This is a genomic window from Alteromonas sp. BL110, from assembly GCF_003443615.1.
Lineage (GTDB): Bacteria > Pseudomonadota > Gammaproteobacteria > Enterobacterales > Alteromonadaceae > Alteromonas.
In genome coordinates this window covers 4094404-4152074 of record NZ_CP031967.1, presented here as the reverse complement: position 1 = coordinate 4152074, position 57671 = coordinate 4094404, and the positions used below count along the sequence as shown (strand labels likewise).

General features: G+C 43.6%; 50 protein-coding genes (2 of these 50 only partly in view). 42 read left to right on the top strand and 8 right to left on the bottom strand.

Annotated features, from left to right (window positions below; translation table 11 throughout):
* From D1814_RS18045 to D1814_RS17975, 15 genes are all read left to right on the top strand, one after another.
* Window positions 1-528, top strand: the 3' portion of a protein-coding gene (locus D1814_RS18045) for a DUF1444 family protein (protein WP_118495020.1). The gene continues 321 nt to the left of window position 1, outside the view; the window shows 528 of its 849 coding nt (coding positions 322-849); the start codon falls outside the window, past its left edge; it ends in the stop codon at window positions 526-528.
* A gap of 153 nt (window positions 529-681) precedes the next feature.
* Complete coding sequence (locus tag D1814_RS18040) at window positions 682-1176, top strand: AAA family ATPase (RefSeq protein WP_118495018.1); 495 nt, start codon at window positions 682-684, stop codon at window positions 1174-1176.
* A gap of 73 nt (window positions 1177-1249) precedes the next feature.
* Entirely contained in the window at window positions 1250-1846 is a 597-nt protein-coding gene (locus tag D1814_RS18035) for a DUF998 domain-containing protein (protein WP_118495016.1), read from the top strand.
* Between the two features lie 9 nt (window positions 1847-1855).
* Window positions 1856-2914, top strand: a complete 1059-nt coding sequence (locus tag D1814_RS18030) for a hypothetical protein (RefSeq protein ID WP_118495014.1) — start codon at window positions 1856-1858, stop codon at window positions 2912-2914.
* Window positions 2915-2950: 36 nt separating this feature from the next.
* The gene (locus D1814_RS18025) at window positions 2951-3406 is read left to right on the top strand and encodes a nuclear transport factor 2 family protein (protein ID WP_118495011.1); all 456 of its coding nucleotides are present in this window, start codon (window positions 2951-2953) and stop codon (window positions 3404-3406) included.
* A gap of 74 nt (window positions 3407-3480) precedes the next feature.
* Window positions 3481-3867, top strand: a complete 387-nt coding sequence (locus D1814_RS18020) for a tautomerase family protein (RefSeq protein WP_118495009.1) — start codon at window positions 3481-3483, stop codon at window positions 3865-3867.
* A gap of 9 nt (window positions 3868-3876) precedes the next feature.
* The gene (locus D1814_RS18015; RefSeq protein ID WP_118495007.1) at window positions 3877-4281 is read left to right on the top strand and encodes an MAPEG family protein; all 405 of its coding nucleotides are present in this window, start codon (window positions 3877-3879) and stop codon (window positions 4279-4281) included.
* A 118-nt stretch (window positions 4282-4399) separates the two neighbouring features.
* On the top strand, window positions 4400-4624 hold the full coding sequence (locus D1814_RS18010; protein ID WP_118495005.1) for a hypothetical protein: 225 nt from the start codon (window positions 4400-4402) through the stop codon (window positions 4622-4624).
* Between the two features lie 20 nt (window positions 4625-4644).
* Window positions 4645-4902 (top strand): hypothetical protein, encoded by a 258-nt coding sequence (locus D1814_RS18005; RefSeq protein WP_118495003.1) that lies wholly within the window; start codon window positions 4645-4647, stop codon window positions 4900-4902.
* A 77-nt stretch (window positions 4903-4979) separates the two neighbouring features.
* Window positions 4980-6029, top strand: coding sequence for a DUF2157 domain-containing protein (locus D1814_RS18000; RefSeq protein WP_118495001.1), 1050 nt, complete (start codon window positions 4980-4982; stop codon window positions 6027-6029).
* A 140-nt stretch (window positions 6030-6169) separates the two neighbouring features.
* Window positions 6170-6883 (top strand): DUF4328 domain-containing protein, encoded by a 714-nt coding sequence (locus D1814_RS17995; protein WP_232368923.1) that lies wholly within the window; start codon window positions 6170-6172, stop codon window positions 6881-6883.
* Window positions 6884-7029: 146 nt separating this feature from the next.
* Window positions 7030-8076, top strand: coding sequence for a succinylglutamate desuccinylase/aspartoacylase family protein (locus D1814_RS17990; protein ID WP_232368922.1), 1047 nt, complete (start codon window positions 7030-7032; stop codon window positions 8074-8076).
* Window positions 8077-8432: 356 nt separating this feature from the next.
* Window positions 8433-9125, top strand: coding sequence for an energy transducer TonB (locus D1814_RS17985; RefSeq protein ID WP_118494997.1), 693 nt, complete (start codon window positions 8433-8435; stop codon window positions 9123-9125).
* 9 nt (window positions 9126-9134) lie between these two features.
* A complete protein-coding gene (locus tag D1814_RS17980) occupies window positions 9135-9737 on the top strand; it encodes an RNA polymerase sigma factor (RefSeq protein WP_118494995.1) in 603 nt (200 codons plus the stop codon).
* Window positions 9738-9739: 2 nt separating this feature from the next.
* Entirely contained in the window at window positions 9740-10408 is a 669-nt protein-coding gene (locus D1814_RS17975; RefSeq protein WP_118494993.1) for a hypothetical protein, read from the top strand.
* A 100-nt stretch (window positions 10409-10508) separates the two neighbouring features.
* Here D1814_RS17975 and cdd read toward each other — a convergent pair whose 3' ends face one another.
* Window positions 10509-10916: a cytidine deaminase gene (gene cdd, locus D1814_RS17970; RefSeq protein WP_310794143.1), complete on the bottom strand. Its 408-nt coding sequence runs from the start codon at window positions 10914-10916 to the stop codon at window positions 10509-10511.
* Window positions 10917-11052: 136 nt separating this feature from the next.
* Here cdd and nlpI point away from each other — a divergent pair, with 136 nt between their 5' ends.
* On the top strand, window positions 11053-11955 hold the full coding sequence (gene nlpI, locus D1814_RS17965) for a lipoprotein NlpI (protein WP_118494991.1): 903 nt from the start codon (window positions 11053-11055) through the stop codon (window positions 11953-11955).
* Window positions 11956-11967: 12 nt separating this feature from the next.
* Window positions 11968-13596: a sel1 repeat family protein gene (locus D1814_RS17960; protein ID WP_118494989.1), complete on the top strand. Its 1629-nt coding sequence runs from the start codon at window positions 11968-11970 to the stop codon at window positions 13594-13596.
* Between the two features lie 81 nt (window positions 13597-13677).
* Here the strand turns inward: D1814_RS17960 and cysZ are convergent, their stop codons facing one another.
* Complete coding sequence (gene cysZ / locus D1814_RS17955; RefSeq protein WP_118494987.1) at window positions 13678-14415, bottom strand: sulfate transporter CysZ; 738 nt, start codon at window positions 14413-14415, stop codon at window positions 13678-13680.
* Window positions 14416-14680: 265 nt separating this feature from the next.
* Between cysZ and smc the strand changes: the two genes are divergently transcribed.
* The 3 genes from smc to ligA all read left to right on the top strand — a co-directional run bounded on the left by smc (window position 14681) and on the right by ligA (window position 22097).
* The gene (gene smc, locus D1814_RS17950) at window positions 14681-18202 is read left to right on the top strand and encodes a chromosome segregation protein SMC (protein ID WP_118494985.1); all 3522 of its coding nucleotides are present in this window, start codon (window positions 14681-14683) and stop codon (window positions 18200-18202) included.
* Between the two features lie 20 nt (window positions 18203-18222).
* Window positions 18223-19812, top strand: coding sequence for a cell division protein ZipA (gene zipA / locus D1814_RS17945; RefSeq protein ID WP_118494983.1), 1590 nt, complete (start codon window positions 18223-18225; stop codon window positions 19810-19812).
* A gap of 248 nt (window positions 19813-20060) precedes the next feature.
* Window positions 20061-22097 carry an NAD-dependent DNA ligase LigA gene (gene ligA / locus D1814_RS17940; RefSeq protein WP_118494981.1) on the top strand — a complete coding sequence of 679 codons (2037 nt, stop codon included), beginning with the start codon at window positions 20061-20063 and terminating at the stop codon, window positions 22095-22097.
* Between the two features lie 184 nt (window positions 22098-22281).
* Here the strand turns inward: ligA and D1814_RS17935 are convergent, their stop codons facing one another.
* Window positions 22282-22809 (bottom strand): DUF2062 domain-containing protein, encoded by a 528-nt coding sequence (locus D1814_RS17935; RefSeq protein WP_118494979.1) that lies wholly within the window; start codon window positions 22807-22809, stop codon window positions 22282-22284.
* A 120-nt stretch (window positions 22810-22929) separates the two neighbouring features.
* On the opposite strand from D1814_RS17935, the gene D1814_RS17930 reads away from it, so the two are divergent.
* The 6 genes from D1814_RS17930 to D1814_RS17905 all read left to right on the top strand — a co-directional run bounded on the left by D1814_RS17930 (window position 22930) and on the right by D1814_RS17905 (window position 30408).
* Window positions 22930-25605, top strand: a complete 2676-nt coding sequence (locus D1814_RS17930; RefSeq protein WP_232368921.1) for a DNA internalization-related competence protein ComEC/Rec2 — start codon at window positions 22930-22932, stop codon at window positions 25603-25605.
* A gap of 243 nt (window positions 25606-25848) precedes the next feature.
* Window positions 25849-27597 (top strand): lipid A export permease/ATP-binding protein MsbA, encoded by a 1749-nt coding sequence (msbA, locus tag D1814_RS17925; protein WP_118494975.1) that lies wholly within the window; start codon window positions 25849-25851, stop codon window positions 27595-27597.
* Entirely contained in the window at window positions 27594-28625 is a 1032-nt protein-coding gene (lpxK, locus tag D1814_RS17920; protein ID WP_118494973.1) for a tetraacyldisaccharide 4'-kinase, read from the top strand. Before msbA ends, lpxK begins: the two co-directional genes overlap by 4 nt.
* 5 nt (window positions 28626-28630) lie before the next feature.
* Window positions 28631-28825, top strand: coding sequence for a Trm112 family protein (locus D1814_RS17915; protein WP_118494971.1), 195 nt, complete (start codon window positions 28631-28633; stop codon window positions 28823-28825).
* A 42-nt stretch (window positions 28826-28867) separates the two neighbouring features.
* Window positions 28868-29617, top strand: a complete 750-nt coding sequence (gene kdsB, locus D1814_RS17910; protein ID WP_118494969.1) for a 3-deoxy-manno-octulosonate cytidylyltransferase — start codon at window positions 28868-28870, stop codon at window positions 29615-29617.
* A gap of 131 nt (window positions 29618-29748) precedes the next feature.
* Window positions 29749-30408 (top strand): SDR family oxidoreductase, encoded by a 660-nt coding sequence (locus D1814_RS17905; protein WP_118494967.1) that lies wholly within the window; start codon window positions 29749-29751, stop codon window positions 30406-30408.
* A 142-nt stretch (window positions 30409-30550) separates the two neighbouring features.
* On the opposite strand, the gene rimO is transcribed toward D1814_RS17905, so the two are convergent.
* A complete protein-coding gene (gene rimO / locus D1814_RS17900; RefSeq protein ID WP_118494965.1) occupies window positions 30551-31999 on the bottom strand; it encodes a 30S ribosomal protein S12 methylthiotransferase RimO in 1449 nt (482 codons plus the stop codon).
* 322 nt (window positions 32000-32321) lie between these two features.
* On the opposite strand from rimO, the gene D1814_RS17895 reads away from it, so the two are divergent.
* The gene (locus D1814_RS17895; RefSeq protein ID WP_118494962.1) at window positions 32322-32792 is read left to right on the top strand and encodes a DUF2919 family protein; all 471 of its coding nucleotides are present in this window, start codon (window positions 32322-32324) and stop codon (window positions 32790-32792) included.
* A gap of 124 nt (window positions 32793-32916) precedes the next feature.
* Here the strand turns inward: D1814_RS17895 and D1814_RS17890 are convergent, their stop codons facing one another.
* Complete coding sequence (locus D1814_RS17890) at window positions 32917-33330, bottom strand: hypothetical protein (protein ID WP_118494960.1); 414 nt, start codon at window positions 33328-33330, stop codon at window positions 32917-32919.
* 111 nt (window positions 33331-33441) lie between these two features.
* Window positions 33442-34218, bottom strand: a complete 777-nt coding sequence (tcdA, locus tag D1814_RS17885) for a tRNA cyclic N6-threonylcarbamoyladenosine(37) synthase TcdA (protein ID WP_118494958.1) — start codon at window positions 34216-34218, stop codon at window positions 33442-33444.
* A gap of 219 nt (window positions 34219-34437) precedes the next feature.
* Between tcdA and D1814_RS17880 the strand changes: the two genes are divergently transcribed.
* The 3 genes from D1814_RS17880 (at window position 34438) to D1814_RS17870 (ending at window position 37604) form a co-directional block, all read left to right on the top strand.
* Window positions 34438-35403, top strand: coding sequence for a glutathione S-transferase family protein (locus tag D1814_RS17880; RefSeq protein WP_118494956.1), 966 nt, complete (start codon window positions 34438-34440; stop codon window positions 35401-35403).
* Window positions 35404-35434: 31 nt separating this feature from the next.
* Window positions 35435-35938, top strand: coding sequence for a GNAT family N-acetyltransferase (locus tag D1814_RS17875; RefSeq protein ID WP_118494954.1), 504 nt, complete (start codon window positions 35435-35437; stop codon window positions 35936-35938).
* Window positions 35939-36143: 205 nt separating this feature from the next.
* Window positions 36144-37604 carry a phosphomannomutase CpsG gene (locus D1814_RS17870; protein WP_118494952.1) on the top strand — a complete coding sequence of 487 codons (1461 nt, stop codon included), beginning with the start codon at window positions 36144-36146 and terminating at the stop codon, window positions 37602-37604.
* Between the two features lie 240 nt (window positions 37605-37844).
* Here the strand turns inward: D1814_RS17870 and D1814_RS17860 are convergent, their stop codons facing one another.
* Window positions 37845-38267 (bottom strand): DUF3429 domain-containing protein, encoded by a 423-nt coding sequence (locus tag D1814_RS17860; RefSeq protein ID WP_118494949.1) that lies wholly within the window; start codon window positions 38265-38267, stop codon window positions 37845-37847.
* 98 nt (window positions 38268-38365) lie between these two features.
* Window positions 38366-39643, bottom strand: coding sequence for a citrate synthase (locus tag D1814_RS17855; RefSeq protein WP_118494947.1), 1278 nt, complete (start codon window positions 39641-39643; stop codon window positions 38366-38368).
* A 704-nt stretch (window positions 39644-40347) separates the two neighbouring features.
* Here D1814_RS17855 and sdhC point away from each other — a divergent pair.
* From sdhC to D1814_RS17795, 12 genes are all read left to right on the top strand, one after another.
* Window positions 40348-40722 (top strand): succinate dehydrogenase, cytochrome b556 subunit, encoded by a 375-nt coding sequence (gene sdhC, locus D1814_RS17850; protein WP_118494945.1) that lies wholly within the window; start codon window positions 40348-40350, stop codon window positions 40720-40722.
* Window positions 40716-41063, top strand: coding sequence for a succinate dehydrogenase, hydrophobic membrane anchor protein (gene sdhD, locus D1814_RS17845; protein ID WP_118494943.1), 348 nt, complete (start codon window positions 40716-40718; stop codon window positions 41061-41063). Before sdhC ends, sdhD begins: the two co-directional genes overlap by 7 nt.
* Before the next feature lies 1 nt (window position 41064).
* Window positions 41065-42837, top strand: a complete 1773-nt coding sequence (gene sdhA / locus D1814_RS17840; protein WP_118494940.1) for a succinate dehydrogenase flavoprotein subunit — start codon at window positions 41065-41067, stop codon at window positions 42835-42837.
* A 14-nt stretch (window positions 42838-42851) separates the two neighbouring features.
* Window positions 42852-43562, top strand: a complete 711-nt coding sequence (locus D1814_RS17835; RefSeq protein ID WP_012518362.1) for a succinate dehydrogenase iron-sulfur subunit — start codon at window positions 42852-42854, stop codon at window positions 43560-43562.
* A 176-nt stretch (window positions 43563-43738) separates the two neighbouring features.
* Window positions 43739-46558, top strand: a complete 2820-nt coding sequence (gene sucA / locus D1814_RS17830) for a 2-oxoglutarate dehydrogenase E1 component (protein ID WP_118494938.1) — start codon at window positions 43739-43741, stop codon at window positions 46556-46558.
* A gap of 9 nt (window positions 46559-46567) precedes the next feature.
* On the top strand, window positions 46568-48082 hold the full coding sequence (odhB, locus tag D1814_RS17825; protein WP_118494936.1) for a 2-oxoglutarate dehydrogenase complex dihydrolipoyllysine-residue succinyltransferase: 1515 nt from the start codon (window positions 46568-46570) through the stop codon (window positions 48080-48082).
* 153 nt (window positions 48083-48235) lie between these two features.
* Window positions 48236-49402 (top strand): ADP-forming succinate--CoA ligase subunit beta, encoded by a 1167-nt coding sequence (gene sucC / locus D1814_RS17820; protein ID WP_025255208.1) that lies wholly within the window; start codon window positions 48236-48238, stop codon window positions 49400-49402.
* Window positions 49402-50274: a succinate--CoA ligase subunit alpha gene (gene sucD / locus D1814_RS17815; RefSeq protein WP_025255209.1), complete on the top strand. Its 873-nt coding sequence runs from the start codon at window positions 49402-49404 to the stop codon at window positions 50272-50274. Before sucC ends, sucD begins: the two co-directional genes overlap by 1 nt.
* Before the next feature lie 164 nt (window positions 50275-50438).
* Window positions 50439-51347, top strand: coding sequence for a sialate O-acetylesterase (locus D1814_RS17810; protein WP_162889842.1), 909 nt, complete (start codon window positions 50439-50441; stop codon window positions 51345-51347).
* 473 nt (window positions 51348-51820) lie between these two features.
* The gene (locus D1814_RS17805; RefSeq protein ID WP_118494932.1) at window positions 51821-54637 is read left to right on the top strand and encodes a TonB-dependent receptor; all 2817 of its coding nucleotides are present in this window, start codon (window positions 51821-51823) and stop codon (window positions 54635-54637) included.
* Window positions 54638-54764: 127 nt separating this feature from the next.
* Entirely contained in the window at window positions 54765-56285 is a 1521-nt protein-coding gene (locus D1814_RS17800) for a tryptophan halogenase family protein (protein ID WP_118494930.1), read from the top strand.
* Window positions 56286-56578: 293 nt separating this feature from the next.
* On the top strand, window positions 56579-57671 hold the beginning of the coding sequence (locus D1814_RS17795; RefSeq protein WP_118494928.1) for a TonB-dependent receptor. 1958 nt of this gene lie beyond the right edge of the window; the window shows 1093 of its 3051 coding nt (coding positions 1-1093); the start codon lies at window positions 56579-56581; the stop codon falls past the right edge of the window.

The window sequence follows — 57671 nt, the reverse complement described above, 5'->3', positions numbered from 1 at the left end:
TTTCCCGTAATAAAAGATTCAGGTTATATAAACCATATAACTGAATTGATGAGCGAAGATGGTGAGCTGCCTTTCTTTTATGAAAAGTTAAATAATGTTCTCTATATTCTTTATGCCATTGATACGCCCTCATCTATCAAATTCATGCCGAAAGAAGACATTGCTAACTTAGATGTAAAAGAGGAAGAGCTCAGAAACCTTTCAATGTCTAATTTGATGAATGCTATTGAGTCATTACAAATTAAAGGTGACCCGTCGACCATCTCGATGGTTGTTGCTGATGGCACTTACGAGGCGTCTTTTTTGATTTATGATGCGCTTTGGACAAAAGAAACCTTTCCAGTGAAGGGCGATATAGTTGTTTATGTGCCCTCCAGAGACGTTGTAATAGTAACGGGTTCAGAGGATGCGGATAGTTTAGCTACGGTGAAAGGGATAGTGCACAACCCGGAAAATAAGTGGCCACATGCTGTGACTAATATAGGGTTTATTCGCAAAGAAAATAAATGGGTCAAGTTTCACGATTAGATAAGTATTCCAAAGTATGCCCTCAGTATTCGTGATGACAAAAATTCTTTAACATGTTTGCGTTTTCATCTTGTATTACCGATAGTTGCTTTACTCGATAGTGTAAGCTGCATGTTATGAAACCTGTTGGTAGGTGATTTAAAGGAAAGCGCCTTGACTAAAATTTTAATATTCGGAAATTCCGGTTCTGGCAAATCTACGCTAGCGCGCCGTTTGTGTGAAACTCACGGTTTAGCACATTTAGATCTCGATACCCTTGCATGGAAGCCCACTAGCCCGCCTGAAAGGAAACCAATTAAAGAGTCGGAACAAGAAATACAGGCTTTTACTACTTCTAAAGAGACTTGGGTAATTGAAGGGTGTTACACAGACCTGCTTAAGCTTGTAGAGGGGCAGTCTACAGAAATCATATTTATGAATTTACCCATTAAGTTGTGTATTGCTAACGCGAAAGCAAGACCTTGGGAGCCCCATAAATACGATACCAAACAAGCTCAAGATGATAATTTACCCATGTTGATAGACTGGATTGGCCAGTATACAAAAAGAGACGATACGTTCTCTTATACTGCACACCAGCAGTTTTTTGAAAACTATAGCGGCAGTAAAAAAATGATAACGCAAAATATCCCGCACCAAGCCAGTTAAAAAGTTTTTCGGCTTATGAATAGGGGCTTCGCTTAATTACTGAAAGCGCAATAAAATCAAGGAGGACACCATCTTGTATAGCTTTTTATCTTTTACGGGGATAGCAGCATCGGTTTGGATAGTTTTAGGCATTTACATCGCTTCTCGTTTCTATCCAAACTATAGCCATATGAGGCAGTTTTGTAGTGAACTCGGTGCATTTGGTAGCCCAACACAGAAACTCTCTCCTGCAATCAATAATTATCCGTTGGGCTTATTATTCGCTCTGTTTGGTTATTACCTCATTAACTCACATCCAGACCATATGCCAACTATGGTTATCGGTGCAATGACAATAATACATGGTATCTGCACTTGGGTTTGTGGCTACTTCCCAATGGACGCCGACCCATATACAACAACACCTTCGAAAAGTTGTAAAATCCATACGTGGTCAGGGCTAATAATGTTAGTTTCGTTTATCGTGGCGCCGCTGATTGTTACTTTCTCTAGCTACTATTCTTGGTCGCTGCGGCTTCTGTCTGTATTGAGCGTTATTGGCTGCGTTTACTTTTCTTATAAACTAGCAAAATCCCTTGAACGAAAAACTGTACCAGGGCTTTATCAACGCCTAAGTTACGGCTGCCAAATTCTTTGGCTGTCAATCTACTCGATATTCATGATTTTATAGAGCCGTGCAATGAACACTCGCTTTAGAAGCTCCATCCCTCTAGCGTTCTTATGTTTAGCATCTCTTTGGTGGTGGTTTTACTATTCCTCCTCGAACTTTATCAACGACTATGGTGATGAAAAGCACGAGTGGATGTTTATGCTAGATACATTACTAGTACTGCCAGTACTGTGTTTTTTGTGCGAGTCAGACAAGCAAAAAGCGGTTTTGAAAGTCATTGTATTGTGTTGTAGTGCGGTTTTTATTGGCGCGATTATTATTCCAGAACAAAACAAGGTGATGTTTCACTACCTTGAAAGTGGCCGCTACTTTGCTATCGGAGCTTTGTTAGCATTAGAAATAGGTACCTTAATAACGGTAAGTGTTGCAGTTCGCGCACTTCTTATTAAAAAAGAAGACCCCGATTTAGCGTTGCAAATACCTATAGAACGTATCTTTGGCTCATCGTTGCTTAGCAACTTACTTCAGTTCGAGGGACGTATGTGGTCTTTCGCATTGTTCGCTTCACGCATTAAAAGCAGTACATATCTGGGTAATCAGCATTTTTACTACTTTAAAAAAGATGGTGCGCAAGCTAATTTGATGGGCTTCATTGTGGTCATGATGATCGAGTTGCCGCTTGTGCATCTGCTACTACATTTTATTTGGTCTAGCTCAGCTGCCAACATAGTTTCGGCCTTTACTCTATTTGGGTTAGCTTTTTTCTATGCTGAATATAAAGCTGTGGCAATACGGCCCATTTCGATTTATAAAGATAACCTCATTGTTCGATATGGGTTGTTTCATCCGTTTATAATCACTTTTTCAAACATCTCTGATATCAGCACGAACACAAGGTTCGTGAAGAGAGCTAAGGGCATAAAACGGTTTAACTACTCGGGTGTACCTAACGTGAAAATAAAGCTACATTCACCTATAAATGGTAAGCATGCCGTATACTTAGGTGTAGACTCACCTGATTTACTAATAGAAACAATAAAACGACAACTATTTTCTATTTCAACTAACGTTGCCGAACAATCGAAGCTTCGAAGCTCAAATTTTAGCAAGGCGATAAGTGAAACCTAGCTTAGCGTTTGAGTAAAAATCAACAGGGAGGTTTTCATGAAAAGCGTTTTACTTTCAGCGCTCATTTATTTGTGGTCGATACACGTATTTGCACAAACTGATTTAGAAGAACTTGGCAGACAATACTTTAAGGCGTGGTCAGCAACGCAATCTCCAAATGCTACAGAGCATGATTTAGATAAATATCTGTCGCTGCTTAGTAGTGACGTTGCTCATCAGCATATACCGTACGATTCTGACGATTCCCGCATGCCCGATGGTAAAGTACGAATTCGTGAGGGGATGCTTTATTACTTGGGGGCACACGTCTCTTATACCGCCCAACTCAACCACATTATACCTGCGCACAATGCGGTAGCTATTTCATACACTACAACGAGTAAGGGCATTCACCCACAAACTAAAGAACTAGTTGAACTTCAGTATCAAACATTAGAAGTGCTAGAGATTGAAGATGGTAAAGTAGCTGTGATAAGAAAATACGAAGAGTAATGGTTAGGTGTTAAGCCTACTTAAGATATATAAAAAATTTCGTTAGCAATACAATAAACGCAGAGGACGGCAACATGATTGTAATCTATGGTATAGACGAACAATTAAACCCAATAAAACGCAAGCTATCAGATGTTATTCATTCTTGTATGCAATCAGTCTTAGGTTTACCGGAAAATAAAAGAGCGCATCGCTTTGTGCCGCTGTCAAAAGACGACTTCTTTTACCCTGAAGGTAGAACCGAGGCATACACAGTTATCGAAATAAATATGATGAAAGGGCGAGAAATACACACGCAAAAGTCACTTATAAAAGCATTGTTTAAACAAATTGAGCTAGAGTTAGAAATCTCGCCTGTAGATATCGAGATTACGATTAAAGAACAAGAAAAGTATCAGTGGGGTTTCCGTGGAATGACAGGTGATGAAGCCCTTGATTTGAAGTATAAAGTGAACGTTTAGCTAATTAATATGTCCAGTTTAATACTGCCGCTATTTACGCATGTACTTCTTTGTACTGTACTTTACGCATTACTCACTGTAGCTCGCGCACCGGTTGTATGGGGAGTGGGGCAGAGCAAAGATGGTTCAAACCCTTTCAGCAATATTCAGCCTAAAATCAGCGCAAACCTAAGCAATCAATTCGAGTGGCCAATATTTTTTTACATTGCCAGTGTATTGCTTATCGCAATGGATGAGCCAATAGACAGTGTGCAAATCTACTTGGCTTGGGTATTTGTAATTGGCAGAGTGTTGCACAGCATTGTTCAAATATTTACCAACAATATTAGATTGCGTGGTATGGTGTTTACCATCAATTTTGTCGCTGTGTTGGCTATGTGGACTTTGATTTTTATTGATGAAATTGGCTTATAGCCCAGCCGTTAGAAGAACAAGAATACCTAATAAAGGGCGTCGTTAGCGACAAAAATAAAAGATAGCGACTGTTTAATAAAAGCACTATTTAACATAAGCAAAAACGAGCATTAAAGTTATGGAAGACGTTTTAGAACCGCTGGGCCGCTTTATACTTCGAATACTGAAGTGGATAGTCGTAGATGCTATTATTGACTTCGTAATAACTGGTACAGGCCATGTGGTGCTTAAGCTTCTAACCTTTGGCAAATACCCGCGAGCGGGTAGAGACGAAGGAAGAACTTTCGCTGTTGGTTTTGTTAGCTTAGCCATTGTCTTGGTCTGTCTTGCGCTGATTGCATAATATTCAAAAAGGATATTTACATGAATATGGAAAAGTGGGCCAAAATACGAGGGAAAGGCAAACAGCGCTTCGTTTTAGTAAACGGTGTTTTAGGGTGGGGCGTACCTACTGCCATCCTCTGGGCCGTATTGATGGAGTTTATTGAACCATCGGAAAATATTTGGGTGCGCCCCACCGTTGCTTTGTTCATTTTTCCCATTGCAAGTATCGCTTTTGGCCACTTAACGTGGAACAAATCTGAGAAAGCTTACGAAAAACACACAATTAATACTCTGTAACTTCTTCAGGCAGGTTTTTTACCTATAACCCATTAAAGTAAAAGTTCTCATTTCTACAAGCTAAATCAGTGAAGTACATGGAAGTATCGAAAGCAAGTATTAAAAAAGCAGTAGCGAAGAATATCATCTCTGAACAGCAGGGCATTGACCTATACAGCTTCTTTCAGGCAGAAAGCCAGCAGGCTCCCGCTTTCACCTTTACCCATATCCTCTATTACTTGGGCGGCCTTATTGCTATCGGTGCCATGACCTTGTTTATGAATTTGGGGTGGGAACAGTTTGGCGGACTGGGTATCATCTTCATATCATTGCTCTACGCTGGCGTAGGGTTAAAGCTTACTAACTCTTTAGCAAATAAAAACCTTATTATTCCTGCCGGTATTTGCGCAACCTTTGTAGTGTGTTTAACACCGCTTGCTATCTACGGTTTTCAGCAGTGGTTTGGCCTTTGGCCCGAGAGCGATACAGTCTATCGTCAGTTTCATACACGCGTTAAATGGCTGTGGTTGTACATGGAACTTGGCACATTGGTTACTGGCTTAATTATAGCTTGGCGCTACAAGTATCCGTTTTTGATAATGCCTATAGCAGTAACACTGTGGTACATCAGTATGGATGCTGTCATGCTTCTCATCGACCAAGACGATATGTGGAATTCATACACATGGGAGTTCCGCGCGAAAGTATCTATGTACTTCGGTATGTTTATGACCTTATTGGCTTTTTGGGTCGATATACGTTCAAGGCACACTGCCGACTACGCATTTTGGTTATATTTGTTCGGCGTTATTGCGTTTTGGGGCGGGCTTACTAGCCAAAACTCAGACAGCGAACTTTCAAAGTTTTTTTATTTTTGTATAAACCTATTCATGGTTGGGCTAGGCGCATTATTGGTTCGAAAAGTATTTGTGATATTTGGTGCGTTAGGTAGCTGTTTCTATTTAGGGCACTTGGCCTCGAATGTGTTTAGAGACAGCTGGCTTTTCCCTGTTGCTTTAACGGCTATTGGTTTAGGCGTGGTGTATGTAGGAATATTATGGCAAAAACATGAAGTTAAGATCACACGTAAAGCCCGTAATGCTCTGCCAAAGCCGTTTCAGGAACTCTTAGAGAACAGGCTTAGGTAAAAAGCTTAATTAAAAGCCAGGTAGTAAATAAACACTCTTTAATCGTGATAGCAGTAGATATCGAATAATAAACAATAGCCTCGATAAAAGCAGTTAGATTAGCTTGGTAAAGTGGCCTAGACGTAAGGTGGTAAATAGAAATGTCAGATAATAAAGAAGAGTTCAAAAACCCTACAAACCTAATGGCGTGGATTAAGTACTTTCTATGCTTTCAAGTTGTTCTTTCTTTCGTCGCTATCGGCTCAAATTTGATGGAGTATCAGCTTTTAACAGACTTCCAGAACGGCGTTTATTTTAGCCAAGAAATGGCGGTGGCCGATGCAGAAGCTAATGACATGAGACAGGCCGTTAACGCTTTTTCTTACCTAGGTGTGTTTATCGTTTCTGGCATATTAATTTTAAAATGGATTTATCGAGCAAATCAAAATGCGCGTCAATTTGGTGCGAAAGATATGGCGTTTTCACCAGGCTGGTCGATAGGTTTTTATTTCATTCCCATTGTCTCACTATGGAAGCCCTATCAAGCGATGAAAGAAATTTGGCAGGCTAGCCAAAACCCATCAAATTGGTCAGAAGAAAAAGTTAGCTCAATCTTAGGTATTTGGTGGTTTTTCTGGATTGCGAATAGCATTGCGGGGCAGGCGGCATTTCGAATGTCCAGAAGGGCGGAAGAAATTTCTGAAATTATGAATGTGAACTTGGTATCACAGGCCTCAGAAGTGATCTCAATACCGCTAGCTCTTGTTACATGGCTATTGATTAAAAATGTTTCTAATGTGCAGCTAGCAATGCGCGAGCGAAGTGATGAACAGCCAGAAACTAGCGAAGTATCAAACCTAGAACCAGCAAAGTGAAGTAGACCAGCTTTTTATTTTGATAGAATAACGCAATACTCGCTTATAGCGGGTACTTTTTTGAAAAGGTGCTTTAAAATACTCTTTATTGATCAACAAAAACGTTCTGGCTTACTAGTGCGTTATCTTCCAATGAGTTTTTGAGTATGAGGTTTAAAAAGAAAGCGTTAGCCGGTGTTCTTGTTTCCCTGTGTTCTGCGTTTAGCCTAAACGCTAGCGCAAATGAACCTTATGAATTGATGGGCGTGACCACCCAAACGGGTCAGAAAGCGTCCTACCTTGCTACTGAAAAGCATATTACACTGCCAGTAACCGTTATTAACGGAAAAAGCGACGGTCCAGTTCTGCTACTTACCGCCGGTATTCACGGTGATGAGTTCCCTTCTATGTACGCCTTACAACAACTTCAGCAAAACCTTGATCCTAACGAGATGAGCGGTGTGTTGGTTGTGCTGCACTTGGCAAACTTAGATGGGTTTCATGGAAATAGAATAGCGTTAAACCCTAAAGATGAGAAAAACCTGAATAGGGAGTTTCCAGGGAGCGCGGATGGCACACCGACAGAACAAATTGCTGAGTTGCTAACCAGAGAGTTTATTGGCAAAGCTGACTTTTTAATAGACATGCATTCTGGCAGTGCAAACCAAACGTTATTGAATCATGTGTATTCTCCTTTTGTGGGCGACGAAGAACTTGACGCTTTAACATTTGAATTCGCGAAAGCAACTGGCATGCAGCATATTGTTATGTATGGCGATCGCCCAAGAGATCCTAACAATTCAATTTCATACCCTAACACAGCGATGACAAGGGGAAAACCTGGCCTTACTACCGAAATAGGGCACTTAGCGCAAACAGATGAAGAGTCTGTAGCAAAAGCGCTAGAAGTGGCTAAGAACGCCATGTATTTTCTAAAGATGTTGCCAGAAAAGCCAAAGCCGCACTCTGAGCCAATTATCTACGAAACCATTAAATACCCTAAAAGCTCGAAAACCGGTTTTTTTAAGGCCTCAGTGGTGATAGGCGATAAAGTATCGAATGGGCAGGATATTGGTACCGTTACCGACTATTTTGGTAATTTAGTTGAATCCCTTAAATCGCCCGTTGATGGCACGGTTATGATGGTTAATCAAATGCCTGCCATTAAAGACGGTCAGTCTGTAATGGCTATTGGTGTAGAAAAATCTCAATAACATAGTTTATGAAGTAAATAGGCTGGATGATCTAATTCGCCTACTCAGTCAAATAAATGTTAAAGTTAAATCATAAAACTGTGATTAGGGAATGACATGGACTTTCTTTTTAACGTATTGATTTGGGTAGGCGTGGTTATCTTCGCTATTTTTATTATTGGTTTTATGGCAGCAGCGAAGCTAAATAAGCGCCAAGACGAGAATAATGATTAAAGGTCTGCCAAGCTTTCCCTCGAAACTACAAGGGCAATAGTAGAAATACAATTTGTCCTCAAACCATAGTATGAATTAAAAGCAATAAATATTTTCACCCCTTTACTTAAGTTCCTCCGTTTAGTGAAAAAAGGGGGAACAATATGCAAACAACAATTCTACCAAGCGCTAATTCACAACATCTGGTACAACGCAGCGTACTACCTTTTGCAAAAGCGCCTTCGTACAAACGGGCTATAAACCTTGCCACTATTGCTCTTGCTGGTGGAGCGGTAACCGCCGGACTATTTGTTTTAATGGCAGAGCTTATCAGGCAAGATAAGGTGAATATCAGCGAAGCGCCGCCTGTGTTTTTTGAACCCGTCATTTATCAGCCTGAAGAAGAACGGATTATTACAAAAAAGCCTATTGCGCCAATTGAGCAGGTAATTAAGACGCCACCGCAACAAATTGTCGACATTGACCCCGAGCCCAATGAGGGCCCAGGTAGTTTTGAAATAAACACTCAGGTTCCTAATACTGCGTTAAATTTATCAATAAATTTAAATAATGCTCAAGGTGATATGCAGGCTACCCCTCAATTTAGAGTCGATCCTACGTATCCACCACAGGCGAGTCGAGACGGTATTGAAGGTTGGGTAAAGCTCGGGTTTACGGTAAGTGCTAGTGGCGCTGTATCTGATATAAAGGTATTGGATTCTGAGCCCAAGCGTGTGTTTGATAGAGCAGCACGTCGGGCGCTTAAAAGATGGAAGTACAAGCCTAAGCTGGATGGGGGTAAACCTGTTAGTCAACTAGGTATGGTTGTAGTATTAGATTTCAAACTAGAACAATAAGGATAGCCTATGAGTATAGGCGCGAGCTTGCAAAGCCTGTTTCAAGGCAAGCGCGAAAAAGCGCTGGGAGTGAGTGAAAGGCTAATGCTGCAATATAGAGAAAAAGGTGATGAAGCATCGTTAGCCGCTCTTTTTGATTTACACAGCATCAAGCTATTTTATTTTCTTAAGGTATTAAGCGATAGCACCATAGCTGAAGATATAAGCCAGCGTACATGGATAAAAGTTATTGAGCACCGCCATTTATTTAAAAGTGGAGACAATTTCCAGGCTTGGCTGTTCACCATTGGTAGGCGAGCACTTATTGACGAGTTTCGTAAAAACGCCAGGCTTGAATATAGTAACGAAGCTGTAGAGCAATTTACTGTTTCTGAGCTAGTTAAGCATGCGCACTCTTCGGTAGAAGATAATGTGGCTAAAGGGTTAGAAAAAGACGTGTTTAAAGCTTGTTTAGCGCAATTGCCTTACAAACAGAAAGAGGCGCTCTCACTGCAGTTTGAGGGTTTTAGTTTATCGCAAATAGCTGACATGTGCGGCGCTGAAAAAGAAACGGTGAAAACACGAATTCGATATGCCAAAGACAGTCTTAAAATTATGCTGGAGAAATTGTAATCATGTCTATATCAGATAAAGAGCTACAAGAAGCCTTCAGACGCAGTCAGCTGGTCCAAAAGCAAAATGATCCAACAACTCAAAAAGCAAACGCCCTGATACGCGCCAACGTGCTTGCGCACAACAAGGCTAAAACAAACGGCAGTGACACAGAGCGTATGTTGGCTGCACTGGCTTCGCATCTTCGTGCTTATTTTGCGTCATCAACTCTGCGGTTTACGGCAGTGGCTTTTGCTATTGTTGCCATGCTCGGGGTGTACAACATCGGAACATTCCAAAGCCGCCACTTGGCAAGTATGCAAACTGCTGCACACAGTGTAGGTATTGTTCATTACCACGGTTTTGAAGGTGAAGATAAATTGTTGGCTAAAAACGTCAATAGTGACTATCAAGCACGTTTTAATGCCTATACTCGCCAGTATATTGAGAGTAGCTTAGTTGCTAAAGCGGTAACCCAGCAGCCAGCTACATTGCAATCACAAGATGGTTATTGGTTATTAGTAAATTGTGAGAATCAGCAAGTTGTCGTTTCTGAGAGCCTAATTGCATCGTTAGATATTAATGGCCGTATAGAAGGGGACATTAACGTGGGTACTCAAGTAGCGCTAGCATTTGATAGTCAAGGAAGGATACTGTCCATTAAGCAGTCTAACAAGCCATTGATGTGCTGATATATAAATGCGTCGTATTGATGCGTAGAAACGCAAAAACGAGGCTGGTAGATGTGAAAACTGCCAGAGCCTCGTTTATTGCAAGGTATGGTTATTAAACTTATTTGTCTAAATCGTGAGCCCTAAAGGCGTTGGGAAGTAATTCGCCAATGGTGGTTTCAAACTTCTCACCACTTTGACTAATCATGGTCACGGGCGTTTCATCTGGCGCAAACTCTGCGATTTTTTGTCTACAACCGCCACACGGGAAACAAAATTCATCGTTCGGGCTAGCAATAACAATGTGTGAAATGCGTTTTTGGCCCTGCGTAACCATATTTCCTATGGCCGTGGCCTCAGCACATTGGCCTAAAGGGAAGGCCGCGCTTTCCACGTTACACCCTGAAAAGGTTTCTCCACTGGGAGTAAGCACAGCGGCACCCACTTTAAAATTGGAGTAGGGTGAATGAGAATTTTTTTGTGCGTTAAAAGCAAGTTGTGATAGTTGTTCTAAATTATTTTTCTTCATAGCTACCTGTGTTAACCACCCAATACGCTTTACTTTTATCATCAAATGCGAGAAGGTTGGCGGCATTAACGCCGCGGACAAGCGTATATTAAATGCTCAGGCGGTTTTTTCTTTTTTTATAGAATGCTTTTTTACCATGTGCAGAAACGTTAGTCTCATCTTTTTTTCTCTATTCGCTGCTATTTTAACCGGTTGTGCGCAAACACCCCCTGTTTCAGAAAGACCACAAATGGGAAATTTGCTTCTAGCCGAGCCTGCACCTGTTAACCCGCGTTCTGAGATGGCGATTGCACGCTATAACCAAGTGCTAACGAGCCCGGCGCTTTCAGATGAAGATAAAGCTGAACTTCATTTTCAACGAGGCATGCTTTACGACAGTGTAGGCCTTGCGGGTTTAGCCCAGTTTGATTACACCCAGGCAATTAATTTAAAGCCAGATTTAGCTGAAGCGTATAATTCTATGGGGATTCATTACATCCAGCAGAGTGACTTCATTCAGGCTTATGACGCCTTTGACTCTACGATAGAAATTAACCCAGAGTACGATTTCGCGTTCTTAAACCGTGGCATCGCGCTCTACTATGGCGGTCGCGCAGAACTTGCGATTAACGATCTTAACCGCTTTTTTGAAAAAGATAACAGCGACCCGTTTCGCGCGCTGTGGGCTTACTTCGCTCATTACGATGTGTCAGAACTGGAAGGGCAAACTTACTTAGCGTCTATTCGTCCAACGCTAGACAATGAGCATTGGGCAACTTCACTGGTGGATTTGTTTCTAGGTACTGTCGATGAAAACGATGTACTCAACTCATTGCTAGACGGTGTTAAAAGCCAAAAAGCGCTAACCGACCGACTATGTGAAGCGTATTTTTACTTAGGCAAGTTTCATTCCTTACGCGGAAATAGCGGCATCGCATCGAATTACTTCAAGCTTGCACTAAGCACAAATGTGTTCGATTACGTCGAACATCGTTACGCAAGAATGGAACTTAACCGTTTGCGTGACAAAGCTAACAACGATGTAGTTAGCGAAGAGTAAGCGCAAAGCATTATGCGAGGCTTATTTTTAGCAGTCTTCGCACTGCTTGTCGTTGCGGGCGATAGCGGGCGCTACGCTCCTCAACTTATTTCAAACGCGATGAGCGTTCTGTTACCATCACATCAAAATGTAGATAATGCCTCATCAGAAAGCGAGGAAACTAGCACCTCTGAAAGCGCTCAGTCCGATAATATTGCCCCAAATAGCGCTAATACTACCCCTGAAAATAATCTACGAGATAACGCGTTAGCCCTCCTTTGGCTGGCTGCAAAGCAGGGTAGTGACACTGCCCAAGCCCATATGCTCGAAATATTTGAGAGTGCTTACAACAACGGCTTTTCTTCTACGGCCTCCATTGAAAAAGATACAACGACCTATTTTCTGGAGAAGCTTGTGAGTTTAGAAAATGCGGATGCTGCGTGGTTGTTGTACCAAATTTTAGGTGAAGAGGGTGCATCAGAGCGTTTTATGCGCTTAGCAGCACTTGGCGATGTAGCGGAAGCACAACTAGCCTTCGCGATGTCTACCGATTCACCAGAAAAACGCGAAAAGTGGTTAATACGCGCAGCCTCACAAGAATATTTGCCTGCACAAGCTGCACTGGCCGATTGGTATCTACTTCACGGTCAACAGCAGTTAGCCAAGCCACTGCTGGCAGCTACAGCAACCTTAGATATGCAAAGCGCGTTTAAGTACGCAAGGCTTTTATGGGGCGAGGGCGACACCTCAGAAGCTAAGTTACATTTTAAGTTTGCGGCGCAAAAAGGCCATCAACAAGCGAAAAAAGCGCTAGAGACCATCAAACTTTATTCTCCGTATTCAGTGGCGCAAGCAATAAGGCAATCTAACGATTTCAGTTGGGAGGGAGGAGCAAATTGCCTGCAGCGTGTTCAACCTTTCGCTACAAGCTTGGCGACCATTATGCGAGCGCACGAACTTTATCAGTCATTTAACGATGATTCGCGCCTTAGAAACCTTTCTATTTGTTTAGCTCCGCCTATTTGGCTCAAAACCGATGTGCTGGAATGCGACGCTAACTATAAAAGGATGGGAATCTTGGGGTGCAATATTACTCCGTTAGCCAATATCGCCAAAAAGGGTAAATTTAGCCATGCAGTAGTGGTGGCCGAGCAGGGTAAAGCGAATGTTCAAAATGGAGTGATGTATTTAGATATTAGTGACGCTTATTCAGTATTCGTACACGAACTTGCACATTTTGCTGGCTTTGCTGACGAATATCCAATTGGCAAAGGTATGGCAAACAAGCTGTGCGATGAAGACGGAATTGAAGACTTCAGACCGCCCAACGTGGTCGTAGATACTGAGTATTGGTATGCACCGCATGAAACAGTAGATAATTGGCTGGCGATAGACCCCGCAACTATTATTGCTCGCGCTAAAACTTGTACAGTGCTGGGGCTTAATAGCTACAAACCTAGCCGAAGAATTACGTTCATGGAACACCACGATAGCGGCGTGATCCCGCCTTTATATTTGGTACTTTGGCAGCAACAGCTTGAAAAGCAAAATGCTCAGCGGCCCATTTCCATGAACTTCTTTCAAGCTTTCCACAATAGCGGTAATCGAAAAGAGGCGGCCCACTGGCTAGCTGAGTACGAAGCATTTACCGGCACCAAATAAGCGGCCGCAAACTTTTTTTCGATAACGCATTAGTCCTATTCAACAACCACCTTCACAGGTATTGCAACGGGTTATTTCTCGCTACCCTCGAAGCGTAGGCTTTAGCTCTCTTACCCACATAGATGTTGCACCACAAATTGCTACCGGCATAACAATGAAGTTCACCACGGGAATGAGCGAGAACACGTTTACCATCATACCAAAGGTCATTGCTTTTCCTTTGTGTTCGCCCAGGTGCAAGCGCATCCGAGTGAAATCTACCTTGTGGTTATCATAAGGGTAGTCACAATACTGGATAGCCATCATCCAGGCGTTGAATAAGAACCAAAGCACTTGACCAATAATAGGTAGGAAAAAGAACAGCAATAAAAATCCGATGGCGCGAGGTAAATACCACATAAGTTTGGTCAATTCGCGACCCACAGTGCGCGGAATGTCTTTTACTAACGACATAACGCCTTCATCCCCCAGGTCTTGGCCCGTTAAATGTCGCTCAACCTTTTCTGATAACACGCCGTTGAAAGGCGCCGCAATCCAATTGGCCAGGGTGCCAAAAATAAGTGCGAAAATGAGTAACACGCTGATCACCGCTAAAGGCCATAAGAAGAAACTGATAGCCGTTTTTATCCAGCCTAACCATTCGGGTACAAGGTCGATGACATAGGCTATGCCCATTTCTATTTGGCCGAACAAGAAATAAAAAGCAACGGAAAACAGAACAAGGTTTATAGTGAGGGGCACGAACACGAAACGCTTTAGCCCTTTCGTTTTTATTAGCGAAAAGCCTTCAAAGAAATAATGTACACCACCTGAACTCATTCATACTCCTTCGCGTTTTTTAAACGCTTTGTTTATTAACTATTTTCTCTATCATACGCCTTTGGCGCATTCTGTGCCTAACTCGCTGAAATGCTAATTGTTACAAGCTGTTAGTTTTGGTAGAGTCAAAACATAATAACAAAAGAACCTTCTGTGTGATTACATCATTTGCATATCATCCGCTAACTCAGCACCCCGTTAAGGCAAATTGGGCTGAAGCTATGACGCTTTCGTCTGATAACTCTGTATATCAGAGGGATGATGCGTGAGGCTTAAGAAGATAAAGCTTGCGGGCTTCAAGTCCTTTGTCGAGCCTACTACTATTCCCTTCCTTGGGGAAATGACAGCCATTGTTGGCCCGAACGGCTGTGGTAAATCCAATGTTATTGATGCTGTTCGCTGGGTATTAGGTGAAAGCTCAGCGAAAAACTTACGCGGCGATGCGATGACAGACGTTATTTTCAACGGCTCATCTTCACGGAAACCCGTAGGTCAGTGTAGCGTTGAACTTGTTTTCGATAACAGTGCAGGGCGGATCGCGGGCGAATTTGCCAATTATAACGAGCTGTCTGTTAAACGATTAGTGACCCGAGATGCCACGTCGACGTACTTCCTCAACGGTACCAAATGTCGCAGGCGAGACGTTACCGATCTGTTTTTAGGGACGGGGCTAGGCCCACGTTCTTACGCTATTATTGAGCAAGGTATGATTTCACGGCTTATCGAATCTAAGCCGCAAGAGTTACGTGTGTTTATTGAAGAAGCTGCGGGTATATCAAAGTACAAAGAGCGTCGCAGAGAAACAGAAAATCGCATCAGGCACACCCAAGACAACCTCGAACGTTTAAACGATGTGCGCGATGAACTTGGCAAGCAGTTAGAAAAATTACAGCGACAAGCTGCCGCTGCAACCCGCTATAAAACATTGCGCGCACAGGCCAGAGAGTTAAAAGGTCAGCTTGCGGCGATTAGATTTCTTAAAAATAGCGAGCATATTGAAGCGCTGCAAAAGCAGCAGCAAACACTGCAAATAGAAGTCGATGATTTGAAGGCCAGACTACAAGGTGACGAAGCCGGACTTGAATCGTACAAAACTAAGCAAGTTGAGACCAAGCAAGTCATCGATGACCTGCAGCAGCAGTTATTCACCACAAGCAATGCAATAACGCGATTAGAGCAAAATGCCCTACATGCGAAACAGCGAAAAGGGCAAATAGAGCAAGAGTTAACGCGAATCAACGAACAGCATGAGTTGCTAAACAACTCTATTGATGAGGCACAGGAAGCACTTGCTGTATCAAACGAGGCGCTTGAAAACATTGAACCAGAGCTTGTACTGAAAGAAGCTGAACTGGAACATGCAAAAGCGCGTTTTGAAGACGTAGAGCAAGCGCTAAGAGAGTTTAACGCAAAAGCACGTGAGCAAGAGCAAACGTACAACCAGCTTCGACAAGACGTGCAACAGTGTCATAGCCAAATTCAGTCTACAATGAGTATGCAGCTTCGCACATCCCAGCGTATTAGCGAACTGCAAGACGAGCTAAAACAGCTTGATGACGAAGACTACTCAGATCAAATAGCATTGTTTGAAGAGCAAGCAAACGAGCTAAATTTTGATATTGATGAAGGTAAACAGGCAGTTCAAGCAGCTAGCGAGAACGTACAAAAGCAACATGCTGAAGTGCAAGCCATTGAAGCGAAACGTCGTGATGCACTGGGTCAGCTACAAACCGCCCAATCAACCAAATCTGCATTAGAAGCACTTCAGCAAGACGCTTCTAACTTTGAAGATACGCTATTAGAGGGAATAGAAAAGCTTTGGCAACAAATTAGCTCAAGCCAAAAGCTTGCACCCTGTATTGAGGCTATATTACAGCACGCCAAGGACCCTGTAGTCGCAAAAAACTACCCCGTACAAGAGCTTCTTAAAAACAAAGCGCGTCTGCCCACCGGCGTAAAGGTGTACACCGAAAACCTGTTTGTAAGTTCGGCAAAAGCCGGCTCTTTAGCTCATGCTTTATTAACTGAGCTTGGCGGTAGCAACACTTCACCGGCACAGGTTCCCGCATTTTTTGATGATATTTACCTCTGCGAAGACGATGAAGATCTTGCAAGTAAGGTGGAACGCTTAACTGATACCGAAATGAAAAGCGATGTTGAAGGTTTTTCTAGCGCAATCTCACCTTCAGGTTTGTGGGCAGGTACTCACTGGGTTGTGAAACCGGGTGAGGTGAATGACGGTGCTTTGCAGCGTGCTAACAAAATAAAATCGCTTACAGATGATATTGAAACCACTGAAAGTCTCATTGAAGAAGTTGAGCATTCCATTGAGGAAGCGAAGCAAGCGTTTGAAGCAAGTGAAGCTCGAAAGCATACGGCTCAAAACGCCTTAGCTGAAAAAGAAAATCAACGGGCTCAGATTAAAAACAAGCTCTCTTTATTTGAAATGCAGCAAAAGCAGCAGTCTAGTCGCAGCGCCAAACTTAATGATGAATTATCAAAACAAGAGTTAATGCTTGCCAAAGAAGAAGAGCAGTTAGCGCAACTTTCTGAAAAGTTAGAACTTCAAGAAGCGCAAATTCTTGAATACGAAGTGCATATTGACGAAGTTAATGCGAAACGAGAAGAAAATGAGCGAACTAACACTGAATTGCGCGCTTCAGTTGATTCATTAACGTCGCAAAATCATGAGCTTGCGTTGAGAAAGCAGCAGCTTGAAAATCATCAAAATTTATATAGTCAGCAGGTTACGCGTAACCTAGAGCAGCGTGAAGAATACATAAAAAACAAAGAAAGATTGCAAAAAGAGCTAGCACATCTTACGTCTCCAGAAGAAATTCAGGAAGCAGAGCTTCAGTCTCTGCTAGAGAATAAAGCTGAGCTAGAGCAACTAAAAAGCGCTAAGCAGCGCAGCCTTGAAGATATTGAACAGTGGTTGCGAGAAGCCGAAAAAGGGCATCAGGCTTTAGGTAAAGACATTCAAAGCCGACAGACAAATATCGATAAACTAAATATTGATATTGAAGGGTATCGGGTACGCGCGAATACAATTTTAGAGCAGCTTGACGAAACACAGCTGTCGCTCAAAAGTATTTTAGAAACCTTACCAGAAGAGGCTGAAGAAAAGCGTTGGCAAGAAGACCTTGAAAAAACACAAGCCAACCTTCAGCGTTTAGGAGCGGTGAATTTAGCTGCGGTCGAAGAATATGAAACCCAGTCACAACGAAAGTCTCATTTAGATACACAGCACAACGACCTTACCGACGCGTTAGAAACTCTGCAGTCCGCTATTCGAAAAATTGATAAAGAAACACGCACGCGCTTTTCAAACACTTTTGAGCAGGTTAACGAAGACCTTAAAATGCTATTTCCTAAGGTGTTCGGCGGTGGGTCAGCATACCTTGCGCTTACCGATGACGACTTATTGGAGACTGGGGTAACGATAATGGCTCGTCCCCCTGGTAAGAAAAATAGTACGATTCACCTCTTAAGCGGTGGAGAAAAAGCATTAACCGCTTTATCATTGGTGTTTGCTATTTTTAGATTAAATCCGGCGCCATTTTGCTTGCTGGATGAAGTAGATGCACCATTGGATGATGCAAATGTAGGGCGCTTTTGTAACTTAGTGTCAGAAATGTCACAAACAGTGCAGTTTATTTATATCACCCACAATAAAATAGCGATGGAAATGGCGAGTCACTTAACCGGTGTTACTATGGCGGAACCTGGAGTTTCACGTATGGTAGCAGTAGACGTTGACGAAGCTGTAGCCTTCGCAGAAGCATAACAAAGGGCGAAAGAAATTAAATGGAAGATCAATTACGTCTATTTTTACTCCTTGGAGGCACGGTTTTTATCATTGCTGTGCTTGCCCACGGTATTTGGAAAATTCGTAAAAGCGGTAAGCCTTCGGAAAAAGAGCGCTTAGAGCCCCGTCAGTGGCAGGAGGATGATGGCGAATTAGAGGTCGAGCCACAGGAAGGCTTTGATGAACTTGGCATTGGTGCGGTTCGAGTGGTTAGCCATTCCCAAAACGAATCAAAAGAGCCTAGTGCAGTAGCAGCAGCGCCTTCAAGTATTTCGGTTGATGACTCACTCAATAACGAAGATAACGGCAGCGCACCTCAAAAATTCGGTGACGATGAGAGCAATCACGCTTCTCAATATGCTTCTTCGAGTGACATCCAAAGCCAGAAAGACGACGCTAGCCAAGAACACTCTCATGCCAACAGCAATGATAATTCATCGATGTCGCCAGTCGTAAAAGAGGGTGGAACAGAAGGCGAAAAAGGGAGCGAAAAAGAAGACGCTCAAGATGCACCCAAGCTGTATGGTTCAGTGGTAACGAACCCCAAGCCACACATGAAAGGGCAGGCTCGCTCGTTTGATAGCGCAACAAATAAAAGCAGTGAAAACGTTGCAGCTTTTCCTGAGCCGCCAGGTTTCTTGCTTAGAGAAGGCGAAGATGAAGCTTCTTCTGAGAAACAATCCCAGCGCGAAGAAAGTTCGCAAAACGCCTCTGACACAGTGCAAACCAACGAGGATAACGGGTACTCTGATACTCAAACAACGGCCCAATACGAACAGACGCCTGCAGCGCCAGTTCGTCCTGCGCAAAAGTTTTATGTAGACCCTACGCTTGAAGAAGAACAAGCACCCGTTCAGGCGCCGGCTAAGAACGAGCGCGAAGTCGCTGACTTTAGTTTAGATACGCAAGAAGAGTCACCGTCATCGCGCGTTGGCCGCGAAGAACCTGAACAGCCGAGACGTTTTGCACGTAGTAAGCGCAACAAAACGCCGATTAAAAAGCGCGAAGAGCCTAATTTTGGTGATGACCAAATGCGCATCGACTTCGACACCAGTGAGCAAGGTACCCCTGATTTTGATGAAGAGGGCTTTAGTGCAAATGATAAACATAGTGACGGTGCGACCGGTGCGTCTGAGCCTGCAAAATCAACTGCCGTTGAACCTGAAGTATTGGTGTTAAACGTAAGGGCACCTGAGGGTGAAGCTATTTCTGGCGCTGCGCTTTTACCTATGTTGCTTACGCTAGGGTTTAAGTTTGGCGACCAAGATATCTTTCATCGTCACGTGAACTCCAACGGTAAAGGTCCAGTACTGTTTAGCCTTGCTAACATGTTTAAGCCGGGTGTTTTTGATATTGATAACTTGGAAAATTTTGAGACCCAAGGTGTATCTTTGTTTATGATTTTGCCCATTGAAGGCGACCCTCATCAGGTATTCAATATGATGCACAACGCTGCTCGTAAGTTGGCAGATGAGTTTGGTGCTCAGGTGCTAGATGGACGTCGAAGTGTGTTAACTAAACAGGGATTACAGCAATACGTTGAAAAAATTCGTGAGTTTGAACGCAAGCGAATGATTGCTCGTAGCTGACGCAAGCATATTTAACTGTCTATATCGCACGTTTTGTTCGTGTTAGCGTGATAGCGTAATAAAAAGGACTTGGCTCATACCCAGGTCCTTTTCTATTAAATAGCGTTATGGCATGGCTGCAAATTATACTAGCTGACTAAAAAGGCGGCGCTTTGCAGCTTTATTTGAAACAAAAATTGTTCGGGTTGAGTAGCCTAAGCAACAAATTGTAAAACTTTTAATTAATTATACGGCGTTAAAACAACTCCATGTCAGACTCTTTAGAACAAGCCAAGCAACAAGTTGCACAACTTCGCAACACGTTAAATGAGTACAATTACCAGTACTATGTACTAGACGAACCATCGGTTCCCGATGCCGTTTATGATAGAGATATGCAGGCGCTAATAGCACTTGAAAAGCAATATCCTGAATTGTACAGCCCAAACTCTCCAAGCCAGAAGGTGGGAGGCGCTGCGCTTTCTGCATTTGAGCAAGTTACCCACGATGTGCCTATGCTGTCGCTAGATAACGCCTTCGATGAAGAGTCTCTATTGGCGTTTGAGAAGCGCTTAAAAGACAGACTTAAAGATTCGGCGGTCTTGGATTTTAGCTGTGAGCCTAAATTAGATGGCTTAGCAGTAAGTATTTTGTACGAAAACGGTGAATTAGTTCGCGCTGCAACGCGGGGAGATGGTCAGGTAGGCGAAAACATCACCGCTAACGTGCGTACGATTTCAAATGTCCCTTTAACCCTTCGCGGCGATCACTATCCAGACCGCGTCGAGGTACGTGGTGAAGTGTTCATGCCGCGGGACGGCTTTGCGAAATTAAACGAATATCAAAAAGAAACGGGCGGGAAGGTGTTTGCCAATCCGCGCAATGCCGCTGCCGGAAGTTTGCGTCAGTTAGATTCGAAAATCACCGCTAAACGCCCGCTGATGTTTTATGCTTATTCGCTAGGCGTAGTACAACCAGAAAGCTTTGAACTGCCTACAACCCACAGCTCGCGCCTTGCTCAGTTAGGCAAATGGGGTCTGCCGCTTTGCCCAGATATTGATACTGCTGAAGGCGGTAAGGGGTGTTTAAATTACTACAACCATATTCTGGAAAAGCGCGACAACTTACCTTATGACATTGATGGCGTTGTGTTTAAGGTTGACCGTATTGAATTGCAAAATACCCTTGGTTTTGTCGCACGAGCACCACGTTGGGCGATTGCGCAGAAGTTTCCCGCGCAAGAGGAAGTAACTAAACTTGTAGATGTTGAATTTCAAGTGGGCAGAACAGGAGCGATCACACCCGTAGCGCGTTTAGAGCCTGTTTTTGTAGGGGGCGTAACCGTATCAAATGCCACACTCCATAATCAGGATGAAATTTCCAGATTGGGCGTTAAAGTTGGCGACACTGTTGTTATTCGTCGCGCCGGCGACGTTATTCCTCAGGTGGTTTCTGTAGTAGAAGCAAATCGAACGGGTAATGAAACTGACATTAGTTTCCCGAGCCAGTGCCCAGTGTGTGATTCACAGGTTGAAAAACTTGAAGATGAAGCCGTAGCTCGCTGTACCGGAGGATTAATCTGTCCGGCGCAACGCAAACAAGCGCTTAAACACTTTGCCTCGCGTAAAGCGTTTGATATCGATGGTCTGGGTGACAAGCTCGTTGACCAATTAGTAGATGCTGATCTTGTCCACAGCCCCGCAGACTTCTTTACCCTGTCGTTGGGTGACGTTGTTGGTTTAGAGCGTATGGCTGAGAAGTCTGCAAGCAAGCTTTTGGCATCCCTTGAGGCATCAAAGCAAACCACACTTGCTAAATTCCTATACGCTTTGGGGATCCGCGAAGTAGGGGAAGCGACCGCGGCTAACTTGGCTGCGCACTTTGAAACCTTGCAAGCGATCCGTGATGCATCTTTAGAAGCTTTGGTAGAAGTGCAAGATGTTGGTGAGGTGGTAGCTACCCACATTTTCAACTTCTTCAACGAGTCGCATAACACTGAGGTGATTGACGCGCTTTTAAATGAAGGAATCAACTGGCCCGCCATTGAAAAGCCTGATTCAGATAACTTGCCACTAGATGGTAAAACCTGCGTTATTACCGGTACGCTAAGTGAAATGGGGCGCTCTGATGCCAAAGCGCGCCTGCAGTTACTTGGTGCTAAGGTGTCAGGATCCGTAAGTAAGAACACTGATTTCTTAGTAGCAGGCGAAAAAGCCGGATCTAAATTAACCAAAGCCCAAGAACTAGATGTAGACGTGTGGGATGAAGCCGCGCTGGTTGCGTTTTTAGCAAAGCACGAAAAGTAATCACGTGAACTACACGCTAGGACAGGGGGAGTTTGAGGCTTTCCCATTAGGCGGTTTCAGTTTAGCGCACTATAAGTGCTAAACAAAGGTATCGTTACCTAACAAAAACGCCACATTTGAAATGTGGCGTTTTTTTTAAATCTTCTCGAAAGCAATTATTGCAGTTCACCTTAAGCGCATTTTGTTATTGAGCTGTTTGGCTGCGCATTTGTCTTCGTCTCTCCCACGCTTTTTTCACTTGAAAGCGCCATACCCAGTTTAATGAAAAGTAACCTGCTAAACCAAACACCACAGAGCAAATACCACAGCCGACAAGAAAAGCAGGGCCTATAGTGTTGATGCTTTCTACCACCCATTGCCAGCTAAATTGGAATTCAAAATGTTCAGGTTTGGTCCCAAGTACAGTAGTACCTACTTTATAAGCCCCATAAAATATGGGTGGAATAGTAAACGGGTTTGTAATCCAGACTGTTGCAACAGACAAGGGAAGGTTTGCTCGAAAAGGGATAGCTAAACCGGCAGAAAGCCACATTTGAAACGGCACTGGCCAGAACGCAAAAAATAAGCCTATGCCAAACGCGCCAGATGCAGAACGACGGTTCAGGTGCCATAAATTAGGTTCGTGCAATACGCTACCAAATATTTTTAACGCTTTGTTTTGCTTAATGCTTTGGTGATCTGGCAAAAAACGTCGAATAAATTTCTTAGGCATAAATATCAATGCATCTCGAAAATAAAATCATAAAAGACAGTAAAAATAACCGCAAACGGGACTGCGCATTACAGTTTTGCACGAGCAACGTTTACCCACTATCAATTGCTACGTGAAAACATGGTCAATCGTATCACAACTTGCTTAAGCTGTTTTTGCGTTGGCGCAATAAGTGCGGTTTTTTGGCAAAAACTTCCAAGTACCTACACCATGGCGCTGATGATTGCCATATTGGTGATAGCCATTGTCGTCATCTTGCTGTTTTCTTTAGCAAAACTTACGTCAAATCAGTCCATTTTAGAGGTGCAGCTATGTTGTGCAGTGAGCGGCTTACTGCTTGGTGTACTGTGGGTGGCGAGTGTAGGGCATTTTTACTACGCTTGGCAACTGCCCGACGGTAAAATTCAACAAGATGCCACAATTACGGGGCAAGTTTTATCGGGGGGATGTGTTCCTGAAAAAATAAGAAACGCAGAGACTGCTTTTCATTATGTGGTAAGCATTGCGACGGTAAACGATGAGAGCGTCGCAACATTTTTAGATGAAGGCATAGTGTCACCATCTCTAAACGTCTTTTTGTCTAACGCCTTTAGATTTAAAGCTCGCCTTGGACATAAGCAATATAAATTTTCATATGACAAAGCTGAGCGAAGGCTACCTACACTGCGTGGTTTAGAAGATATAAAGCGCGATTCGACATCTCAAACGTCAGAAAAGTCTGTTGAACTTAAATGTTTGCACAACGGCGATACGTTTACAGCGGTTGTTAAACTTAAACCTGCATACGGTACGGCAAATCCTGTTGGCGCGAGCCGCCAGCAGCAGCTGGTCAGTCAGTTTATTCACGTTACCGGATACATCAAATCTATAGAGCACGATAAAACGACGCATAGTCATTCATTGCGCTATGCGCTCGCGACATCATTAGAGGGGCTGAATCTTAAACATCTCACGTGGTGGCGGGCGCTACTGCTTGGCGATAAGGCTGGATTTACGAAAGACAACTGGGCGCTGTTACAGCGCACCGGTACCGGTCATATATTTAGTATATCCGGTATGCACTTATCACTTATTGCCGGGGTATGTTTATTAGCCTTTAACCCGATAATTTTCATACTCAGACAGGTTTTCGATATTTACGGCAATGTGCAGTACTTCTTAGCCAGCATAAAAAGCCCAAGATTATCGACAGGTAGTGGCGAGAGCAAAACTAATCGGCGTTCAAGTTTGTTAATGACTAGAGCGCCGATTAGAACCACGGTGCTCTGCTTACTTGTGGTTATTTGTTTTTATTACGCATTGTTAAGCGGCAGCGCCTTGCCTGTTGTGCGTGCGTGGGTGCTGGTAGCTATTGGCTGCGTGTTGTCGCTTTCAAGAAATGCATGGAGGCCAATAAATATTGCGCTAGCTATGCTCACGTTAAGCTTACTGCTTTTCCCGCTTTCTATGTTAAGTGCGAGTTTTTATTTAAGCGTAGGTGCGGTGGTGGGTATTTGGTTCTTAGTGACCGCATGGGGGCTACAGCGAACATCTTGGCATGTGTCGTTAATTAAGTTACAAATAGCGCTAACGCTAATAATGATGCCGCTAACGCTCATCTGGTTTGATAGTGCGAGCATTATTGCGCTAATAGCAAATTTGATTGCCTTACCCGTTATAACTTTGCTGCTGCCTGTTTGTTTACTCTCTCTATTGCTGCTTCATTTTATTCATTTGGGCCCAGTCCAACAATTTGCAAGCATACTATTTAATACAAGCGATGCGTGTTTGGGGTATTTATTGTCAACCTTGAACCTGCTTAGTCGCTTTTCAATAAGTGCTGTTAATACTCACCTTGGTAATGGTGCTATGCTATGTATGCTTGCCGCTTTAGTTATTTTTCTCTTGCCTGGATGGCGTTACAAGAAAATATGTATCTTACTTCTGTCCATTCCTTTTTTTAGTGCGATTCAAAAATTACTTCCCGTTAACGATAGACCTTGGACGCTTCACGTATTTGATGCTGGCCAAGCTAGTGCGATTGCTATCACTAAAGGGAGTAGAGCAATCATAATTGATTCGGGCGCTCAGTTTAGTGGTATTGCTCATACTGCAACTGCACATTTGCTACCTTTTCTTGAAAGTAAACAGGTTTCAAGCATCGATATCGTTATTCATACACATAGTGATAACGACCACGCAGGAGGTTTGCCTGCGGTCAAGCAGCATAAGTTGGCAACACAAGCCAGCTTTCATTCGCCGACAGAGGGATGCGAGCGAGGTAAGCGTATCCATTGGCAGAATCTAACCATTGATTTTTTATGGCCGCCGAAGGGTAATAAGAAAGATAACAATGCCATGTCCTGTGTGGTTAAAATTTCTAGTCAGGCTGGCAGCGTTCTTATACCTGGTGATATTGAGAAGGCGAGTGAGTACGCTTTGATTACCCGAGAAATAAATAAAAGTTTGGAAGTAGGAAGTGCGCTATTGTCGAGCTTTTCAAATTTGAGGGCAGATATTCTTATTGCGCCCCATCACGGTAGCAAAACCTCATCTACTGATATTTTCATAGAGCACGTGGCACCTGAGGCTGTGGTTTTTACCCAAGGGTTTGAGAATCGTTGGCAGTTTCCGGCAAGTGAAGTGGCTACACGGTATAACTATCATGGAGTAAAGCAGTATTTGACCAGTTATCACGGTTATATCAGGGCAACGTTTACTCATGGCGGTTATCGCATAGATACCCAGCGAGAAACCTTGCATAAGCGTTGGTATTTGCGACGCATAAGTCCGCGCCATCTAGAAGCGCAGCCCTAGCGCATCGACATGCAACACATCAACAGCCATCCCTGCATTCCCACGCATTGCTAGAAAACTTGCCAGCGCCCTCCGAGTGGGCAATTACCTATGAGGGTTGGTATTATAGTAAAGTGACCACACATTGTTCAGTTAGTTGGCAGACTAACCAATTTTGCCTCTATATTAGTGAATTAGAGTGAGAACGAGTACAATACTCTTAACGCGTTTTCGTTAACGTTTTAAACAGGTTAAAAAAACTACATGCAACAAGCCGACAACTCGGATTATCAAATTAAGCGCTTTTTACAGTATCTGAAAGCGTATAAAGTTCCTTTTGTGTTTGCCATTATCGGTATGATTGGTTATTCAGCGGTAGATACTTTTGTATTTTCTCAGCTACAGCCAATGATTGATGAATCGCTAGGTAATAACGATAAAGATTATCTGCGGTTGGCTGCCTACGCCATAGTTCCATTGTTTCTCTTGCGCGGCATTTTCAATTTTTTAGGCAGCTACACATTAAACTGGATCGGTGCCCAGGTTGTTATGCGCATGCGCCAACAGCTGTTTGATAAATACATCCATCTACCTGTGTCATTTCACGACAATCACGCGGTTGGCGGGCTTATCAGTAAGGTCACTTATGATACAGAACAAGTAGCTAACGCTTCCGGTAAGGCTTTGTTAACGCTTGTCAGAGAAGGCGCTTTGGTTATCGGTTTGCTGTGTGTCATGTTCTATTACTCATGGCAGCTTTCACTAATTTTCCTTTTGATTGGCCCAATCGTGGCGGTAATTGTTTCTATCGTCAGCAAGCGTTTTCGCATCGTTAGCAAAAGCATTCAAAAATCAATGGGCAACCTCACTTCATCAGTAGAGCAGGCGGTGAAAGGTCACAAGGTTGTGATCATGTTTGGCGGTCAAGAGATAGAGGAAAAACGCTTTAAACAAAAAAATAATCACAATCGCCAGCAGTCAATGAAGCTGCATGTGACTTCTATTTTAAGCGTATCGTCGATTCAGGTTATTGCGTCAATAGCGCTTGCTGTTGTTCTGTTTATTGCCAGTACGCCGGGCATGCTAGAAAAGCTTACCGCTGGTGTATTCATCAACGTAGTTTTTTGTATGGTAATGCTCCTGAAGCCTCTAAAACAGCTCACTACCATCAACAATCAGTTCCAAAAAGGCATGGCAGCCTGTGCCAGTATTTTTGAGATTCTTGATGAAGCTGATGAAGAAGATAAAGGTAAAAGAAAGGTTGAACGCGCAACCGGTAAGATAGAATTCGACGATGTAACCTTTTCTTACCCGGGCAAACAGACACCCGCATTGTCTAACGTGAGTTTTACCGCAAACCCCGGCCAATCTATTGCTTTAGTAGGGCGTTCGGGAAGTGGCAAATCGACAATATCTTCGTTACTTACGCGTTTTTATGTGCCGCAAGAAGGTGAAATACGCCTAGACGACATGCCGCTTAACGACATTGACCTAAAAAATCTGCGAGCCCAGTTTGCCGTTGTTTCACAAAATGTGACGCTATTTAACGATTCTATTGCAAACAATATTGCTTACGGTGCCCGTGAGAATGTATCTAGAAAAGAGATTGAGAATGCGGCTAAGATGGCCCATGTTGAAGAGTTCTTATCAAACCTACCGGATGGTTTAGATACGGTTATTGGTGAAAATGGACTCATGCTTTCGGGCGGTCAGCGCCAGCGTATTGCTATTGCCCGGGCGATCCTTGCCGAAGCTCCCATACTTATTCTAGACGAAGCGACTTCGGCCCTAGATACAGAGTCTGAGCGCTTAATTCAAGATGCTCTGGAAACGCTGCAAAAACGCTGTACCAGTATTGTTGTGGCGCACCGCCTATCAACCATCGAAAATGCTGATTGTATTATGGTAGTTGAGCAGGGCCGCATTCTCGAAAAAGGTAAACACAATGAGTTACTTGAAAAAGGCGGTCATTATGCACAACTACACGCACTGCAATTTGGTGAGGCTAAGTGATTCAATTGCAGAGTAAAACGAAGCACGACAAGTGGTATTTTGGCCATCCTTTAGTGTGGCTTCTCTCACCGCTTGCGCTGTTGTTTTACTTTGTCTCAGCCCTTCGACGTTTATTGTTCAAGGTAGGCCTTAAAAAAGCCTACAAGGCGAGTGCTCCTGTCATCGTAGTTGGCAATATTTCGGTAGGTGGAAACGGTAAAACACCGGTTGTATTGGCTTTAGCCGATTACTATCAAAAACAAGGTGTAAAGGTTGGTATTTTGAGTCGCGGGTATGGCGCTAAGTCGCCGTTTTATCCACGATTAGTTAACGGTGAGGATGATGCTTCTGAAGTTGGTGACGAGCCCCGCTTATTAGCTATAAGAAGCCAATGTGATGTAGTTATTGACCCAGTACGCGCGCGCGGGGCCTCTTACTTAAGTGACGAGCTGAAATGTAATTTAATTATCTGTGATGATGGCCTTCAGCATTACGCGCTCCATCGCGATGTTGAAGTTGTGGTCATGGATGACAGAAAGGTAGGGAGCGGTTTTTTGCTGCCAATGGGGCCACTGCGAGAAGGGCAATGGCGTTTAAACACAGTGGACGCGTTGATTCATAACAGTCGTACAATGCCAACATTCAATAATGCCGTAGCGCCTCAATATTTGATGACTTTGGTCGCAGGGGATTTTACCTGTGTTGCTAACAGAGTGAAAACCACAACGGTTGAAGAGATTAAAAAGGTGCCGTGCAGCGCAATTGCTGGAATCGGTTCTCCGCAGCGTTTTTTTTCTCAGCTTAACGAAATGGGTATTCAGCTTTCTTCTGCTACTCCATTGGCCGATCATCATGCAATAACGCCTTTAGATATACCCAATGGCAGAGTGTTAATGACGGAAAAAGATGCGGTAAAAGCGGCATCCTTCGCGCACAACGATTGCTGGTTTTTACCCGTTACCGCCCATTTGGCGCCAGACTTTTTTAATTTAGTAAACGTAAAACTTGCCAAAGCAGGTTTAAAGATTCACCAAAACGGACAGGAATAATAACAATGGCCTTTGATAAGAAGCTTTTAGAGGTTTTGGCTTGCCCAGTGTGTAAGGGAAAATTAGTACTTAGTGAAGACAACACCCAGTTGGTGTGCCGATTCGACAGGCTGGCTTTTGATATAAAAGATGGCATTCCTGTACTTATCGAAAGCAAAGCAACGGCATTGTCGATAGACGAAGTAGACGCAACGCGCTAATAAAAAGTTAAACTAAGTGGTAAGTAGGGGCGAATAAAAGTTATGTCATTTACAGTTGTGATACCCGCTCGATATGGATCAAGCCGGTTTCCTGGCAAACCTTTAGCGTTAATTGGCGGTAAGCCGATGATTCAACATGTCGTTGAGCGCGCTAAGGAGGCTGGCGCCGATACCATCATAGTGGCAACCGATGATGAGCGTATTAAAAACGTGGTGGCCGGTTTCGCCAAAGTTTGTATGACGTCTGTTAATCATCAGTCGGGAACAGAGCGTATTGCCGAGGTCGTCGAAAAAGAAGGGATTGAAAGCGCTACTATTGTGGTTAACGTACAGGGTGATGAACCCTTTATACCTGCAGAAAATATCAGACAGGTTGCCGACAATCTTGCGAATGCACCACAGTGTCAAATGGCTACACTGTCTACGCCAATCGAAAGTGTTGAAGACGTGTTTAATCCAAATATCGTAAAGGTATTGGTGAACGAAAAGGGAGAATCAATCTATTTCTCTCGTTCTCCCATTCCTTTTGAACGGGATCGCATGATGGCGTCCCCACAATCTGCAAACACGTCGCTGTACAAACGCCACATAGGTATTTATGCCTACCGCGCTCAATACGTTAAGCAATATGTGGCTTATGCACCTAGTTCACTGGAACAAATTGAGTCATTAGAACAGCTACGTGCTATATGGTATGGCGATAAAATTCACTGTGAAGTTGCGATAGCGCCGCCTCCGGTTGGAATTGATACACCAGAAGATCTAGAACGCCTTTTGAAGACTATAAATTAGCGAGAAACGAGTGCCGAAATAGGGCTTAGCACTTATTTATATTGAGCGATAAGTCCTAACGAATCAGCCAGTTCTTGTGAAAGGTTAATGAGACCTTTTTAAAGCATACACATTGTAACAAGGGAACCGTTATGAACGTAGTAATTACCGGTGGCAATAGAGGCATAGGCCTTGCGCTAACCAAGCAGTATAAAGCACGCGGCGCCAAGGTTTATGCCACATGTCGTAATAGCTGTGATGAGCTAAACAGTGCAGGTGTGACCATTATCAAAGGTGTGGATGTATCTCAGCCCGAGACATTAGCTGAGAAACTTGCCCCTTTAATGGACATCAACATCGATTTACTTATCAATAATGCGGGTGTACTTGGCCGTGAAAGTCTCAATGACTGGGACCCAAACACTATCGACTACCAGTTTCGCGTTAATGCGATGGGTCCACTTCTAGTTACACAAACACTGCTGCCTGCAATGGCGCAGGACAGCAAAATTGCGTTGATTACCAGTCGCATGGGTTCTATGGCTGATAACGGTTCAGGCGGTTATTACGGCTATCGAATGTCTAAAGCCGCGTTGAACGCTGCGGGTGTCTCTATGGCCAATGACTTAAAGCCTAAAGGAATAGCTGTAGGTATATTCCATCCTGGGTTCGTGCAAACTGAGATGGTAAATGGCGCAGGGGATATTGATGCCGATACTTGCGCCGAACGTTTGTCACAGCGTATTGATGAACTAGATGTGAATAACGCGGGACGTTTTATTCATTCAAATGGTGAAGTATTGCCTTGGTAAGCAATACCTTTCTCTTCGACGTTTCAGGCAAAAAAAAACCTATCGGCGATAATCCGATAGGTTTTCTATTTTTAACAAGTAACTGAAAAGGATAATAAGGTCGCTTTCTTAGCCCCATACTAAACCCTTTTTGGGGAGAGTATTAGTCTACTGAATCAGTATCTTCTTCGTCTTGATCATCAGACAGTACAGCCCACACGTCGTGCTCGTTAGCATGAATTACTTCTGCCCATACACGATCGCCTGGTTTTACATCATAAACACCGTTTAAGTGAACCAGGCCGTCAACTTCTGGTGCATCTGCGTAAGTACGACCTACAGCACCTTCTGCATCAACACTGTCGATGACTACTTGATATTCGTTGCCAATTCTCGCTTGTAAACGAGCTTGGCTGATTTCACCCTGTACTTCCATAAAGCGTGCAAGGCGGGCTTGCTTTATATCTTCTGGTACTGGGTCAGGCAGATCGTTTGCTCTTGCCCCTTCAACTGGTGAATATGCAAATGCGCCAACGCGATCAAGCTGCGCCTCGCGAAGGAAATCCAATAATTCTTCAAACTCTTCTTCTGTTTCGCCCGGAAAGCCGACGATGAATGTTGAACGAATGACCAGCGACGGGCACTGCTCACGCCACTTCTTAACGCGTTCAAGAACACGCTCGGCACTGCCTGGACGCTTCATCAATTTAAGGATGCGTTTATTGGCGTGTTGAAAGGGGATATCCAAGTACGGAAGAATTTTACCTTCGTTCATAAGCGGAATAAGGTCATCGACGTGCGGGTAGGGGTATACATAGTGTAAACGGACCCAGATACCCATTTCGCCAAGCTTTTCACACAGTTGCTGCATGTGTGCTTTAACCGGCATACCGTTCCAGAAACCTGTTCTGTGCTTAACATCAACACCATAGGCGCTGGTATCTTGTGATATAACCAAAAGCTCTTTCACGCCGGCTTCTTTTAAACGCTTGGCCTCATCAAGCACGTTACCTACTGGGCGGCTGACTAAGTCGCCTCGCATAGAAGGAATAATGCAGAACGTACAGCGATGATTGCAGCCTTCTGAAATCTTCAGATAAGCATAGTGACGCGGCGTTAATTTCACACCATGGTCAGGAATGAGATCTTCAAATGGATTGTGCTGTGGCTTAGGAAGATGATCATGTACTTGTTCAACTACCGTTTCGTAGGCGTGAGGGCCAGTAATCGCTAACACGTTCGGGTGAAGCTCTCTAATTTCGTCCTCTTTAACACCTAGACAGCCAGTCACGATAACTTTACCGTTTTCTTTAAGTGCTTCACCAATGGTATCTAGCGACTCTTCAACTGCAGCATCAATGAAGCCACAAGTGTTAACGATAACGAGATCTGCATCGTTATAGGTAGGGACGACGTCATAACCTTCGGTGCGAAGTTGAGTAAGAATACGCTCAGAATCAACTAAGTTCTTAGGGCAACCTAAGCTAACAAAACCAATTCTGCTGCCATTGCTTTGTTGCGAAGGTTTGTTATCACTTAATACCTTCACTGGCGTTTCTAGCGTGGTGGTTTTATTTACTACTTTGTTTGGATTAAACGTTTCTACTGTCATCTAAAATATCACCTGGAAAATGACTGAGCTTAAAATGGCCGCGGATTATACAGGAAAACCCGCGTAGACGCAGTATATATGTTTAGCGTTGACGATATAAGTTGTTAGCGCATACTTAAAATAGTGCGTAGAAAAACGTTTTTTGAGAGTATGAAATTTAAAAGCGAAAGAATATACGGCTTAAGCAACAATAAGAAGGTTTAAAAAAGCGTTGTCTACCCCCACTTTAGTCACTTCTTAGAGATAAATATCATCAGAAGCAATTATCATCAGAACTTATGGTGTTTTGAAGATGCAAAGTTGAAAACATAGAAGTGAAAATATGCTCAAATTACCGCTAGCTTTTTACGATGAATCAGGGAGAATTCTGCCGCCCCGTTGGCTCTATAGCATGCTTATTCTTCTTTGCATTGATTGGTTAGCGTTTATATTTTCGCTAGCCTCTCGCACCCAAACCAGTGAATTACTCGCATTCTTTTACCCACAAAAAGAAAGCTTGGGTTTAGGGCTAGCAGCCAGTTTACCCGTGTTAATTGCATTGTCTTTAGTTAGCCAGCGAGAACGTTTGTGGAAAAAAGAGTATTTAGCATGGCGAAAATGGGTTATACCACTGTCTCAGTTGGGTGTGCTAGCACTCTTAAGCGTTCAGCTATACTACGCTATGCATCATCATTGGGGGTTTGAAACTATTACGGGCGTGAAAATCGTTTTTTACAGCATAGCTTTATATGCTATTTCAAAGAGTCGCCACCTAAAGTGGATGGTAGAGGATTGGGAGACGCCCAATCCCTGAAAGTATGGGCCTTCAGAACCAACACCGAGAGATGCGTTAACCGACAGAAGCGTCAACCGAGAAAGCCAGCAACCGTGCAACTTAATCGCACTGAAGTTTAATTAAGGACGAGGCCAATAAATAACTAGTGGCTGCCCAAGTGATTGGCTAACGCTTGTTCATAATAAGAATTAACGCTTATTTGACTATCGTTTACCAGACGTTCATAGCAAATTCCTGCTAGGGCATAGGTGTTTTCACCAACCTGAAGAAAAACTGCTGGCGCTTTTGGGTTGGACTGATCGTAAATCCACTCGCCATCTAGCTGCGCTTTTAAAATTTCGCCGACATAAGCGCCAAAAATATTACATATGGTGAAGACCGCTTCATCTTCTAAGGCTAAATCGTGATATTTATCTACAAAGCTAAGTAAAATATCATCTACCAATTTTACACTAGCAGGTGAATGGTCGAGTACAATTTCGAACTCATCAGCTGCAGTAACCACAGCGTCCTTCGCGCAATCTGCCATTAATTTATTGAGTTCATCAGGTGACATTTTGTTCTCCTTCTCACCAATGCTTTTAATACACCAAGTTAACGCTTAAAAAGCCCTGAGACCAAGGTGTTATATGTTTTTAACTATTGTGCGTAAGTTATCGGCTAAAGTCTATTTTTGTCCAGTTAATCTATTAATTACACTTGCAGCGGCGAACATGCCAAATGTGGCAGTTACCGTCACTACAGCACCAAAGCCGCCTGCACAGTCAAGTCGTGTACCGCCTTCCATCGCAGACTTATTGTAGCAAACCGAACCGTCTGGCTGTGGATAGCGCAATTGCTCAGTAGAATAAATACATTCGACCCCGAAGCGTCGTTTAGGATTTTTACTAAAATTATAGTTACGTCGAAGTTCGCTGCGCAGCTTTGCAGCAAGGGGATCTTGAGTTGTTTTAGCTAAGTCCCCCTTAGTCACTTGCGTTGGATCTATCTGTCCGCCTGCGCCGCCAACGGTAACAATGGGAATTTTATTGCGTTTACAGTGCGCAATCATTGCAGCTTTAGCGCGAATACTGTCAGTCGCATCAACCACAGCGTGCATGTCTTTATTTAGCAATGTGGCTGTATTTTCAGGCGTAACGAAATCCTCGACGCATATCACGCTGCAAGCTGGGTTTATCAAATTAATGCGAGCTGCAATAGCATCGACTTTTGCTTCTCCGATGGTATTTGATAGCGCATGTATTTGTCGGTTCGTGTTTGTTACGCAAACATCATCCAAATCAATAAGCGTAATAGTGCCTACGCCCGAACGAGCCAGTGCTTCGGCAGTCCAACTTCCTACACCACCAATGCCGACTACGGCTACATGACTATTGGCTAAATTATTGGTTTGCTGCGCGCCATACAAGCGCACGATACCACCTAAACGAGGGTCATCAGACATGCTTCACTTCACTTAAAAAATAAACTAATAAAGGCGTGTGCTAACGTTAAAACGTGCAAACACGCTAGCAGGGCGCGCATCATCTCAAAAGTGAACACTAAAGATCAATACACTCCAGTTTTTTCGAATAATAAATCCAATTTTAAGCAACATACGTTCAACCCATTACATGTTTAAATGAATCCACTGTTTAGTGATATATTGAAAAGGGAGAGGCATATGGGCTTACTCGTTGATGGAAAGTGGCAAGATAAATGGTATGACACCAGCAAGAACGGTGGCAAATTCGAACGTCAAGCATCTAAGTTTCGTGACACAATTAGCAAAAACGAAGAAGCAACCTTCCCAGCTGAGTCAGACCGTTATCACCTTTACGTTTCGTTAGCCTGCCCATGGGCGCACAGAGCGCTTATATTTAGGAAGCTTAAGGGACTGGAATCGCACATTGATGTTTCTGTGGTACATCCAGAAATGCTCAATGAAGGATGGGAATTCAAAAACTATCCGGGGTCGACGGGTGATAAGCTCTATGGTTTTGATTACGCACACCAAATATACACTAAGGCTAAGCCTGAGATAACCACTCGTGTTACCGTTCCAATTCTTTGGGACAAGCAAACTGAAACCATCGTGAATAACGAATCAGCGGAGATTATTCGTATTTTTAATAGTGGGTTTAACTCATTGACTAATAATAACGACGATTATTACCCGGAAGCGTTACGTGAAGAAATCGATACCATCAATAACATGGTATATCACGACATTAATAACGGTGTATATAAAGCTGGTTTTGCTACTACGCAGGAAGCTTATCAGGAGGCAGTCAGCGCCTTGTTTGACTCGCTGGATAGGGTTGAAGAAAGGTTGAGTAAACAACGCTATTTGGTTGGCAACCAAATTACAGAAGCTGACTGGCGTTTATTTACTACGCTTATTCGCTTTGACGTTGTCTATCACGGGCATTTTAAGTGTAATAAAAAGCAAATTGCAGACTATCCAAACATTTACGGCTACATGAAAGAGCTTTATCAGGTACCGGGTGTTGCTGAGACGGTAAACTTCGACCACATCAAACGACACTATTATTACAGCCATACAATGATTAACCCAACGCAAATTATTCCTGTAGGGCCAGAGCAAGATTTAATGTCGCCTCATGATCGCGACAAGTTTGAAAGCTAAAGGTTAAGTTCGTTAAGGAGCAACACTACCAATGCATTTTGAAAGCGTCGCCGAAAAACACGTGCTATCACTTTTAGAATTTGAGCGTAATAATAAAAGCTATTTTGAAAAGTCTATAGCACCGAGAGAGGCGGCGTTCTATTCAATAAATGGTGTTGGTAATCACGTTAGTGAATTGCGCTACTTACAACAACAGGAAAGAGCATGGGGCTATGTGCTTGTTGATAAGCCGCGAAACAACCAGATAATAGCCCGTGCTAATATCAAAAATAGACAAGGCAACAGGGCGGAAATTGGCTATAGAGTTGCCCAAAAAGAAAGCGGTAAGGGCATAGCATCTCGCTCTGTTTTATTTTTGATAGACGAGGCCAGAAGCCTGGGCATCACAACGCTTTGTGCTGAAGTCATGGATAACAATCCTGCTTCTGAAAAAGTACTTATAAAAAGTGGCTTTAATCCTACTTTATGTTTTTATCACAAGTATCTGCATCAAGGTGTTCTGTATAACAGTACCCATTTTGAACTTTCGCTTTAGGTTCATTGATTAAAATGGCGATAGCCAAACGCTGTCTTATTCAAATTGAAATAGTATTTCACTCTCCCTAATGATTTAATACTAGTATATTTAAATACACGTTTTCTTCTCTTTTGCGATAAATATAAAGGGCGCTATACCCCTATAGTCGTAAGAGGTGGTAATGTAATCATAAATAGTTAAAACACAGGGAATTTCTATCTAAATGGCAACCCCAATTACCTGCTTTAAAGCGTACGATATCCGTGGCGAATTAAATTCACAGTTAACTGAAGAGGTAGCGTACCGAATTGGCTATGCTTTTGCACAAGAGCTCGCAGCAAAGACTGTTGTTGTTGGTAGCGATGTGCGACTTACTTCCACTCCGCTGAAACTCGCGTTAAGCGCAGGTCTTATCGATGCTGGTGCTACTGTGACTGACATTGGCATGGCAGGAACCGAAGAAATTTACTTTGCTACCAAACACCTTGGCGTTGATGGTGGTATTGAAGTTACTGCCAGCCACAACCCTATCAACTACAACGGTATGAAACTGGTAAAAGCAGGCTCAGTGCCTATTAGCGGAGACACAGGCCTTAACGCAATTAAAGAAAAGGCAGAAGCGTTAGAAGACACCTACGTGTCAGAACGTTTGGCACACTATACCAATGAAGTGAAAATTGACGCTGACGCGTTTTTTAACGGCACTGCACATGTAGATGAAGCGAAGCTTTCACAAAGTGATAAATACACTGTTAAGTCGTGTATGACTGACTATGTTTCTCACATGCTTTCTTATGTCAATCTAAGTAATTTCACACCACTAAAAGTGGTGGTTAATGCCGGTAATGGAGCAGCAGGACCAGCACTTGATGCCATCGAAAAAGAAATGAAGCTTCAAGGTGTACCGATTGAGTTCATAAAAGTGCACCACAACGCAGATGGTACATTTCCAAACGGCATACCCAACCCATTGTTACCTGAAAACCGTGCTGATACGGCAGACGCTGTTAAAGCGTCGGGTGCTGACTTCGGTATTGCATGGGATGGTGACTTTGATCGCTGCTTCTTATTTGATGCAGACGGTGAATTTATTGAAGGGTATTACATAGTTGGCTTGCTTGCGGAAGCCTTTATCGAAAAAAACACCGACAGCAAAATCATTTATGACCCGCGAGTGTACTGGAATACAGAAGATATTGTGGCGAATGCAGGCGGCACACCTATTAAATCTAAAACAGGCCATGCGTTTATTAAGGAGCGTATGCGTAAAGAAGATGCTGTTTACGGTGGCGAAATGAGCGCGCATCACTATTTTAGAGATTTTGCCTACTGTGATTCGGGCATGATCCCTTGGCTATTGATTGCTGAATTGGTGTGCGTGAAAAAACAAACGTTAGCGAGTATGGTAAAAGCGCGAATTGAAGCGTTCCCATCTTCTGGTGAAATTAACAGTAAACTGAAAGATGCTGACACAGCGCTAGAACGCGTTACTAGTAAATATCAGCCACTAGCCAGCGTAATCGATACTACCGATGGTTTAGGTCTGGAGTTTGGTACTTGGCGCTTTAATTTACGTAAATCGAATACTGAGCCAGTTATTCGCCTGAATGTTGAAAGTAAAGGCGACATTGCGTTAATGGAACAAAAAACAGAAGAGCTACTTTCGCTTATTCGCGCTGAATAACTAGGGTAGTTTTCGTTAATAACGCAAACGAAGGCGATAATATATCGATATTATCGCCTTTTTTATTTGCTTGATTTAAAACTCTTAGATCTTTAAATAGCAGTTGCTTAATCTGGGTACGCGTAACCTTTTACTTGCTTAAGTTAGACCTTCGTTAAAGCATCGCAGGGCTTAGCCTATATTGCTTTGTCGTACTTATTTAATAATCATGACTGAAAATCTCGACTGGTAGTAGTAACGCTAGACAAGCAAGTAAATCATCCATGCGTGACAGACAACAACGACACTCGTTAACCCCATCCGCAGGCTTATGTAACTTACAATCTGCTCTTTAGGAAGACTAAGGATAAACTTGTCGTAAATAAGTACCGCGACGTAACTTAGCGATAAAACACCAAACACCTTCACATCGTGTGAGAATACTAAGCACAGCCACCCAACAATAGTTGGCAACATAGCGATGAGCATTTGCTTATCATAACGCTGGTTACTTACTGAATCCCACCAATGAATACCTCCAAAGAAAGATAACAGCACAGCGGAGTATTGTACAAAGTAAACAGCACTTTGGGTTAGTGATAAGAAGTTAAGCTGATAAGCCAGTGGCATAGCAACAAAAGGAATAAGACCGGCGATACCTAGAAAAACCGCAGAATAGGGCATGGGTGTTCCTTGTCGGTGGTTGTATAAACAAAAATAGCGCCAAAAAGGCGCTATTTTTACTATTAAGCGTAATACTTAGTTCAGTGAAACCTAAACTATTACTTAATTGGCGTGTACTTACGCTGGTTGTGGCCAGTGTAAAGCTGACGAGGACGGCCAATTTTCTGTTTAGGGTCGCTCATCATTTCATGCCAGTGTGAAATCCATCCAACTGTACGAGACAGGGCAAAGATACACGTAAACATGTTGGTAGGAATACCAATTGCCTTAAGAACGATACCAGAGTAGAAATCTACATTCGGGAACAGTTTCTTCTCTGCGAAGTACGGGTCGCTCAACGCAATCTTTTCAAGTTCCATTGCTACTTCTAGTAGTGGATCTTTAACGTTCAGTTCGCTTAATACTTCGTGACAACTTTCACGCATTACTGTTGCACGAGGGTCGTGGTTTTTGTAAACGCGGTGGCCAAAGCCCATAAGACGGAACGGATCGCTCTTGTCTTTTGCACGTGCAATAAACTCTGGAATGCGATCTACAGTACCGATTTCCTCAAGCATGTTCAGACATGCTTCGTTAGCGCCACCGTGAGCTGGGCCCCAAAGTGATGCAACACCTGCAGAGATACACGCATATGGATTTGCACCAGAAGAACCTGCAAGACGAACAGTTGACGTTGACGCATTCTGCTCATGGTCAGCATGAAGCGTGAAGATACGGTCCATCGCGCGCTCAACAGCTGGGCTGATTTGATATTCTTCTGCTGGAACAGAGAACATCATGTTCAGGAAGTTAGCTGCGTAGCTTAGGTCGTTACGCGGATAAACGAATGGTTGACCAATGTTATACTTGTAGCACATAGCAACAAGTGTTGGCATCTTAGCGATTAGACGGTGCGCGCTGCGAATGCGCTGCTCTTCATTAGAAACATCTAAATCGCTGTGGTAGAACGAAGACATAGCGCCAACGGTACCGCATAACATTGCCATAGGGTGCGCATCGTTGCGGAAACCGTGGAAGAACATGTTAATTTGTTCGTGTACCATGGTGTGACGAGTAATTGTCTCTTTAAACTCTTCGTACTGTTCTTTTGTTGGTGCATCACCGTGAAGAAGCATGTGACAAACTTCTAGATAGTCTGCGTCACGCGCTAATTCTTCGATAGGGAAACCGCGGTGTAGTAAAACACCTTGAGCGCCATCAATGTAGGTAATTGAAGACTCGCAAGATCCTGTCGCCATAAAACCTGGGTCGTACGTGAAATAACCGTGTTGGCCTAACGTACGGACGTCGATTACATCTTGTCCTTCGGTGCCAGACAAGATAGGAAGCTCGATTTCCTTACCGCCGGCTTTAAGAATGGCTTTCTGATCTGCCATAAAATGCTCTCCTCAGAATGGTTCTGTTTGCAGCGAAAACGGACGAAAATATCCGCTTCGGTGGGAAAAGTGGGCGTATTTGTACTTTATTATGCACCACCAAGTCAATTTAATTGCATATTTGAACAATAAATATTCTGAATTGCTTAAAAAAATACTAGCAATTACGTAACGTTCAATTAACTCTTTGGTAAATCACTTTTCCCGATACAGTGCAATTATCAATGGCTTTTCATCAAAGGTAAACCACCGATTAATAAATATATTAACAGGTTAGATTAAAAAGTAACCTTTTCGTGAGGAATAATTACGCGTTCAGATTAAAAGTGCTTAATTTCTTATTGATATGCATAGTTATTCCATTTAGCTACTGATAGACTTAGGACTACTGTAATTGCACTCGTTATAACGTGTTGCGCTCAATTTTGATCTCTTTTTAAGCAAAATAATTATCATAAAAGTGCGTATAGCGACTAAAGTCTTACTACGGCACAAAAAATTGTAATTATATACTACGCTGGATATACTCAGCGGTGCTTTGGAAACAGAATATTTATTCTGTTACAGGCATTAAAGAATAATTCACAAATTGTTAACAACTCAGTGGATGAGGCAATTAACAGGTTAAAAAACGAATTCACTTACTCAGGACATAATAAAGGTAAGAAATTCATTATCCCCTACGGATTAAACAGGCATACATTGTGAAAAAGCAAAGACCAGTAAATTTAGAACTCAATACTATTAAATTTCCGCCCTCTGCTATTTCGTCAATTCTCCACCGTGTAACCGGTGTTGCAATGTTCTTCGCGCTACTTTTTGTTATTTGGGCTTGGGCAGTTTCTGTTCATTCGCCTGAAGGTTTCGCGAACGTTCAAGCAATTATGGACGGTTTCCTTGGAAAATTTGTCGCAATTGGCACAGCTTCAGCGCTGACGTATCACACTCTAGGCGGCCTAAGACACGTTGTAATGGATTTAGGTCACTGGGAAGAATTAGAGTCGGGTAACACAAGTGCGAAAGCAGTAATCGCACTATGGGTTGTACTGACCGTAGTATTGGGAGTTGCATTATGGTAACCAACCAAGCAAGCATTAAGCGTGACGGCGTACAAGATTACGTTTCACTTCGCGCTACCGCAGCAATTATTTTCGCGTACTCGGTTTTCATGGCGTGGTTTTTCATTACCACCGATAACCTAACATTTGTCGAATGGCGAGGGTTATTCTCTGGCCTAGCTATGAAAGTTTTCACATTGGCAGCACTAGTAGCAGTGATGATCCACGTGCGCATCGGCCTATGGCAGGTGCTAACAGACTATGTTAAAGCGGCAGGTCTGCGCGCAGGACTACAATATATTTTAAATATCATCGCGTTCGGCTATGTAGCTGTTGGCCTATTCGTATTGTGGGGAGTGTAAAATGAGTTTACCCGTTCACGAGTTTGATGCAGTTGTAATTGGTGCAGGTGGTGCAGGTATGCGCGCAGCACTACAGATTTCAGAATCTGGTAAATCATGCGCACTGTTGTCTAAAGTATTTCCAACCCGTTCTCATACTGTGTCTGCACAGGGTGGTATTACCGTAGCACTAGGTAATTCACACGAAGACAACTGGGAATGGCACATGTATGACACCGTAAAGGGGTCAGATTATATCGGCGACCAAGACGCTATCGAGTACATGTGTAAAACCGGTCCAGAAGCTATTATCGAAATGGAGAACATGGGCCTACCTTTTTCTCGTTTCGAGAATGGTAAAATTTACCAACGTCCTTTCGGTGGTCAGTCAAGAAACTTCGGTGGCGAGCAGGGCGCACGTACAGCAGCTGCAGCTGACCGTACTGGTCACGCGCTTCTTCACCTTCTTTACCAACAAAACGTAAAGAACAAGACAAAGGTATTCTCTGAGTGGTACGCACTGGACTTAGTGAAAAACCAAGACGGTGACGTTGTAGGTTGTACTGCAATCGACATCGAAACTGGCGAAGTCGTTTACTTTAAGTCGCGCGCCGTCGTTCTTGCAACTGGTGGTGCGGGTCGTATCTATGCTTCAACGACAAACGCGCACATCAATACCGGTGATGGTGTTGGTATGGCACTACGTGCAGGTGTAGCGGTTCAGGACATGGAAATGTGGCAGTTCCACCCAACGGGTATTGCTGGCGCAGGTACATTGGTAACAGAAGGTTGTCGCGGTGAAGGTGGTTACCTTCTAAATAAAGACGGCGAACGCTTCATGGAACGTTATGCTCCAAACGCGAAAGACCTAGCAGGTCGTGACGTTGTTGCACGTTCAATGATGACTGAAATTCGTGAAGGTCGTGGTTGTGAAGGCCCTTGGGGTACGCACATTAAGCTTAAGCTTGACCACCTTGGTAAAGACGTTCTTGAATCTCGTCTGCCAGGTATTCTTGAATTATCTCGTACATTCGCACACGTTGACCCAGTTAAAGAGCCGATTCCAGTAATTCCTACTTGTCACTACATGATGGGTGGTATTCCTACAAACGTTGATGGCCAATGTCTAACGGTTGATGAAAACGGTAATGACAAGGTAGTTAACGGTCTATTTGCATGTGGTGAAATTGCATGTGTATCCGTACACGGTGCTAACCGCCTTGGCGGTAACTCACTACTTGACCTTGTTGTGTTCGGTCGTGCGACTGGTTTACACCTTGGTAAGACATTATCTGAAATGGCACCAACACGCGACGCGTCTGAGTCTGACCTAGAAGCCTCGATGACACGTTTCAACCGATGGGAAAATTCAGAGAAAGGAAAGGGCGAAGACCCTGTTCAAATTAAGAAAGACTTGCAAGAATGCATGCAGCTTAACTTCTCAGTATTCCGTGAAGGTGAAGCCATGGCGGAAGGTCTTAAGGAGCTTAGCGAAATTCGTGAGCGTCTTAAGCATGCACGCCTTGACGATAAGAGTTCAGACTTCAACACTCAACGTATTGAATGTTTAGAGCTTGATAACCTAATGGAAACTGCGTACAGCACAGCAGTAGCAGCGAACTTCAGAACGGAAAGTCGTGGTGCTCACAGCCGCTTCGACTTCCCGGAACGTGATGATGATAACTGGTTATGCCACAGCATCTACGATCCGAACACTGATAAAATGCTTAAACGTGAAGTGAATATGGCGCCTAAGCTTAGGGAAGCATTCCCGCCTAAAGTGCGTTCATATTAAGAGAGGCAACGATCATGCAATTAACTTTTTCGATTTATCGTTATAACCCTGAAGTAGATGCGAAGCCTCGCATGCAAGACTACACTCTAGAAGTAGAGGAAGGTCAAGACATGATGGTGCTAGACGCGCTACTTGCACTTAAAGAGCAGGATCCGACGCTTTCTTTCCGTCGCTCTTGCCGTGAAGGTGTATGTGGTTCAGACGGTGTAAACATGAACGGCAAAAATGGCCTTGCATGTATTACCCCTCTATCTGCACTGGGCAAAGGTAAAATAGTAGTTCGTCCACTTCCAGGTCTACCTGTTGTACGTGACCTTGTTGTTGATATGACGCAGTTCTATACACAGTACGAAAAGATTAAGCCGTTCTTAATCAACGATAGCAAGCAGCCGCCAGCGCGCGAGCACTTACAGTCGCCTGAGGAACGTGCAAAACTTGATGGTCTGTACGAGTGTATTCTTTGTGCATGTTGTTCAACGTCATGCCCTTCGTTTTGGTGGAATCCAGACAAGTTCATCGGTCCTGCTGGTTTGCTTCACGCTTATCGTTTTCTTATCGATAGCCGTGATACAGCGACTGAAGAGCGTCTTAACGACCTTGATGATGCGTTCAGCGTATTCCGCTGTCACGGTATCATGAACTGTGTGAGTGTATGTCCTAAGGGCTTAAACCCAACAAAAGCCATAGGCCAAATTAAGTCTATGCTTTTACAACGGGCTGTTTAGTACTATATTCTGATAACTTCCTATAGTTACAGAAAGTGATGCTCTAAATAGCCATCCCACAAGGATGGCTATTTTTTTATATATTCGCTGTTATAACACTTGGTTATGCTGAGAATAACCTTATAATACATATTGATTGTTAACTAGATTTTATAAAACGTAGCAAGGCAAATTAAATGCAAGAAAGCGTGATGAAAGCGTGGTGGGATTCCTCGCACATGGCAGGTGCCAACGCTGCCTATGTTGAAGAGTTGTATGAAACCTATTTAGAAGACCCTCAAAGCGTCTCTGAAAATTGGCGACAAATCTTCGATAACCTCCCCAAAGTCGATGGCGTAGAGTTAGAAACGAATCATACAACTATCAAAAATCAATTTAGGCAACTTGCTGCGTTAGGGCCTACAGCCCGCATGTCTAGTCCGTCCGTGCCTTCTGCGAATGTGTCAGACGATAGGCAAGTTAAAGTTCTTCAATTAATTAATGCATTCCGCTTCCGCGGTCATCAACACGCAAACTTAGACCCACTCGGTCTATGGCAACAAGAGCGTGTGCGCGATCTAGAACTTTCTCACCATAGTCTTTCTGAAAAAGATTTCGATTCAGTATTTAATGTAGGTTCTTATGCCATTGGCAAAGACTCTATGCCACTAGGTGAACTGTTCAAATCGCTTAACCGCACTTACTGCGGTTCTATCGGTGCAGAGTACATGCACATTACCGATACAGAACAAAAGCGTTGGTTACAACAGAAAATCGAATCTGTTCAAGCAAAGCCTGAAATTTCTCGCGATGAGAAACTAGGCATTCTTAAAGGTCTAACCGCAGCTGATGGTATGGAAAAATACTTGGGGTCTAAATTCCCGGGTGCAAAGCGTTTCTCATTAGAAGGTGGTGACGCACTAATTCCTATGCTTAAAGGCCTCATCACCAAGGCGGGCACAGCAGGTACCAAAGAAGTTGTTATTGGCATGGCTCACCGCGGTCGTTTGAACGTGCTGGTTAACGTTTTGGGTAAAAATCCATCGGTACTGTTTGATGAATTCTCTGGTAAGCACGATGACTCGCTAGGTGCGGGTGACGTTAAATATCACGCAGGTTTCTCTTCAGATTTTGCAACGCCTGGTGGTAACGTTCACTTAGCGCTAGCATTTAACCCGTCTCACCTTGAAATTGTTAACCCAGTAGTAATGGGGTCAGTACGTGCGCGTCTTGCTCGCCGCAACGACGATACTAATACCGTACTTCCTATTACTATTCACGGCGACTCAGCGATTGCCGGTCAGGGTGTAGTTCAAGAAACCTTCAACATGTCGCAAACCCGTGGCTTTGCTGTAGGCGGTACCGTACGTATTGTGGTTAACAACCAGGTCGGTTTTACTACATCGAAAACGGAAGACACTCGTTCAACGCAATACTGTACTGATATCGCTAAAATGGTACAGGCGCCAATTTTTCACGTGAACTCTGACGACCCAGAAGCGGTCGCCTTTGTTACACAGCTTGCGCTTGAATACCGTAATAAGTTTAAGAAAGACGTGGTAATTGACCTAGTTTGTTACCGTCGTCATGGTCACAACGAAGCGGATGAGCCTAATGCCACGCAGCCGTTGATGTACCAAAAAATTAAAAAACACCCGGTGCCACGTGTTCTTTATGCTGACCAGCTTATAGCTGAAGGTGTTATTGAACAACGTGACGCAGATCGCTACCTAGAAGAATACCGTGAAGCACTAGATCACGGCGCATGCGTCGTTGAAGAGTGGCGTCCAATGACTGAGCACAGTGTAGATTGGTCTCCGTATCTTGGTCACGACTGGGATACACCATACGACGGTGCACTTTCGGTTGAGAAGCTTAAAGAACTTGGCGAGTCAATAACGACAATTCCTGAAGGTCACAAGCTACAATCTCGTGTTAACAAGCTTTACCAAGACCGTAAGGCCATGGTAGCTGGCGAGAAGAAGCTTGATTGGGGTATGGCTGAGAACTTAGCTTATGCCACAATTGTTGACGCTGGCGAAGACATTCGCATTACTGGTCAAGACTCTGGTCGCGGTACCTTCTTCCATCGCCATGCTGTGCTTCACAACCAAACTGATGCTTCTACTTATATGCCTCTACAGCATATTCGAGAAGGGCAGGGTGAAATCGAAATTTACGATTCTGTTCTTTCTGAAGAAGCGGTTATGGCATTTGAATATGGTTACGCCACTGCAGAGCCTACGTGCTTAACAATCTGGGAAGCGCAATTCGGTGATTTTGCTAATGGTGCGCAAGTTGTATTCGACCAATTCCTAAGCTCAGGTGAAGCTAAGTGGGGCCGCTTATGTGGCTTAACTGTATTACTTCCACATGGCTATGAAGGTCAAGGCCCAGAGCATAGCTCAGCACGCCTAGAGCGTTTCCTGCAAATGTGTGCTGATCACAACTGGCAAGTATGTGTACCTTCAACACCGGCACAAGTTTACAACATGCTTCGTCGCCAAGTAGTTCGCCCAATGCGCAAACCACTTATCGTGATGTCGCCCAAGTCATTATTACGTCATCCAATGGCTGTATCTTCGTTGGAAGAACTAGCGGAAGGTAAATTCCATAATGTCATTGGTGAAATTGACGATATCGATCCTAAGAACGTTAAACGCGTTGTCATGTGTTCAGGTAAGGTTTACTACGATTTGTTAGACCAACGCCGTAAAAATGAGCAAACAGACGTTGCAATCGTTCGTTTGGAGCAACTTTACCCATTCCCACAAGAAGAATGCGCTAAAGTTGTGGCACAATACAGCCACGTAAAAGATTGGGTTTGGTGTCAAGAAGAGCCTCAAAACCAAGGCGCTTGGTACTGTAGCCAACACCACTTCTGGCAAGCGATTCCAGATGGTGCAAAATTAACATATGCAGGTCGTGATGCATCCTCGTCACCTGCAGTAGGTTATGTATCCGTTCACAACCAGCAACAGAAAGCCCTGGTTGAAAACGCACTCACAATTAAATAAGGAACAGTAATGACAATTGAGATAAAAGTTCCGGTTCTACCTGAGTCAGTTGCCGATGCCACCATTGCAACCTGGCACGTAAAGGCCGGTGACGCAGTTAAACGAGACCAGAACCTGGTTGATATCGAAACTGATAAAGTAGTTTTAGAAGTTGTGGCGCCAGCGGACGGTACAATTGGTGAGATCCTAAACGAAGAGGGTGCAACAGTTTTAGGCGAGCAAGTTATTGCTAAACTAGAGAAGGGAGGAGCTGCCGCTTCTTCTGCGCCAAAAGCTGACAGTGAATCTAAAGAAGAGTCAAAGTCTGAATCTGCACCGGCTGCGTCTGGTAAAACTTCAGATGTTAAGGTTCCTGTTCTTCCTGAATCTGTAGCTGATGCGACAATTGCAACGTGGCACGTAGCCGTAGGCGAAGCAGTTTCTCGTGACCAGAACCTGGTTGATATCGAAACTGATAAAGTAGTACTTGAAGTTGTTGCTCCTGCAGACGGTTCACTTGCAGAAATTATTGCAGAAGAAGGTGCAACTGTAACCGCTGAAGAAGTTATTGCTAAGTTTGTAGAAGGTGCTGCAAGTGGCGCTTCTGCTTCAGCATCAAGCGAAAGTAATGACAGTGATGACGACGAAAGCAGCGATGCACTTAGCCCGTCAGTACGCCGTCTACTTGCTGAAAAAGGCGTAGATGCAGCTAAGGTGAAAGGCACAGGTAAAAATGGCCGTATCACTAAAGAAGATGTAGAAAAGTACCTTAAGGGCGGTGATAGCTCTGCTAAGGCTGCGCCTTCTGCTTCTGAGTCTGCTCCAGCAGAATTGCCAACAGGCAATCGTACCGAGAAGCGTGTTCCTATGACACGTCTTCGTAAGACGATTGCTAACCGCCTTCTTGAAGCGAAAAACTCTACGGCAATGCTTACAACGTTTAACGAAGTAAACATGAAGCCAATCATGGATCTTCGTAAACAGTATCAAGAAAGCTTCGAGAAGCGTCACGGTATTCGTCTTGGCTTCATGTCTTTCTACGTGAAAGCGGTAACTGAAGCACTTAAGCGTTTCCCTGAAGTTAACGCGTCTATCGACGGTGATGACATTGTTTATCACAACTACTTCGACGTATCTATTGCTGTATCTACACCTCGCGGCCTTGTGACTCCAGTACTTAAAGATACTGATACACTAGGCATGGCTGGTGTTGAGAAAGGAATTAAAGAACTAGCACTTAAAGGTCGTGACGGTAAGCTGTCATTGGCTGAACTACAAGGTGGTAACTTCACAATCACCAACGGTGGTGTGTTTGGTTCACTAATGTCTACACCAATCATTAACCCGCCACAAAGTGCAATTCTTGGTATGCATAAAATCCAAGACCGCCCAATGGCAGTTAATGGTAAGGTAGAAATTCTACCAATGATGTACCTAGCGCTTTCTTATGACCACCGTATTATCGATGGTAAAGAATCAGTAGGGTTCTTGGTAACCGTTAAAGAGATGCTTGAAGATCCAACACGTCTACTACTAGACGTTTAAGACTTTCGTCTCACGGAATTGTGGTTAGGCGTTAAGCTTGTGTATGCTTGCTTAGCGCCTAACGCAACGCTGATATTTGCCCTATAATATCAGTCAAACTAATCAAGTCGCATTTGCGACTTTTGTCTCATAAAAAAATCGGATAGAAACACCATGAATTTGCATGAATACCAAGGTAAGCAGCTATTCAAAGAATACGGCTTGCCTGTTTCTGAAGGATACGCAGCAGACACTGCTCAAGGTGCTGTAGAAGCGGCTGACCGCATCGGCGGTGAAGAGTGGGTAGTTAAGTGTCAGGTACACGCGGGCGGTCGCGGTAAAGCTGGCGGTGTAAAGCTAGTTAAAAACAAAGACGACATTCGCGCTTTTGCGGAAAACTGGCTAGGCAAAAATTTGGTGACTTTCCAGACTGACGAAAATGGTCAGCCTGTGAGCAAAATCCTAGTTGAATCGTGCACAGATATCGCTAACGAGCTTTACCTTGGTGCAGTAGTTGACCGTACAACCCGTCGCGTTGTATTTATGGCATCTACTGAAGGTGGCGTTGAGATTGAAACTGTTGCAGAAGAGACTCCAGAGAAAATCCTTAAAGCTGAAATCGACCCAATTGTAGGTCCTCAGCCTTACCAAGCACGTGAAATGGCGTTTGCTCTTGGTCTTTCTGGCGTTCAAATTAAGCAATTCACTCAAATCTTCCTTGGCCTAGCCAAGATGTTTGAAGAGCTTGACGTTGCGCTTATCGAGATTAACCCGCTAGTTATCAAAACTGACGGTAACCTACACTGCCTTGACGCGAAAGTTGGTATCGATGGTAATGCACTATATCGTCAGCCTAAGCTTAAAGACATGCAAGATCCTTCACAAGAAGACGCGCGTGAAGCTCACGCGGCTCAGTGGGAGCTTAACTATGTTGCACTAGACGGTAACGTAGGTTGTATGGTTAACGGTGCTGGCCTTGCAATGGGTACAATGGACATCGTTAACCTACACGGTGGCAAGCCTGCTAACTTCCTAGATGTTGGTGGCGGCGCGACTAAAGAGCGTGTAGCTGAAGCATTTAAAATCATCCTTTCTGATGACAACGTTAAAGCAGTATTGGTTAATATCTTCGGTGGTATCGTACGCTGTGACATGATTGCAGAAGGTATTATCGGTGCAGTTAAAGAAGTTGGTGTAGAAGTGCCAGTAGTTGTACGTCTTGAAGGTACCAATGCAGAGCTTGGCCGTGACGTTCTAGCGAACTCTGGTCTTGATATCATTGCTGCTGAATCGCTAACTGATGCAGCGCAGAAAGTTGTTGCTGCAGCGGAGGGCAAATAATGTCTGTATTAATTAATAAAGATACTAAAGTAATTTGCCAGGGTTTCACTGGCGGTCAGGGTACTTTCCACTCTGAGCAAGCAATTGCTTACGGTACGCAAATGGTTGGTGGTGTAACACCAGGCAAAGGCGGTACTGAGCACCTGGGTCTTCCAGTATTTAATACTGTACGCGAAGCGGTAGAAGCAACTGGCGCAACTGCGACAGTTATCTACGTACCAGCTCCATTCTGTAAAGATTCAATCGTTGAAGCTGCAGATGCGGGTATCGAGCTAATCGTATGTATTACTGAAGGTATTCCAACGCTAGATATGCTTTACGTTAAAGAATACGTAGAAGCAAAAGGCGTTCGCATGATTGGTCCAAACTGCCCAGGTGTTATCACTCCTGGAGAGTGTAAAATTGGTATCATGCCTGGTCACATCCACAAGCCTGGTAAAGTAGGTATTGTTTCTCGCTCTGGTACGCTTACGTACGAAGCGGTTAAGCAAACTACTGATGAAGGTTTCGGCCAGTCTACTTGTGTTGGTATCGGTGGTGACCCAATTCCTGGTTCAAACTTCATCGACATCCTTCAGATGTTCCAAGACGACCCTCAAACTGAAGCTATCGTAATGATCGGTGAGATCGGTGGTACTGCAGAAGAAGAAGCGGCAGCGTTCATTAAAGAGAACGTAACTAAGCCAGTTGTTTCTTACATTGCTGGTGTTACTGCTCCTCCAGGTAAGCGTATGGGTCACGCTGGTGCAATCATCGCAGGCGGTAAAGGTACTGCTGATGAGAAATTTAAAGCACTAGAAGACGCAGGCGTTAAAACAGTACGCTCACTTGCTGAAATCGGCAAAGCGCTACGCGAAACAACAGGTTGGTAAGCTAACGCTTATTAATGTGTTTGAAAGCCCGCTTTAGGCGGGCTTTTTTATATCTGCATCAAAATTTGCGGCGTTTTAGATTGCTTGCAATCGTATTCACCTTGTTAAGATAGCGTTTGTAAGTACTCTATTTTGGTTAACCAAATAGTATGAAGATATTTTCTATGAAAAAAACTACGTTAGCCTGTTTCATTTCCTTGTTGTCGTGCTCAACTATAGCTGATGAATACCTGACTTTTTTTATGGCAGGTCAATCTAATATGGATGGCTATGGATATGTATCGGATCTACCAAAAGATTTTAAAGAGACGCAGGATGTAATGATTTTTCATGGAAACGGTGTTTTCGATAATCAAGCCAACGGCGGTGTAGGTAAGTGGGATAAGCTCAAACCTGGACACGGTACAGGTTTTAAATCATTCGGCAAAACTAACATGCTTTCTGATAGATTTGGCGCAGAATTAACCTTTGCCAAAGAAATCCAGCAGCAATATCCAGACAAAAAAATTGCTATAATAAAGTATGCGGTTGGGGGAACTGGCCTTGCGCTTAATACGGGTTACAGCAACTGGTACCCTAATTTTAATGAAGGCAAAGGTCTTAACCAGTACGACTACGCTCTAGAAACGATTAACAATGCCTATTCCTTCACTGATATCGACGGGGATGGTGAATCAGATACCCTTAAACCTATGGGTGTTATTTGGATGCAAGGCGAAGCAGATGCCCATGCAAGCGAAGAATCGGCCAATGCATATCTAAATAATCTTACTTCTTTAATGCAGTTATTCCGTGCAGCGTTAAGAACCGATGATTTACCTGTTGTTATTGGCAAAATCACCGATTCCAAAATGGGCGACGAGGGTATTATGCCTTACATAGAAAGGGTGCATTTAGCGCAGCAGCTTTTTGTTGAGTCAGACAGTTGCGCTACTTTTATGTCTAACACTGACACATACTCATACGGCGATGACCCTTGGCACTATACCAGTGAAAGTTTTATCAAAATGGGTAAGGACTTTTCGTCAGCTTATAAGCAAGCCGCAGAGAAGTGTGGATTCGGCGTTGATTAAAAATTAGTAGGCCGTTATTAGCTACCATCTCTAGAAAGCCTCGTTTTTACGAGGCTTTCTTGCTTTAAGTCGCCTTGAATTACACGAAACTGTTAAATAGGTTTTTATAGTATTTTGGCTATTAGTAAGAGTAACAAATCACGCGTTTAATACCCTTTCTACTATTTATTAGACCTAGTATCGACATTGCTTGCATATCTTTTTTCCGAGCATAAGGACACTGTTTGCATGAAACATAATTTCATAAAAATTTTACATATAGACTGTTAAGTCCGGTTTATGTTGTAAAATTACATCACTTTGAAATCGCGACTTGTTAAAACGGTGTTGCATATATTTTATTGAATACGTATGCAGGCAATTGTGCAAAACTCAGGGCATCTATAGCATTGTCCCCGTGAGATGTATTGTCATTTATTTGTCATAAGAACAACAAAAAGACAACAACTATAACCGTATGGGACACCCGTTTTATGAAACAATTTAAACCCAACCTAATTAAAGCTGCGCTTATTTCTGGTGGCATGGCGTTTGGTAGCGCTCCTGCACTTGCTCAAGAAGCAAATGCTGATGCTGTTGATGAAGCTAACCTGGAAGTTATTCAGGTGAGCGGTATACGCGGAAGCCTACAGCGTGCTCAAGCCATCAAAATGGATAACACGTCTATTGTTGAAGCGCTTTCAGCTGAAGACATTGGTAAGCTACCAGATACAAGTATTGCAGAGTCGATTGCACGTTTACCAGGTGTTACTGGTGAGCGCCGTAACGGTCGTACAAGTGGTATCTCGGTCCGCGGTTTCAACGAAAACTACGTTGGGACGTCTTTAAATGGTCGTGAGCTTTTGGGGATGGGTGACAACCGCGGGGTTGAGTTTGACCTCTATCCTACGGAAATCATTTCAAACATTTTGGTATACAAGACGCCAGAAGCGGGCATGACCACGCAAAACATCGGTGGCTCTATTGACCTTCAAACGGTTAAGCCCCTCACAGCAGAAAGCACGTTTACCGTAAATGGTACGTTCGAGAAAAACGCTGAAGACTCTCCGAACCCTGATTTTGATAATGACGGCCACCGTGTTTCTGTTAACTTTGTCGACCAATTCGCAGATGATACCATTGGTTTGGCACTAACTGTTGCAACAATGGAATCGCCTCGTCAAGAACAACAATTTCGTGGCTGGGGATACGCGGGTATTAATTTTGATAATGAGCGCCGTGAACTCGACCCTGTAGACGTACCAGAGGATACAGTTGTACTTGGTGGTCATGATTCTTTCGTGCGCTCAGCCATGTTAGAGCGTGACTCATTCGCCGCTGTAGTCGAATGGGCGCCTACTGACAGATTAAATATTCAGCTTGATGCGCTTTACATCGATTTCGTTGAAGACGATGTTCGGCGCGGTCTTGAAGAAGGTGGTGCAGAGTGGGGCACCAGTGCTTATACCATTACTGGGGTTGAAGACGGTCTTGTCACTAGCGGATACTCTGACGGTTTCTACAGTGTTGTGCGAAACGACGCCCGTCGGCAGGAAGCTGATCTAACTACTGTAGGTATCAATGCTGAATACCAGATTAACGATTCTTGGACATTAGAAGTTGATTATTCTACAGGCAAAGTAGAAAAAGAGATTATTGACGTAGAAAGTTACTCAGGTGTTGGTCGAGCTGGAACCGATGGGCGTCCTCTTACCGCCCGTAGTTGGGAAATGACGTCAACAGGCGCAGTGTTTTCAGATCACCCAACTATTGCTCCAGTTGACTTAACTGACCCCGCACTTATTACGCTAGCTGGTCCACAAGCATGGGGCGCGCCGCCTCTATTAGAGTCTGACGGTCAAGACGGTTTTGTAAACCAGCCTGTTTTTGAAGAAGAGCTAGATACATTGCGCTTCGACCTAAAAGGTTATGTAGACTGGGGTGTGATTACTGGTCTTTCGGCAGGGGTAGTATATTCTGACCGATCAAAATCTAAAGATAACAATGGTGCATACTTAACAGCCCCTACCTATCCAAATGATGCAGCAATCCCAGATGTATTAGGTGTTGCAAATCTTGATTTCATCGGTATCGAAGGTGTTTTAGCGTATGATTCACTGGGTTTATATGAAAGCGGATATTACATTGAGAGCGATGCAAGCCGCGTTCAAAACGACCGCTTAGGTGATACCTACACGGTGGACGAAGAACTCATTACGCTTTATACCAAACTGGACCTAGAAATGGAGTTCGGTGATATTTGGGTACGCGGTAATGTAGGTGTTCAAGTTGTAAATGCAGACCAACAGTCTACAGGTTTCTCAACTACATCAGATACAGAAGGTTACACGATTGCTAATCCTATTAGCGGTGGAGCTGACTACACAGATGTGCTACCAACTTTGAACCTATCTGCTGAAGTCGCAGAAGGTCAGTTTGTACGACTAGGTTTAAGTAAAGTGATTTCTCGTCCGCGTATGGATGATATGCGCCCGAATACACAGGTAACTTTTTCATTCAACGATAACCAAATTGAAAGCACGGACATTGAAAACGGTCCTTGGAGCGGTAGTGCTGGAAACCCAGAACTTCGTCCTCTTGAAGCGAATCAATTCGACTTAGCGTATGAAAACTATTTCGCTGATACGGGATACGTCGCAGTGTCTTTCTTCTACAAAGACATCAAAAACTGGCACCGTAGTACATCGCTAGTAGCTGATTTTACTGACTTCTATATTCCAGAGCTTCATCAAGGTTCTGAAGGCCAAGCACCAGTGCTATTTGAAGGTCAAGTAGGTAGCGTGCTAGACGGCTTTGAAGGCTTTGTACGTGGCTACGAATTACAGGGCTCGCTACCATTCGACCTAGTGCATGAATCTCTAGAAGGCTTTGGCTTATTTGCAAGCGCCACCTTCATGGACGGTGAAGTTGATGCAGCGCCAGGTCAAAGTGAGACAAGAATTCCAGGCCTTTCTGAAGAGTCTTACAGCATGACTTTCTTCTACGAAAGCAACGGTTTCGAGTTCCGTTTAGCTGCGACAAAGCGCGACCCATATTTGACAGAAGAGCGAGGTTTAAGTCTTGCGTTAGTTGACGCAACTAAGCAGGGCGGAACGCTTGTTGATGCTCAGATTGGTTATGACTTTGGCGAATCTGGTATCGATTATCTAGAGGGTTTACGTGTAACGCTTCAGGCGCAGAACTTAACTGACGAGGACGACATTCAAGCATCTGCTGCTGACGGGCGCCAAATTACACAGTTCCAGACGTACGGAACAAACTACTTGTTAGGTTTCAACTACAAGTTCTAATCACTTCGTGTGTGTAAAGCCACCTGCTGCTTTTTGTTTTAGCCTATGCTAAAAGAAAGCAAACGGTGGCTTTTCTTTTTTGTATAAAGAAAAATAGTTAATAGTAGCTGATAAATTCGAGACGTTTATGTTTACCCCTCTAAAAAAATCTATAAACCGCGTTGTAATAGCAGGAGGCGGTACTGCAGGTTGGTTAGCTGCTTCACTTTTGAAAAAGCTGCTTGGACAGGCTATTGAAATTACCCTTGTGGAATCTGAAGCCATAGGTACAGTTGGAGTTGGAGAAGCAACCATTCCCCCAATTCGACTCGTAAATCAAGTATTGGGTATAGACGAAGCTCAGTTCATTCACGACACTAAAGCTACGGTTAAACTCGCTATTCGTTTTGAGAACTGGAAGACTAAAGGAGAAAGTTACTTCCACACCTTCGGAGCTCCTGGCAGAAGCATGGCGTTTTGTCATTTCCATCACTACTGGGTGAAGGCTCGCCAACAAGGTTTAGAAAACGATTTGTGGGATTATGATCTTAATTATCTCGCGGCGGAAGCGGGAAAGTTCGCTCAAATTAATGCAAAAGACCCCGTTTTAGAACTTCCATTTGCATACCATTTTGACGCCAGTTTGTATGCGCAGTACTTGCGAAAGCTAAGCGAACAAATGGGCGTAGTGCGTGTAGAGGGCAAGATTGCTCGTGTTCAACGTTTTACTGACAGCGGATATATACAAGCGCTTCATTTGGAAAGTGGAGAAGTCATTGAAGGCGATTTATTTATAGATTGCACCGGCTTCAAAGGCTTGTTGATTGAAGGTGCTCTAGGGGCGGGGTATGACGACTGGTCTCACTTATTACCCTGTGACAGTGCGCTGGCTGTTCCGTCTGAAAGGCACAAACACACCGCACCGTACACGCGCTCCATAGCACACAAAGCAGGGTGGCAATGGCGAATACCGTTACAGCATAGGAATGGTAACGGTCACGTTTATAGTTCTCGCTATATAAGCGACGACCAAGCCTGTGACACTTTATTATCAAACCTAGATACTAAACCGCTTGCCGATCCAAAGTTGATAAAATTTACAACCGGTAGAAGACGAAAGCAATGGTATAAAAACGTGGTGGCGGTAGGTCTATCAAGTGGATTTTTAGAGCCTTTAGAATCAACAAGCATTCATCTTATTCAATCAGCAATTGTGCGTCTAATTCAGCTGTTTCCGCACAACGGTGTGACAAAGAGCCTAATTGACGAATACAATAAACAGTCAGAAGTGGAATTTGAACAAATAAGAGACTTTCTGGTTTTACATTATGCAGTGAATGAAAGAACGGACAGCGCCTTTTTTAACGATATGCGCAACATCACGTTGCCCGACTCTTTAGCCCATAAGATTGAACTTTTTAAAGAAAATGGCGTGCTTCAGAGAGAGCAGAACGACCTTTTCCTTGAAAGTTCTTGGCTTCAAGTCTTATACGGTCAGGGCGTAATGCCTAAGGATTACCATGGCTTGGTGAATAGCGTACCCGATGCGCAATTAAGCCAAATGTTAACAAAGTTACTGGAGCTCAAAAGAGAGCCTATTGCTAAATTGCCTTCACACGACGATTACATAAATGGAATGGTTGCGAAGTACAAGCGTTCACTGAGGTAGGTTTTCGGAGTTTTTCTACGTTATTCGATGCATTTTTGATGCACACGCGGGTGAGATAAAAGTGAATTCAACAAAGCAGCCATATGGCTGCTTTTTTATTTCTGATAAAAAAGTGTTAACTAAATGGCTAAAAAATAATGAAAATTAAATATATGTTGCGCATATGTAAATGAATACGTATGCATAGCATTGCTCCCTTTTTATACAAACCAGTAGTATTTGGTATTCCATAAGAGGCATTTTTGGGTGTGGTATTCCTAAAAATGTCGATAATAAACAAGGATGGGACACCAATGAAAACATTCAAACCCAGCACCATCATGGCGGCCTTGATCAGTAGTGGGGTCGCATTTAGTGCGTTTCCGCTCTATGCCCAAGAGTCACCAGACACACCCGCAGATGAAGTTGAACGACCGCAAGAAGATACCTTAGAGCGTATCGAAGTACGTGGTTTTAGTACCAGCTTAATCCAATCACTCAACCAAAAACGTTTCTCTGACACGGTTTCTGAGCAAATATCTGCAGATGACCTTGGCGGGCTCCCAGATGTATCTATGGCTGATGCACTGACACGTTTGCCAGGTATCTCGGCAGTTCGTACCGGCGGACAAGCAGCACAAATAAATATTCGCGGTTTATCAGGCGACTTTGTTTTTTCTACGTTAAACGGTAGAGAGCAGGTATCCACCAGTGGAAGTCGCGCTATAGAGTTTGACCAATATCCGTCTGAACTGATAAGCGAGGCAGCGGTTTATAAATCTCCCAAAGCATCGCTTATTGAAGGCGGTATTGCAGGTACGGTAGAACTAAAAACAGCATCACCACTGGCCATAGAAGAGCAGCATAAGTTCAGCGCCAACATGCGTGGTATGTATAACGATAGAGCATCCGAAATAAGCGATGCTACAGAATACGGTCATAGACTAAGCTTTTCTTATCAAGGCAAGTTTCTAGACGATACCCTAGGTGTGTCTTTGGGCTATGCCCGTCTATTCCAACCAAGTGTTTCTACGCAGTTCATCGGTTTAGCTTATAACGGTCAGGTAGATGTTGATGGTCTAGAAGGGGATACCGACGGTCCGGCAGATTGTTCAAACTGTGAGCTCATTTCAGAAGGTTTTGAGATGCAGCACAAGGGCGGTGAAGAAACGCGCGATGGCTACGTTGCGGCGTTTGAATGGGCGCCTATCGATACGTTTACTTTAAAAGCTGATGCCTTCATTTCAAAATTTGATTCTGAAGCATTTGCTCGGGGCTTTCGCGTTAAGTTAGGCGGTATTAATGCGGGTATTACTAACCCGGTTGTAGTTAACAACAGCGTCGTTGGCGGTACTTTTTCTCGCACAGAAAATAGCTTCACCCGAGTTGAACTGGTAAACGACGACA

Coding starts and splice junctions, on each gene's coding strand:
- D1814_RS18030 (WP_118495014.1), top strand. CDS start 1,856: ATGAACACTCGCTTTAGAAGCTCCATCCCTCTAGCGTTCTTATGTTTA.
- D1814_RS18025 (WP_118495011.1), top strand. CDS start 2,951: ATGAAAAGCGTTTTACTTTCAGCGCTCATTTATTTGTGGTCGATACAC.
- D1814_RS18020 (WP_118495009.1), top strand. CDS start 3,481: ATGATTGTAATCTATGGTATAGACGAACAATTAAACCCAATAAAACGC.
- D1814_RS18015 (WP_118495007.1), top strand. CDS start 3,877: ATGTCCAGTTTAATACTGCCGCTATTTACGCATGTACTTCTTTGTACT.
- D1814_RS18010 (WP_118495005.1), top strand. CDS start 4,400: ATGGAAGACGTTTTAGAACCGCTGGGCCGCTTTATACTTCGAATACTG.
- D1814_RS18005 (WP_118495003.1), top strand. CDS start 4,645: ATGAATATGGAAAAGTGGGCCAAAATACGAGGGAAAGGCAAACAGCGC.
- D1814_RS18000 (WP_118495001.1), top strand. CDS start 4,980: ATGGAAGTATCGAAAGCAAGTATTAAAAAAGCAGTAGCGAAGAATATC.
- D1814_RS17995 (WP_232368923.1), top strand. CDS start 6,170: ATGTCAGATAATAAAGAAGAGTTCAAAAACCCTACAAACCTAATGGCG.
- D1814_RS17990 (WP_232368922.1), top strand. CDS start 7,030: ATGAGGTTTAAAAAGAAAGCGTTAGCCGGTGTTCTTGTTTCCCTGTGT.
- D1814_RS17985 (WP_118494997.1), top strand. CDS start 8,433: ATGCAAACAACAATTCTACCAAGCGCTAATTCACAACATCTGGTACAA.
- D1814_RS17980 (WP_118494995.1), top strand. CDS start 9,135: ATGAGTATAGGCGCGAGCTTGCAAAGCCTGTTTCAAGGCAAGCGCGAA.
- D1814_RS17975 (WP_118494993.1), top strand. CDS start 9,740: ATGTCTATATCAGATAAAGAGCTACAAGAAGCCTTCAGACGCAGTCAG.
- cdd (WP_310794143.1), bottom strand. CDS start 10,916: ATGAAGAAAAATAATTTAGAACAACTATCACAACTTGCTTTTAACGCA.
- nlpI (WP_118494991.1), top strand. CDS start 11,053: ATGTGCAGAAACGTTAGTCTCATCTTTTTTTCTCTATTCGCTGCTATT.
- D1814_RS17960 (WP_118494989.1), top strand. CDS start 11,968: ATGCGAGGCTTATTTTTAGCAGTCTTCGCACTGCTTGTCGTTGCGGGC.
- cysZ (WP_118494987.1), bottom strand. CDS start 14,415: ATGAGTTCAGGTGGTGTACATTATTTCTTTGAAGGCTTTTCGCTAATA.
- zipA (WP_118494983.1), top strand. CDS start 18,223: ATGGAAGATCAATTACGTCTATTTTTACTCCTTGGAGGCACGGTTTTT.
- ligA (WP_118494981.1), top strand. CDS start 20,061: ATGTCAGACTCTTTAGAACAAGCCAAGCAACAAGTTGCACAACTTCGC.
- D1814_RS17935 (WP_118494979.1), bottom strand. CDS start 22,809: ATGCCTAAGAAATTTATTCGACGTTTTTTGCCAGATCACCAAAGCATT.
- D1814_RS17930 (WP_232368921.1), top strand. CDS start 22,930: ATGGTCAATCGTATCACAACTTGCTTAAGCTGTTTTTGCGTTGGCGCA.
- msbA (WP_118494975.1), top strand. CDS start 25,849: ATGCAACAAGCCGACAACTCGGATTATCAAATTAAGCGCTTTTTACAG.
- D1814_RS17915 (WP_118494971.1), top strand. CDS start 28,631: ATGGCCTTTGATAAGAAGCTTTTAGAGGTTTTGGCTTGCCCAGTGTGT.
- kdsB (WP_118494969.1), top strand. CDS start 28,868: ATGTCATTTACAGTTGTGATACCCGCTCGATATGGATCAAGCCGGTTT.
- D1814_RS17905 (WP_118494967.1), top strand. CDS start 29,749: ATGAACGTAGTAATTACCGGTGGCAATAGAGGCATAGGCCTTGCGCTA.
- rimO (WP_118494965.1), bottom strand. CDS start 31,999: ATGACAGTAGAAACGTTTAATCCAAACAAAGTAGTAAATAAAACCACC.
- D1814_RS17895 (WP_118494962.1), top strand. CDS start 32,322: ATGCTCAAATTACCGCTAGCTTTTTACGATGAATCAGGGAGAATTCTG.
- D1814_RS17890 (WP_118494960.1), bottom strand. CDS start 33,330: ATGTCACCTGATGAACTCAATAAATTAATGGCAGATTGCGCGAAGGAC.
- tcdA (WP_118494958.1), bottom strand. CDS start 34,218: ATGTCTGATGACCCTCGTTTAGGTGGTATCGTGCGCTTGTATGGCGCG.
- D1814_RS17880 (WP_118494956.1), top strand. CDS start 34,438: ATGGGCTTACTCGTTGATGGAAAGTGGCAAGATAAATGGTATGACACC.
- D1814_RS17875 (WP_118494954.1), top strand. CDS start 35,435: ATGCATTTTGAAAGCGTCGCCGAAAAACACGTGCTATCACTTTTAGAA.
- D1814_RS17870 (WP_118494952.1), top strand. CDS start 36,144: ATGGCAACCCCAATTACCTGCTTTAAAGCGTACGATATCCGTGGCGAA.
- D1814_RS17860 (WP_118494949.1), bottom strand. CDS start 38,267: ATGCCCTATTCTGCGGTTTTTCTAGGTATCGCCGGTCTTATTCCTTTT.
- D1814_RS17855 (WP_118494947.1), bottom strand. CDS start 39,643: ATGGCAGATCAGAAAGCCATTCTTAAAGCCGGCGGTAAGGAAATCGAG.
- sdhD (WP_118494943.1), top strand. CDS start 40,716: ATGGTAACCAACCAAGCAAGCATTAAGCGTGACGGCGTACAAGATTAC.
- sdhA (WP_118494940.1), top strand. CDS start 41,065: ATGAGTTTACCCGTTCACGAGTTTGATGCAGTTGTAATTGGTGCAGGT.
- D1814_RS17835 (WP_012518362.1), top strand. CDS start 42,852: ATGCAATTAACTTTTTCGATTTATCGTTATAACCCTGAAGTAGATGCG.
- sucA (WP_118494938.1), top strand. CDS start 43,739: ATGCAAGAAAGCGTGATGAAAGCGTGGTGGGATTCCTCGCACATGGCA.
- odhB (WP_118494936.1), top strand. CDS start 46,568: ATGACAATTGAGATAAAAGTTCCGGTTCTACCTGAGTCAGTTGCCGAT.
- sucC (WP_025255208.1), top strand. CDS start 48,236: ATGAATTTGCATGAATACCAAGGTAAGCAGCTATTCAAAGAATACGGC.
- sucD (WP_025255209.1), top strand. CDS start 49,402: ATGTCTGTATTAATTAATAAAGATACTAAAGTAATTTGCCAGGGTTTC.
- D1814_RS17810 (WP_162889842.1), top strand. CDS start 50,439: ATGAAAAAAACTACGTTAGCCTGTTTCATTTCCTTGTTGTCGTGCTCA.
- D1814_RS17805 (WP_118494932.1), top strand. CDS start 51,821: ATGAAACAATTTAAACCCAACCTAATTAAAGCTGCGCTTATTTCTGGT.
- D1814_RS17800 (WP_118494930.1), top strand. CDS start 54,765: ATGTTTACCCCTCTAAAAAAATCTATAAACCGCGTTGTAATAGCAGGA.